This window comes from Bacillus sp. CGMCC 1.16607, assembly GCF_042683745.1.
Lineage (GTDB): Bacteria > Bacillota > Bacilli > Bacillales > Cytobacillaceae > Pseudoneobacillus.
Genome location: NZ_JBHUJX010000023.1, coordinates 1 through 57,671, shown reverse-complemented (window position 1 = coordinate 57,671; position 57,671 = coordinate 1). Strand labels below are relative to the sequence as shown.

The 57,671-nt window shown below is 34.2% G+C and carries 59 protein-coding genes, 6 pseudogenes, 1 riboswitch and 2 other annotated features; of the genes and pseudogenes, 49 read left to right on the top strand and 16 right to left on the bottom strand.

Annotated features, from left to right (window positions below):
- Positions 1–97 precede the first annotated feature (97 nt).
- Entirely contained in the window at positions 98–550 is a 453-nt protein-coding gene (locus ACFSO7_RS16210; protein WP_377878376.1) for a C40 family peptidase, read from the bottom strand.
- A 455-nt stretch (positions 551–1,005) separates the two neighbouring features.
- Here ACFSO7_RS16210 and ACFSO7_RS16205 point away from each other — a divergent pair, with 455 nt between their 5' ends.
- The 9 genes from ACFSO7_RS16205 to ACFSO7_RS16165 all read left to right on the top strand — a co-directional run bounded on the left by ACFSO7_RS16205 (position 1,006) and on the right by ACFSO7_RS16165 (position 8,911).
- On the top strand, positions 1,006–1,512 hold the full coding sequence (locus ACFSO7_RS16205; RefSeq protein ID WP_377878375.1) for a DUF2628 domain-containing protein: 507 nt from the start codon (positions 1,006–1,008) through the stop codon (positions 1,510–1,512).
- A 191-nt stretch (positions 1,513–1,703) separates the two neighbouring features.
- Positions 1,704–2,105: an HIT family protein gene (locus tag ACFSO7_RS16200; protein ID WP_377878374.1), complete on the top strand. Its 402-nt coding sequence runs from the start codon at positions 1,704–1,706 to the stop codon at positions 2,103–2,105.
- Positions 2,106–2,929: 824 nt separating this feature from the next.
- A complete protein-coding gene (locus tag ACFSO7_RS16195) occupies positions 2,930–3,313 on the top strand; it encodes a VOC family protein (protein ID WP_377878373.1) in 384 nt (127 codons plus the stop codon).
- Positions 3,314–3,679: 366 nt separating this feature from the next.
- Positions 3,680–4,543 (top strand): aminoglycoside phosphotransferase family protein, encoded by an 864-nt coding sequence (locus ACFSO7_RS16190; protein ID WP_377878372.1) that lies wholly within the window; start codon positions 3,680–3,682, stop codon positions 4,541–4,543.
- A 310-nt stretch (positions 4,544–4,853) separates the two neighbouring features.
- On the top strand, positions 4,854–6,029 hold the full coding sequence (gene tnpB / locus ACFSO7_RS16185) for an IS200/IS605 family element RNA-guided endonuclease TnpB (RefSeq protein ID WP_377878371.1): 1,176 nt from the start codon (positions 4,854–4,856) through the stop codon (positions 6,027–6,029).
- 412 nt (positions 6,030–6,441) lie between these two features.
- On the top strand, positions 6,442–6,951 hold the full coding sequence (locus ACFSO7_RS16180; RefSeq protein WP_377878370.1) for a CBO0543 family protein: 510 nt from the start codon (positions 6,442–6,444) through the stop codon (positions 6,949–6,951).
- Positions 6,952–7,126: 175 nt separating this feature from the next.
- Complete coding sequence (locus ACFSO7_RS16175) at positions 7,127–7,594, top strand: GNAT family N-acetyltransferase (RefSeq protein WP_377878402.1); 468 nt, start codon at positions 7,127–7,129, stop codon at positions 7,592–7,594.
- A gap of 212 nt (positions 7,595–7,806) precedes the next feature.
- Entirely contained in the window at positions 7,807–8,211 is a 405-nt protein-coding gene (locus ACFSO7_RS16170) for an NUDIX hydrolase (RefSeq protein WP_377878369.1), read from the top strand.
- Between the two features lie 121 nt (positions 8,212–8,332).
- Positions 8,333–8,911 (top strand): hypothetical protein, encoded by a 579-nt coding sequence (locus ACFSO7_RS16165; RefSeq protein ID WP_377878368.1) that lies wholly within the window; start codon positions 8,333–8,335, stop codon positions 8,909–8,911.
- A 101-nt stretch (positions 8,912–9,012) separates the two neighbouring features.
- On the opposite strand, the gene ACFSO7_RS16160 is transcribed toward ACFSO7_RS16165, so the two are convergent.
- Positions 9,013–9,285 carry a hypothetical protein gene (locus tag ACFSO7_RS16160; RefSeq protein ID WP_377878367.1) on the bottom strand — a complete coding sequence of 91 codons (273 nt, stop codon included), beginning with the start codon at positions 9,283–9,285 and terminating at the stop codon, positions 9,013–9,015.
- Positions 9,286–9,501: 216 nt separating this feature from the next.
- On the opposite strand from ACFSO7_RS16160, the gene ACFSO7_RS16155 reads away from it, so the two are divergent.
- Entirely contained in the window at positions 9,502–10,341 is an 840-nt protein-coding gene (locus ACFSO7_RS16155; RefSeq protein ID WP_377878366.1) for a DUF2785 domain-containing protein, read from the top strand.
- Between the two features lie 852 nt (positions 10,342–11,193).
- Positions 11,194–12,162, top strand: coding sequence for an MBL fold metallo-hydrolase (locus ACFSO7_RS16150; RefSeq protein ID WP_377878364.1), 969 nt, complete (start codon positions 11,194–11,196; stop codon positions 12,160–12,162).
- 116 nt (positions 12,163–12,278) lie between these two features.
- On the opposite strand, the gene ACFSO7_RS16145 is transcribed toward ACFSO7_RS16150, so the two are convergent.
- Positions 12,279–12,434, bottom strand: coding sequence for a hypothetical protein (locus ACFSO7_RS16145; RefSeq protein WP_377878363.1), 156 nt, complete (start codon positions 12,432–12,434; stop codon positions 12,279–12,281).
- A 174-nt stretch (positions 12,435–12,608) separates the two neighbouring features.
- On the opposite strand from ACFSO7_RS16145, the gene ACFSO7_RS16140 reads away from it, so the two are divergent.
- From ACFSO7_RS16140 to ACFSO7_RS16120, 5 genes are all read left to right on the top strand, one after another.
- The gene (locus tag ACFSO7_RS16140; RefSeq protein WP_377878401.1) at positions 12,609–12,893 is read left to right on the top strand and encodes a GNAT family N-acetyltransferase; all 285 of its coding nucleotides are present in this window, start codon (positions 12,609–12,611) and stop codon (positions 12,891–12,893) included.
- 362 nt (positions 12,894–13,255) lie between these two features.
- Entirely contained in the window at positions 13,256–13,711 is a 456-nt protein-coding gene (locus ACFSO7_RS16135; RefSeq protein WP_377878362.1) for an NUDIX hydrolase, read from the top strand.
- Positions 13,712–14,106: 395 nt separating this feature from the next.
- A complete protein-coding gene (locus tag ACFSO7_RS16130) occupies positions 14,107–14,778 on the top strand; it encodes a Type 1 glutamine amidotransferase-like domain-containing protein (protein WP_377878361.1) in 672 nt (223 codons plus the stop codon).
- A 238-nt stretch (positions 14,779–15,016) separates the two neighbouring features.
- Positions 15,017–15,298 (top strand): DUF2277 domain-containing protein, encoded by a 282-nt coding sequence (locus ACFSO7_RS16125; protein WP_377878360.1) that lies wholly within the window; start codon positions 15,017–15,019, stop codon positions 15,296–15,298.
- A 180-nt stretch (positions 15,299–15,478) separates the two neighbouring features.
- Positions 15,479–15,976, top strand: coding sequence for a DinB family protein (locus ACFSO7_RS16120; protein WP_377878359.1), 498 nt, complete (start codon positions 15,479–15,481; stop codon positions 15,974–15,976).
- Between the two features lie 194 nt (positions 15,977–16,170).
- Here the strand turns inward: ACFSO7_RS16120 and ACFSO7_RS16115 are convergent, their stop codons facing one another.
- Positions 16,171–18,276: a LysM peptidoglycan-binding domain-containing protein gene (locus tag ACFSO7_RS16115; protein ID WP_377878358.1), complete on the bottom strand. Its 2,106-nt coding sequence runs from the start codon at positions 18,274–18,276 to the stop codon at positions 16,171–16,173.
- 739 nt (positions 18,277–19,015) lie between these two features.
- Between ACFSO7_RS16115 and ACFSO7_RS16110 the strand changes: the two are divergent.
- The 5 genes and pseudogenes from ACFSO7_RS16110 to ACFSO7_RS16090 all read left to right on the top strand — a co-directional run bounded on the left by ACFSO7_RS16110 (position 19,016) and on the right by ACFSO7_RS16090 (position 22,585).
- Positions 19,016–19,440, top strand: a pseudogene (locus ACFSO7_RS16110) (DUF1801 domain-containing protein).
- 477 nt (positions 19,441–19,917) lie between these two features.
- Positions 19,918–20,340 (top strand): VOC family protein, encoded by a 423-nt coding sequence (locus ACFSO7_RS16105; RefSeq protein ID WP_377878357.1) that lies wholly within the window; start codon positions 19,918–19,920, stop codon positions 20,338–20,340.
- A gap of 668 nt (positions 20,341–21,008) precedes the next feature.
- The gene (locus ACFSO7_RS16100; protein ID WP_377878356.1) at positions 21,009–21,446 is read left to right on the top strand and encodes a hypothetical protein; all 438 of its coding nucleotides are present in this window, start codon (positions 21,009–21,011) and stop codon (positions 21,444–21,446) included.
- A 269-nt stretch (positions 21,447–21,715) separates the two neighbouring features.
- Complete coding sequence (locus tag ACFSO7_RS16095) at positions 21,716–22,039, top strand: ArsR/SmtB family transcription factor (protein WP_377878355.1); 324 nt, start codon at positions 21,716–21,718, stop codon at positions 22,037–22,039.
- Positions 22,040–22,063: 24 nt separating this feature from the next.
- Positions 22,064–22,585: an SRPBCC domain-containing protein gene (locus ACFSO7_RS16090; protein ID WP_377878354.1), complete on the top strand. Its 522-nt coding sequence runs from the start codon at positions 22,064–22,066 to the stop codon at positions 22,583–22,585.
- A 206-nt stretch (positions 22,586–22,791) separates the two neighbouring features.
- Here the strand turns inward: ACFSO7_RS16090 and ACFSO7_RS16085 are convergent.
- Positions 22,792–22,896: pseudogene (locus tag ACFSO7_RS16085) on the bottom strand (hypothetical protein); the annotation flags it as partial.
- A gap of 85 nt (positions 22,897–22,981) precedes the next feature.
- Here ACFSO7_RS16085 and ACFSO7_RS16080 point away from each other — a divergent pair.
- From ACFSO7_RS16080 to gltX, 3 genes are all read left to right on the top strand, one after another.
- A complete protein-coding gene (locus ACFSO7_RS16080) occupies positions 22,982–23,125 on the top strand; it encodes a hypothetical protein (protein ID WP_377878353.1) in 144 nt (47 codons plus the stop codon).
- Positions 23,126–23,478: 353 nt separating this feature from the next.
- Positions 23,479–23,826, top strand: a complete 348-nt coding sequence (locus ACFSO7_RS16075; RefSeq protein WP_377878400.1) for a VOC family protein — start codon at positions 23,479–23,481, stop codon at positions 23,824–23,826.
- Between the two features lie 241 nt (positions 23,827–24,067).
- Positions 24,068–24,306: a binding site (T-box leader), on the top strand.
- 46 nt (positions 24,307–24,352) lie between these two features.
- Positions 24,353–26,017 carry a glutamate--tRNA ligase gene (gene gltX, locus ACFSO7_RS16070; RefSeq protein ID WP_377878352.1) on the top strand — a complete coding sequence of 555 codons (1,665 nt, stop codon included), beginning with the start codon at positions 24,353–24,355 and terminating at the stop codon, positions 26,015–26,017.
- 279 nt (positions 26,018–26,296) lie between these two features.
- Here the strand turns inward: gltX and ACFSO7_RS16065 are convergent, their stop codons facing one another.
- Entirely contained in the window at positions 26,297–26,776 is a 480-nt protein-coding gene (locus ACFSO7_RS16065; RefSeq protein ID WP_377878351.1) for a DUF2231 domain-containing protein, read from the bottom strand.
- A 13-nt stretch (positions 26,777–26,789) separates the two neighbouring features.
- Positions 26,790–27,128 carry a hypothetical protein gene (locus ACFSO7_RS16060; protein ID WP_377878350.1) on the bottom strand — a complete coding sequence of 113 codons (339 nt, stop codon included), beginning with the start codon at positions 27,126–27,128 and terminating at the stop codon, positions 26,790–26,792.
- 199 nt (positions 27,129–27,327) lie between these two features.
- Between ACFSO7_RS16060 and ACFSO7_RS16055 the strand changes: the two genes are divergently transcribed.
- The 3 genes from ACFSO7_RS16055 (at position 27,328) to ACFSO7_RS16045 (ending at position 29,554) form a co-directional block, all read left to right on the top strand.
- Entirely contained in the window at positions 27,328–28,014 is a 687-nt protein-coding gene (locus ACFSO7_RS16055) for a helix-turn-helix transcriptional regulator (protein ID WP_377878349.1), read from the top strand.
- Between the two features lie 187 nt (positions 28,015–28,201).
- Positions 28,202–28,594: a hypothetical protein gene (locus ACFSO7_RS16050; protein ID WP_377878348.1), complete on the top strand. Its 393-nt coding sequence runs from the start codon at positions 28,202–28,204 to the stop codon at positions 28,592–28,594.
- 294 nt (positions 28,595–28,888) lie between these two features.
- Positions 28,889–29,554 carry a hypothetical protein gene (locus ACFSO7_RS16045; protein ID WP_377878347.1) on the top strand — a complete coding sequence of 222 codons (666 nt, stop codon included), beginning with the start codon at positions 28,889–28,891 and terminating at the stop codon, positions 29,552–29,554.
- 65 nt (positions 29,555–29,619) lie between these two features.
- Here ACFSO7_RS16045 and ACFSO7_RS16040 read toward each other — a convergent pair whose 3' ends face one another.
- A complete protein-coding gene (locus ACFSO7_RS16040) occupies positions 29,620–30,132 on the bottom strand; it encodes a ClbS/DfsB family four-helix bundle protein (RefSeq protein ID WP_377878346.1) in 513 nt (170 codons plus the stop codon).
- A gap of 231 nt (positions 30,133–30,363) precedes the next feature.
- On the opposite strand from ACFSO7_RS16040, the gene ACFSO7_RS16035 reads away from it, so the two are divergent.
- The 3 genes and pseudogenes from ACFSO7_RS16035 to ACFSO7_RS16025 all read left to right on the top strand — a co-directional run bounded on the left by ACFSO7_RS16035 (position 30,364) and on the right by ACFSO7_RS16025 (position 33,125).
- A complete protein-coding gene (locus ACFSO7_RS16035) occupies positions 30,364–31,329 on the top strand; it encodes a carbohydrate kinase family protein (RefSeq protein WP_377878344.1) in 966 nt (321 codons plus the stop codon).
- A gap of 545 nt (positions 31,330–31,874) precedes the next feature.
- Positions 31,875–32,156, top strand: a pseudogene (locus ACFSO7_RS16030) (LytS/YhcK type 5TM receptor domain-containing protein); the annotation flags it as partial.
- Between the two features lie 189 nt (positions 32,157–32,345).
- Positions 32,346–33,125: an ATP-binding protein gene (locus ACFSO7_RS16025; protein ID WP_377878399.1), complete on the top strand. Its 780-nt coding sequence runs from the start codon at positions 32,346–32,348 to the stop codon at positions 33,123–33,125.
- A 316-nt stretch (positions 33,126–33,441) separates the two neighbouring features.
- On the opposite strand, the gene ACFSO7_RS16020 is transcribed toward ACFSO7_RS16025, so the two are convergent.
- The gene (locus tag ACFSO7_RS16020) at positions 33,442–33,885 is read right to left on the bottom strand and encodes a cell wall hydrolase (protein WP_377878343.1); all 444 of its coding nucleotides are present in this window, start codon (positions 33,883–33,885) and stop codon (positions 33,442–33,444) included.
- A 277-nt stretch (positions 33,886–34,162) separates the two neighbouring features.
- Here ACFSO7_RS16020 and ACFSO7_RS16015 point away from each other — a divergent pair, with 277 nt between their 5' ends.
- The 4 genes from ACFSO7_RS16015 to ACFSO7_RS16000 all read left to right on the top strand — a co-directional run bounded on the left by ACFSO7_RS16015 (position 34,163) and on the right by ACFSO7_RS16000 (position 37,156).
- Positions 34,163–34,930: an SDR family oxidoreductase gene (locus ACFSO7_RS16015; RefSeq protein ID WP_377878342.1), complete on the top strand. Its 768-nt coding sequence runs from the start codon at positions 34,163–34,165 to the stop codon at positions 34,928–34,930.
- Between the two features lie 23 nt (positions 34,931–34,953).
- Entirely contained in the window at positions 34,954–35,397 is a 444-nt protein-coding gene (locus tag ACFSO7_RS16010; RefSeq protein WP_377878341.1) for a hypothetical protein, read from the top strand.
- Positions 35,398–35,426: 29 nt separating this feature from the next.
- Positions 35,427–36,416 carry an alpha/beta fold hydrolase gene (locus ACFSO7_RS16005; RefSeq protein ID WP_377878340.1) on the top strand — a complete coding sequence of 330 codons (990 nt, stop codon included), beginning with the start codon at positions 35,427–35,429 and terminating at the stop codon, positions 36,414–36,416.
- Positions 36,417–36,712: 296 nt separating this feature from the next.
- A complete protein-coding gene (locus ACFSO7_RS16000) occupies positions 36,713–37,156 on the top strand; it encodes a hypothetical protein (protein WP_377878339.1) in 444 nt (147 codons plus the stop codon).
- 476 nt (positions 37,157–37,632) lie between these two features.
- Here ACFSO7_RS16000 and ACFSO7_RS15995 read toward each other — a convergent pair.
- The 4 genes and pseudogenes from ACFSO7_RS15995 to ACFSO7_RS15980 form a co-directional block, all read right to left on the bottom strand.
- Positions 37,633–37,891, bottom strand: a pseudogene (locus ACFSO7_RS15995) (IS5/IS1182 family transposase); the annotation flags it as partial.
- 301 nt (positions 37,892–38,192) lie between these two features.
- A complete protein-coding gene (locus tag ACFSO7_RS15990; RefSeq protein ID WP_377878338.1) occupies positions 38,193–38,762 on the bottom strand; it encodes a dihydrofolate reductase family protein in 570 nt (189 codons plus the stop codon).
- A gap of 26 nt (positions 38,763–38,788) precedes the next feature.
- Positions 38,789–38,935: pseudogene (locus tag ACFSO7_RS15985) on the bottom strand (IS1595 family transposase); the annotation flags it as partial.
- 191 nt (positions 38,936–39,126) lie between these two features.
- Positions 39,127–40,719: a M2 family metallopeptidase gene (locus tag ACFSO7_RS15980; RefSeq protein WP_377878337.1), complete on the bottom strand. Its 1,593-nt coding sequence runs from the start codon at positions 40,717–40,719 to the stop codon at positions 39,127–39,129.
- Positions 40,720–40,972: 253 nt separating this feature from the next.
- Between ACFSO7_RS15980 and ACFSO7_RS15975 the strand changes: the two genes are divergently transcribed.
- The 13 genes and pseudogenes from ACFSO7_RS15975 (at position 40,973) to ACFSO7_RS15910 (ending at position 52,472) form a co-directional block, all read left to right on the top strand.
- A complete protein-coding gene (locus ACFSO7_RS15975; RefSeq protein ID WP_377878336.1) occupies positions 40,973–41,506 on the top strand; it encodes a DUF420 domain-containing protein in 534 nt (177 codons plus the stop codon).
- Positions 41,507–42,147: 641 nt separating this feature from the next.
- A pseudogene (locus tag ACFSO7_RS15965) lies at positions 42,148–43,075 on the top strand (DnaD domain-containing protein).
- Positions 43,072–44,334, top strand: coding sequence for a DnaB-like helicase C-terminal domain-containing protein (locus tag ACFSO7_RS15960; RefSeq protein WP_377878333.1), 1,263 nt, complete (start codon positions 43,072–43,074; stop codon positions 44,332–44,334). The pseudogene ACFSO7_RS15965 and the gene ACFSO7_RS15960 overlap by 4 nt, the downstream one beginning before the upstream one ends.
- A 63-nt stretch (positions 44,335–44,397) precedes the next feature.
- Positions 44,398–44,823 carry a hypothetical protein gene (locus ACFSO7_RS15955; protein ID WP_377878332.1) on the top strand — a complete coding sequence of 142 codons (426 nt, stop codon included), beginning with the start codon at positions 44,398–44,400 and terminating at the stop codon, positions 44,821–44,823.
- A 329-nt stretch (positions 44,824–45,152) separates the two neighbouring features.
- Positions 45,153–45,260: riboswitch (TPP riboswitch) on the top strand.
- A 257-nt stretch (positions 45,261–45,517) separates the two neighbouring features.
- Positions 45,518–46,480 (top strand): ABC transporter substrate-binding protein, encoded by a 963-nt coding sequence (locus ACFSO7_RS15950; RefSeq protein WP_377878398.1) that lies wholly within the window; start codon positions 45,518–45,520, stop codon positions 46,478–46,480.
- A gap of 15 nt (positions 46,481–46,495) precedes the next feature.
- Positions 46,496–46,789, top strand: coding sequence for a thiamine-binding protein (locus ACFSO7_RS15945; protein WP_377878331.1), 294 nt, complete (start codon positions 46,496–46,498; stop codon positions 46,787–46,789).
- Positions 46,786–47,550: an ABC transporter permease gene (locus ACFSO7_RS15940; protein WP_377878330.1), complete on the top strand. Its 765-nt coding sequence runs from the start codon at positions 46,786–46,788 to the stop codon at positions 47,548–47,550. The genes ACFSO7_RS15945 and ACFSO7_RS15940 overlap by 4 nt, the downstream gene beginning before the upstream one ends.
- On the top strand, positions 47,547–48,290 hold the full coding sequence (locus ACFSO7_RS15935) for an ABC transporter ATP-binding protein (RefSeq protein ID WP_377878329.1): 744 nt from the start codon (positions 47,547–47,549) through the stop codon (positions 48,288–48,290). Before ACFSO7_RS15940 ends, ACFSO7_RS15935 begins: the two co-directional genes overlap by 4 nt.
- Before the next feature lies 1 nt (position 48,291).
- Positions 48,292–49,068, top strand: a complete 777-nt coding sequence (locus ACFSO7_RS15930) for a TatD family hydrolase (protein ID WP_377878328.1) — start codon at positions 48,292–48,294, stop codon at positions 49,066–49,068.
- A 364-nt stretch (positions 49,069–49,432) separates the two neighbouring features.
- Positions 49,433–49,630, top strand: a complete 198-nt coding sequence (locus ACFSO7_RS15925) for a hypothetical protein (RefSeq protein ID WP_377878327.1) — start codon at positions 49,433–49,435, stop codon at positions 49,628–49,630.
- Positions 49,631–49,742: 112 nt separating this feature from the next.
- Positions 49,743–50,132 carry a hypothetical protein gene (locus tag ACFSO7_RS15920; RefSeq protein WP_377878326.1) on the top strand — a complete coding sequence of 130 codons (390 nt, stop codon included), beginning with the start codon at positions 49,743–49,745 and terminating at the stop codon, positions 50,130–50,132.
- Between the two features lie 247 nt (positions 50,133–50,379).
- Positions 50,380–50,631, top strand: a binding site (T-box leader).
- 86 nt (positions 50,632–50,717) lie between these two features.
- Entirely contained in the window at positions 50,718–51,932 is a 1,215-nt protein-coding gene (tyrS, locus tag ACFSO7_RS15915; protein ID WP_377878325.1) for a tyrosine--tRNA ligase, read from the top strand.
- A 267-nt stretch (positions 51,933–52,199) separates the two neighbouring features.
- The gene (locus tag ACFSO7_RS15910) at positions 52,200–52,472 is read left to right on the top strand and encodes a hypothetical protein (RefSeq protein WP_377878324.1); all 273 of its coding nucleotides are present in this window, start codon (positions 52,200–52,202) and stop codon (positions 52,470–52,472) included.
- Between the two features lie 350 nt (positions 52,473–52,822).
- Here the strand turns inward: ACFSO7_RS15910 and ACFSO7_RS15905 are convergent, their stop codons facing one another.
- The 3 genes from ACFSO7_RS15905 to ACFSO7_RS15895 form a co-directional block, all read right to left on the bottom strand.
- Positions 52,823–52,978, bottom strand: a complete 156-nt coding sequence (locus ACFSO7_RS15905; protein WP_377878323.1) for a hypothetical protein — start codon at positions 52,976–52,978, stop codon at positions 52,823–52,825.
- Between the two features lie 5 nt (positions 52,979–52,983).
- On the bottom strand, positions 52,984–53,595 hold the full coding sequence (locus tag ACFSO7_RS15900; RefSeq protein WP_377878322.1) for a hypothetical protein: 612 nt from the start codon (positions 53,593–53,595) through the stop codon (positions 52,984–52,986).
- Positions 53,596–54,049: 454 nt separating this feature from the next.
- Complete coding sequence (locus ACFSO7_RS15895) at positions 54,050–55,786, bottom strand: S41 family peptidase (protein WP_377878321.1); 1,737 nt, start codon at positions 55,784–55,786, stop codon at positions 54,050–54,052.
- Positions 55,787–56,220: 434 nt separating this feature from the next.
- Between ACFSO7_RS15895 and ACFSO7_RS15890 the strand changes: the two genes are divergently transcribed.
- Positions 56,221–56,712, top strand: coding sequence for a hypothetical protein (locus tag ACFSO7_RS15890; RefSeq protein ID WP_377878320.1), 492 nt, complete (start codon positions 56,221–56,223; stop codon positions 56,710–56,712).
- A gap of 77 nt (positions 56,713–56,789) precedes the next feature.
- Positions 56,790–57,173, top strand: a complete 384-nt coding sequence (locus tag ACFSO7_RS15885) for a hypothetical protein (RefSeq protein WP_377878319.1) — start codon at positions 56,790–56,792, stop codon at positions 57,171–57,173.
- The last annotated feature ends 498 nt before the right edge of the window (positions 57,174–57,671 follow it).

The following is a 57,671-nucleotide window of genomic DNA, read 5'->3' as shown; positions in this document are numbered from 1 at the left end:
TTGAATTGTTTATTTCACGATTAAAGTCTAATAGAGGAAATGAAGTTTTTTCCATTGTGAAAGAAATGTATATAAAAAAAAGACCATAGAATGGTCTTTAAACGCGTTTTGTTCCAACATATCTTGAATGCCAGTAGGTGTTGTTTGTGCTTGTAATCATTACTCCTTTAGATGAAGAAGCCATAATCATTTTACCGTTTCCAATATATATCGCGACATGTGTCGGTTTACTTGCCTTGGTTGGAGCATAAAACATTAGATCTCCTGGTTGTATATATGAATAGATACGATATCCGTTTCCATAGAACATTTGAGCGGCAGTTCGGTTTAGTGTTTTCCCGGCTCTTGCATAAGAATACTTTACAAGACCTGAACAATCAAAACCACTTGGTGTGATTCCACCCCATTTATAAGGTACGCCTATATTAGACTTGGCGACCGAAACTGCTTTTGTATTATAATAAGCTGCTTCCGCTTTATCACCCATGTTAGCAAACAAAGTGCTGCAAGAAACGATTATAGTAAATGCTATGATAAATTTCTTAAGCATGATTGTTACCCCCTTGTGTGATTTGCTCCTCTTAATATACTAGAGAGTTGTAACAATGACATCACAGCTAAATTACAATTCCATTACAAAAATTATTTCGATATAATTTTCCTTGTATCAATTTAGCAAGAAATAGTGGATGAATAAATCAATGAGACAATTGAGGTTGTCCAAGAAAATCAAATAAATAACTTTGTTTTTTATAAAATCAACCTTATTTGGCATTGGTTTTACGGTGGTCGAACATATACTCTTTTAGATAACATAACTTTTCTCGTTTTTAATTTATAATCATAATACACATGACGAAATTTCCTAAATGTGGTAATATATTTTGGTGTGAAAATTCAGAAAATATAAGTCGGGCTTGGCGCTTTTGATCATAAATTCCTATTACTAATTGTGTGCGGAGAATTTTTGGATGGGGAGAAGTGATTTATATTGGTGATATTAGAATGAATAAATGGAATTATACTGAAGTCAGTGACAAAGATAGGTTAGTAGTATTTATAGGGGAAAGTAAAAAAGATAAATATCTGCTTAAATTTGGTATTCGAATTTATGATGATCATTGCATATACTTACGACGTCGAGCAAAACTATCTTGGAATTGGAGTGCATTCTTTGGTGGCATTCTTTGGATGGGGTACAGAAAAATGTACGTCGAACTAATCGTTTTTTCAACTCTTATATTACTATCCAACCTTATCTTTTCTGAAATAAGCGAGAATGTAGATGCAATCATAACAGCGTTGTGTTGGATTTTCTTTGGACTCATGTCTAATTCATTTTATTACTATCGTTGTAAAAGAAAGATAACCAGGTTAAAGAAATTAAATCTTTCTCTCCATGATGAATTAGAGACTCTAATGCATAAGGGTGGAACTAGTGTAGCAGGCATATTCATAAGTATCATAGCACTAATGATTCATATAGCAATATATGTAGTGATCAAGTTATAGTTATATTTAAGGTCCAAATCCGCCTCATTGTGTATTTAAAGTATTAGAAAAGATTTGTTATAGAATAACGAAAGAAAAGCGTTAAAGACCAAAGCTGTCATTTTGGCGGCTTTTCTTGTTGTGCCTACGGGGCAGGAGAGTGTAATATCAGTAAAAAGTTGTAAAGAACCTATTGGGGAAGGAGCTTTGAAATGAAATATTGTTTATTTTGTAATCCAGAATTAGAACCCACCCAAAAAATCATATTAAGTAATGAGTATTGTATGTTTTTACAGTTAGAACAAGCACAAATGAAAGGTATTCAACTTGAAGGTGCTGGAGTAATTGTACCTAAAGAACATAGAGAAACTGCATTTGACTTAACGATAGAAGAGTGGAATGCAACCTACACACTTCTTCAAGATGTAAAAAAATACTTAGACGAAGTGTACCAACCCCAAGGATATAACCTCGGATGGAATTGTGGCGAAGTTGGAGGACAACATATATTTCATTCTCATTTTCATGTATTACCAAGGTATGAAGATGAACCACTTGCAGGCAAAGGTATCAGATATATGTTTAAAAGTGCTGATAATAAGAGAGAAAATTAGTAGGTAACAAGTGCGATTGCGAATTAAGCTGTCCCATTTTACTAACGAAAGCAGTTTAATTGAACAAAAAATACCCCTCTCATATGAGAAGGGCTAATTCCTATTAGATTTATTCATGATCAAGAAATAATACCAACGTGTAAAGAGACATGCAAATAGGTAAAATACAAATGAATAGTGTACTTTCCAACCCTTATATACCACATAACCGAAATATCTTGATAATTGTTCATATATAACTGAAAAAACAACCCAAAATAGCAAGTACCTTATAAATTTAGATATTTCTTTTGGCATAAAGTTAGCATATATAATCCCAAATGTAGTAGGCAATGTCAATTCAATTATCATATCAGAAACTTGAGGTCTTGGTTTCATCAGGTCATATAAATCCAATATTTCTCCAAAGTATAAATCAGATACTATTGTCACTAATGAAACATAGCAAGCGACACTAATAATTTCTTGTTTGGTGATTCTTTTCTTCATTAAAAAAATTATTAATATCGTTATTAAATATGATACTGTTAGAAATATGAATGTCATCATGTCTCTCCAACTTTAGTCCTGTAATCTTCTTATCCCCTATCTCATTAAAATTTATACTATTTATTACTAGTCGAATTTTTTCATTTGTTTACAGAAACTTTAAGTAATGATAATTTGGATATATTGTAATATGTAGATTTAGAATATCTACCACACTATATTCGTTGTATGATGACTTAAAGCGAAAAGTTCTTTAATACTCACAATCAACTGTATAGTGGTATAAAAGGATGAGATCGGGATGGACTCATAAATATCAAGGAGGCAAAAACAGTATGAAAATCATTGTAACAAGTTTATTTGTACAAGATCAAGACAAGGCGCTGGCATTCTATACAGAAAAGTTGGGTTTTAAAATAAAGCATGACGTTCCCGTTGGAGAATTTAGATGGATAGCCCTAGTATCTTCTGAGGATCAAGATGGAACAGAGCTTATACTCGAACCGAACAACCATCCAGCCGCTAAAGAGTATCAAAAGAAAATATTTGCGGAGGGTATTCCAGCAACAATGTTTGGTGTCGTAGATATCTATAAAGAGTACAAAAGTTTATCGGAAAAAGGCGTGAAGTTTACTATGGAACCGACAGTAATGGGCGAAATCACAATAGCTGTCTTCGACGATACATGCGGCAACCTTATTCAAATAGCGCAGATGTAATTATGTTCTAATTTTAGAACGGGATTATTAATTTTTTAGGTTTAATAATAGGTGACATCTTTCTTATTTTACATAAGAATATAATATTATGACAAGTTCACTAAAACTAACGTGGGCGTTCGTATTAAAAGGTTAACCAGTTATTTAAACTGGTTAACCTTTTTAATGGTAATTAGGAAAATTAACTTGGGTGATGTTACACTAAAAAATCTCCTTTCATTGGATTTAGAGTTAGTGGAGAGTTGCATATAGAGTAAGTATATTTAAGCGCTTAGTGGATATTGTGAAAATCAAGTTTATTTCGATAGTAGATTAGTATTATAGGAATAGTTTAATAGTTTTCTTATAATATGGAGGGAAATTTTGATGTTAAAGCGTGTTATTCAACAATTTGGATTGATAGTACAGTCAATGAGTGAAGTTGATGATTCCCATAGCTCAACAGTCTATAAATGTACTTTGTCAAATGGTGAAAATGTTTTTTTGAAAATTCCTTTTACAAAGTTGAAGTGTCAGCGGGAGTTAGAAGCCTATGAAATTTTAGAAGGGAATGTCTCCATTCCTGAAATGTTGGATTATTGGTCTGGTGATGAGGAGTGTCCTGGTGCCTTTTTGTTATCAGAGTTAAAAGGAAAACCGTTAACATCAATGGCTACACCATCAGTGGCGTTTCAAGTTGGGGTCCTTCATGCTGAAATGCATACTATTCGTCCTACTAAAGAGCGAGTGTTAACAGGTATACAAAATGAATTTCCTAATTGGTCTAATTTTATTGAAAACCAATTTTATAGTTTTGCTGAGGATGTTAGGGACGTTTTGGATGAAGAAATATACAAAAAAGCCATTGAAAAATATGAGGAAATGAAAGAACAGCTCCCATCTCCGGATGGACCAAGTTTTATACATATGGATTTTCGACCAGCAAATATAATTGTTGATGATGATAAAGTTTCAGGAATGATAGATTTTGAAAGTGTAAGGTTTGGTTCAACAGAAGTTGATTTCACCAAATTGTATCGTGATTTTTTAAGTATCGATTCTACCTTGTATAATGCCTATCAAAAGGGCTATAAAAGTATCAGACCATTAATTAATCTAGATGATGTATTGCCTTTTTATCAATTTACTGATGCTTTCAATAGTATTGGATGGTGTAAACGTCGTGGAATTGAAAAAAATGCTTTATTTCTAGAAGAAAATATAATGAGATTAAAAAAATGGATACGTTAAAGTGGAGGAGATTCCTCTCTATATATGCGGTTTAATAATAAATTGCATCTAAAGTAGCAGAGAGCTTTATTACACAACAAGATCGTCATTGACGGTCTTTTTCTATGGAAAATGAAATATTCAAAAGCCACTAATTATGCACTACACACAATGATATATTTATCATTTCCGACAGAAGACTCCCACCTCAAGGAATGGGAAGGGCGTAGCCCAATGAGTAGGTGGGAGATGAATGTCGGTTGGCGTTAGCTAACAAGGTCCTATTATGGTATGATTAGAACAAACGTTCTTGCAAAGTGTGGTGAAATTCATGATTGTAAGTAAAGCCTATAAATTTCGAATCTATCCAAACAGATACCAAATTGAAGTCATTAACAAAACGATTGGATGTTCAAGATTTGTATTCAATTTCTTTCTCGGAAAACAGAAAGAAAAAGATGCTTATTGGTACATCGTTGAAGAAATGGTCCAGAATGGTCAAATTCCAACTAACAACTGGAAAGGCAAGTGCTTAAATAAATACGAAACGATTAAATTGCTCCCCGAGTTGAAGAAGCAGTATTCTTTTTTAAAAGAAGTAGATAGTATTGCTTTACAGAAATCTGTTGAAACATTAGCGGATGCCTATGATCGCTATTACAAAAAGCAGAATAAATATCCTCGTTTTAAGTCCAAAAAGAATCAAGTTCAATCCTATACCACAAAATACACGAATGGAAATATTGCTGTATTGGAACGTCATATTAAACTTCCAAAGTTAGGACCCGTACGCTTTGCAAAGAGTCGTGAAGTAGAAGGTCGAATCATCAGTGCTACTATTAGGCGTAACCCTTCGGGAAAGTATTTTGTTTCTTTAGCAACGGAAACAGAAGTGACGGAATTACCCAAAACGAACTCTGCTGTTGGCATAGATGTCGGATTAAAAGATTTTGCTATCCTTTCAGATGGAACTACTTTCTCTAATCCAAGATTTTTCCGCATACTAGAGGAAAAGTTAGTTAAAGCACAGCGAATCATGAGTAGACGCACGATAGGTGGTTCCAATTGGTACAAAGCGAAAATGAAAGTTGCACGCATCCATGAAAAAATAACGAACGCTAGAAAAGATTACTTAGACAAAATTTCAACCGTGATTGTCAAAAACCACGACATAATAGGGATGGAAAATTTGTCGGTATCTAACATGTTAAAGAATCATAATCTTGCCAAAGCCATTAATGAAGTATCATGGTCACAATTCAAAACCATGATCGAATACAAGGCGAAATGGTATGGCAAACAAGTTGTGACAGTGGCGAAGAATTTCCCATCCAGTCAGCTTTGTTCATGTTGTGGCTATCAAAACAAAGACGTTAAGAATCTAAACCTTCGTGAGTGGGACTGTCCTTCTTGTGGAGCACACCTCAATAGGGATATTAACGCAGGACAAAATCTTAAAAATGAAGCGATAAGACTTCTAACTGTTGGAGCGACAGGGATCGCCTAATCAATAACTGGTGGATACACTGGTGTTCTTAGGAATCTCCCCCTTCAAACAGACCGCAAGGTTGTTAAGGGGTGAGTAGTTCAACATGGTAAAATGTAAGAAAAAATCATAAAGACTTTCATATGCACAGATTTCTTTGAGTCAAAAATAAAAAAGTTTTGGCTTAATTTCATTTTTTTCGGGACAGATTAGCCAAATATGAAAAATTCCCACCCTAACGAAAAGAATTTTATTAATATCAGTGCGGCATAATAATAATAATATTCTTAATTAAAAGAAATGGAGTGTTTATTTTAGAAACACCCATCATATGACCCATTTTTTGGCTTTTTCATTCTGTCTCAAATTGTCTATTTGATAATAAAAAACCTAACACCCGATTAGAAAGGATAAGTAATTTGGTGATATTTATATGCACTTAATCTTAACAATTACCATGCTCGGTTTTGCTATATATAAAGGTGATTGGAAACATTGGCAGAAGTACGCCCTTACAATTGCATATGTAATTATTTGTAACTTTCTTTATAACCACTTATGTCAAAATTATCTACTCTGGGAGCATAAACCAGATTTTTTACCCAAAAAACATTATATTGTTGAGTTATTTTACCTATTTATTATCCTTCCAGCAGTCACGCTTTTATATCTTACTCATTACCCATTTTCATCAAATAAAATAGGTAAACAGGTAAAATATATTGCTTATTGGGTTATTGGCTCAATCATTGTTGAATATCCCTTTGTACATTTTGAAAGATTGCTCTTAAAACACGGTTATGAATTTTGGATGGAATTTTTCTTTTATTCTTCAATGTACATTATGTTACGTCTTCATTTCACAAGACCTTTATTAACTTATGTTTTATCTTTAATATGTATTGTTTTTATGGTTTGGTATTTTAAAGTACCTCTAAAGTAAACCTTTGTGCATAATTAACTAAAGGGGAAAGTTTCTTCCATTATAACTAATCTTAAAGAGACCCAAATATGCTGGAGCCTATTCATATTCTTAATGTATCTTGGGAATTTTTGTTTGTTGAGACATTAAAGGGTCAGTTTTGTAAAACAAACTAGTAAATAGAGGAGAAGTAAAAATTAAGTACATAATAAGATTAGCAAATGAAAACGACGTATCGGGTTTATGCGAAATTAGGAATAATAAAGATTTATTCACGAACTATTTAAAGCAATTTTCGAAAAATAAAGTATATTTGGTATTAGCTGAACAAAATGAGCTAATCTTAGGTTTTGGAGTTCTCAAAGTTAAAGGAATTTTATTTCCTAAATTAAGTGATCTTTATGTGAATGAGAATTATCGCGGTAATGGTATAGGTTCAGATTTAATAAGGTTTAGAGAAAATATTACAAGAGACTTAGGTTACTCAGAGATATTTGTGAGTGTTGATCCAATTGAAAATTCTAAAATGATAAAGTTAATTAAATCACATGGTTACGAAGCTATTTCAGAACCATACTTAAAAAATGCAGTTTTTTATAATGATGATGGTTCTGCTTATGATAAAACCTATACAAGAATTGATTTTAAGAAGGTGTTAAGTTAGAGGCTGCATTAGTTATATATCGAATGATCTAGAAAAGCTGTAAAATAAACAAGTTTATATTCCTAACTTGTTTATTTACGGCTCTTTGTTATGGACTAGTGTACTAATAGTATAACGCATTTTTGTTTAAGTTTTGAAAAGTAAGACCAATAACGATTATTTCCTGAATATTATGTTAGTATGAAATTAATGGAAACGAGGAGGAGTTTAAATTGGCTTTTAATGATACTTATAGATTTGGTGCTCATGCCATAATTTTTAATGCGGAAGCTCATATGCTTCTAATAAAGCGAACCTACGGAAATAGGGGATGGAGTACACCAGGCGGTAGTATTGAGCCAGGTGAAACTATTCATGAAGCATTGCTTCGTGAATGTCGTGAAGAACTCGGTGTGGAAGTACAAGAAGTGGTATTAACTGGGTTTTATTTTCACAGCATAGTCAATTCACAAGTTGCAATGTTTTGCTGTTCCCTTCCTGAGGGAGAGGAGATCAAGCTTAGTGCTGAACACTCTGAATATAAATGGTTTCCTTTGGATGAATTAGGTGAGGTGCAACGAATCAGGGCTTTAGATGCAATGAAATACATAGGAACGGTGATCAGTAGATCTTTTTAAAATATGTTTTAATCATTTGTGTTTGATGAAATATTTGAATAATCGACGCATAAGGTTATGGGAAAAACGAATGGCTCGGTAGAATTAATAATGAAAAATATTTGTGGGAGGGAGTGAGAATATGAAAAAAATTAGTTGGATAGCTGCTTTTGTTATTTTTATCCTACTAAAAATAAGTGTGTCAAATAATAAAACTTTATCTGATCAACAGATTCACAGAATGATCGATGAAGGATCTAGCGATAACAGTAATATAATATTTCATAAAGAAAAGGTTACTAATGGACTTGTTGTGTTTTATGGAAACTTTAAAAATACAAATTCACTTGAAGCCAGATTTTTGAAAAAGAGATTGTTTGGGTGGGCAGCAACATTTGATAGGGGAGGTGGAGGTTTCGGGAGTTCAATAGAAAATATTCATAGTATTTACCTACCGAAAATGGATAAAAAATCACCGTTCCCTATGTTGTTAGGTATGATCACTGACAGTAAAATAGCAGAAATTGAAGTGGAATATATCTACGGAGGAGACGTTAAAAAGGTAAAGGCTAAAACAATTTTAGGAAAGGATAGGTATATTTGGTTTGCTTTTGTAGATGAAGCAAAAAAGGAAACAACGTATAAAATAAAAGGATTTTCATCAAATGGAGATTTAATAGAAACGACCGAAGATTATTCTGTCCATCTACCGACAAATTAATTTCGTGTGGAAGTCACGGTTACATTAATTAAAAAATCTTTAACAAAAGTGACATTTTAATAGTGATAAAGAATGATTAATTTCATACTCAAAATAAAAATCTATTCGTCGAAATCATCACTACTGTTACTAAAACCGCTATTCCCATCACCATTCATATCAGAGTTCTCATTGTCATCAAAAAAGTCATTAATTTTTTCTATAAATGTTTTGTTTTGTTCGCTATGTCCCTTATCTATCAAATTAGAATAGCTTTTGATGAAAAACGGAACTGAGTATGTTTGAATTGCTTGTTGTTTACTTTTTATTCCTATTATAAGAAAAAAGATAATTATTAAAAGAATTAATAAAATTATTAATAGAGATTTAATCATTCTAAACTCTCCTCGATTAGTTATTAATGTAAATATATGGGTTTTATTTGTTTTTATTCTTTAATATTGTTTTAGTTTTGTCTTGGTAAGTGCGTGCTAAAGCTAAATATTTTGTAAGTAACAGAAGCTATTGATAATTATAAAAAGTCGTCACTTTAGTTACAATTGTAGGCTTGTGTAATAAGAATATAACAAAATAAAAAGGGTGGTGAGAGTATGTCACTAAAGTCAGAACTGAAAAATGTTGATACAGCTTTACTACAAAGCAATTTAGATAGCCTTATTGACAGAATGTTGGATAATATAGGCTCAGTTGACTCTGAACTAAGGGATACATTAATTTTTAATACATTTGGGAAATTAATTTTAGAAGATTATTTAACAGAAAAACAAATGGAACATATTCTTAAGGTTTGTTTGTGCCGCTTGTTTATGAATATAGGTCAAAAAGGGAATGACTCAGTATTTACTCGATCTTTTTCTGCTCTAGTTATTGGACTAGTATTAGAAAAAGACAGCGAAAAGCGGTTCTTGTCTGGGGATATTTTGAAACAAGCAACTGAGGGTAGTATTGAATACTTGAAACTTGAAAAAGATATTCGTGGTTATGTGGAGGGAAAAGGATGGGCACATAGTATTGCACATGGTGCAGATCTACTAACATCAGCCATAAGACATCCGAATTTTAATTTCACTTTATCTTCAGAATGTCTTGAAATAATTAAAATATGTTTATTCAAAGAAAGCATCAGTGGATTACCATATGTTGATGATGAAGATGAAAGATTAATTTTTGCAGTAGAGGCCCTTATGGAGCAAGGATTAACAGATAGTGATATTGAAATTTGGATATTAAAAATTTCAAATGAATTAAAGAAACTACTAGAAAATGAAGGTTATAGTTTAAACTACTTTTGGAAGAGGTCCAATGTTGTTAACTTTTTACGAAGCTTTTATTTTCGACTACTGTACAAAAGTGATTATTTAAGGTTACGAGAAAATATAGTGAAAATATTAGAACAATTGCATAGTCAATTATACAATCAAAATCAGTGAATGAAGTATTTGGTAAAGCACTTTCAAGTAAAAAAGCGAGTTTATTTAATAAACAGTGGTTTATACAATTGGATGCATGAGTTAAACATGGATATCGCTGCGGAACGAGTTCAGTTGTTGAGTAATAAATAGTAATAAATAATATAAAAAGGATTTCAATTCTCAAACTAAAATAAGAAATATACCAAGAAAAGGTTCGAATTTTCTTTCACTAAGGGCAAGAGGTCGAGATCGGAGCTGTTTTATATTTGTCCATAGGTTTTTAAGTGTGTGTGATCTATCAAATTTACCTTATTACCAAGGTAAATTTCACAAATCATTTTGTCATTCTCTAATGGAACCCAGTGTCCACCATGGTAGGTTCAATTTCGAATGTAATTTCTAGTATTAAGCTACGGTAGCCATTTACTCTTTTTGTTTCAATTACTTCAATTTTCCAAGGGGTAAGTAGATGAGAACTACTTTAATATCTTAGGATATTAAAAGTTATTCAACTGTTCTCTTATATTAGGAGTAAGCATTAGCCTAACCTGTAACCTAAACTCTTCAGAGCCTTAGTTGATTTAGGTGATGAAACAGTTTTTGTTTGAAAAGAAGTAATAAGTACAAGGGATAGTATATAAACGATTTGAACCTTTTTCAATACTCTTCTTTACGATTTTACCTATATAATTGTATTATCACCTTACTTCTACATCGAGTATTACATTTTCATTACGAACGGGGCAGGTTTTTTGCTTAAGCTTTTCTAAAGGAAAGTCTTTTGGAAGATTGAGTAGTGGGAAAAAATGTATTTTGTTATTTTTACATGTTAATATAAAAAGATATTTTAAGTAATGAGGAGAGGGAATCATGAATAATAGAATAGAAACCTTCACGGTATCAAAGCATTTCCAAATAAATAACGTCGCTGAGGGTGTATATGCAGCAATTTCAGTGCCTGGTACAGGTTCAGTAGGAAATGCAGCTATCATTGATCTTGGTGATTCAACGCTAGTGGTTGATACCTTTTCAACAATACAAGCTGCAAAAGATTTGGAGGAAACTGCAATTCGCCTTACTGGAAACCCAGTTTCCTATGTAATCAACACACATTGGCACAGTGATCATACTTGCGGTAATCAAGTGTTTACTCCTAAGGCGCAAATAATTTCTACGTCTACTACACGTGAAATTATGGCTACATTTGGAAAAAATAGGCTAGCCCAGCAACTGGCTAACCCTGAACCGATATATAATGCTATCGACGAACAAGAGGAGAAAATACAAAAAGAGACGGACGAAAAGTTGAAAAAGGAAATGGAATGGGAAAATGCTAGTGATCGTGAGTACATAAAAATTCTCCCTGATTTGATATATACATTACCAACAATTACTTTTGATCAACAGATGAGTATTCATGGAAGTGACCGGACCGTGCAACTCTTCTCGTATGGCGGTGGTCACACGCAAAGTGATGCATTCGTGTATCTACCTGAAGAAAAAATAGCAGTTATGGGTGATCTAGTACTCTCGAAGCATCATCCTGTAATGATGTATGCAAATCCCCAGGAATGGTTAAATATTTTAGAAAGGGTTGAATTACTGGATATTGAAACTATCGTACCGTGGCATGGTAATGTTTGCTCAATGAATGAACTTCATGAGGTGAAAGGTTACATAAACGATATAGTAGCATTGGTGTCGGAGGCAGTTCAAAATAAGAAAAGCATTGATGATATTTTAGTACCAATAGCTTATCAAGACTGGTACTTTACTACTTATTTTAAGTCAAACATAAAAAAAGTTTATGAATTGATAACTAAATCAGTTGAAAAATAAGATTGTAGAATAAAAAGCTAACGGATTCGGTTTTGAAGTACAAAATTTAAATTAGCATTAAAAAAAGAGGTGCAATTCGCACCTCTTTTATTTACCATTTAGCATATGAAATAGCATTAGAATGAAAAGTCTTTGTAAACAAATTCTCGATATTTCACAAAATCAAAATTGTATTCTTGGAAATACTCAGGATATAGATTTGCGTGTAAATCGTGAACAAATTTGTTCAATTTAGCGACTAATTCAAAGTCGTTTGTTCGACTAATTTTCATCTTCTATTCCCCTTTGTAAAAATATTCTTACAATTAAATACTAACAGAAAAATGACTTTATATAACTAAAGCGTCCTAAAATTTAGGACGTTTTTATCGTAAATAGATTATGTCGTTTAAAGTGAATGCCTTTTCTGTATTACGTGTTAATGACTTTGAAAATTATAGAAATTTATTATATATGAATTATCGAAGGAGTATTGGGGGCAAGGAGTCATGTCTCGTCTTTTGCCAATCGTAATAAAATACGGTTTTAATACGATGAAATTAAATCGTATCGAGGCTCTTTTTCATCCAGATAATATTGGTTCAAGAAGAGTTTTAGAGAAGGCGGGCTTTAAATTTGAAGGTATATTAGAAGAATATGTTCTTATTAAAGGAAGTTTCCTCGATACAGTCATAATGTCATTACTAAAAAATATTATGAGGAAACTATTAGAGTCAAACAATAAAAAATAATCATAACTGTGAGTGTAATAATGGAGTTGCATAAGCAGCTCCTTCTCATATGAAACATACAGAGACTTTTGTGAATAATTGATCTATTAATCAATGTAAATATGCATTGTTTTATACAGAACCACATTACTTTTCTTTGATTAGATTCCCAATTATTTTGAATTAGAGGTTAAAAACCTAAGCTAACGGTGCGATCCTTCCTTAAGCCAAAAATATTCAAGTTTTTATACACAACTTGTTTATTTTCGGCTTATTTTCATTCTTTCAAGGAGTAAAGGGCCGTTTAATGGAAAAAAAGGGGAAATGTTTCCGGTTGTCGAAATATGTTTCTTAGAAAAAAATAGTATTCTCAGGAGGAGACTATGGGGTATATTGAAGATTTACGCAAGGTTGTAGGAAACCAACCTCTAATATTAGTTGGTGTTGCGGTAGCTGTAATAAACGAAACTGGAGAATTTTTATTACAAAAAAGAAGCGATGGTCTTTGGGGAGTTCCTGGCGGATTTATTGAATTAGGAGAATCTACTGAGGAAGCAGGAAGAAGAGAAGTCTTAGAGGAAACAGGAATTGAAATTGGTAAACTGGATTTAGTAGGTGTATTTTCAGGAAAAGAGTACTTTGTTAAATTACCAAACGGTGATGAATTCTATCCTGTTACAATTGCATATATTTCAAAAGAAATTAAAGGTGGATTTCTTAAAGCAGACGGTCAAGAAACTATTGAAGCAAAATTCTTTAAAGCAAATGAGTTACCGGAAGGACTAAATCCTTTAATTAAAAATCTAATTAAAAAATATTCGCTTTCTTTCGCACAATAAGAAAAATCATTTGTTATGATTCGATGGAAGAAGTCAAAGAGGCGTTACCATTTTTTTTGCTAACAGTGCAGTTAGCTAAAGAAGGATTCTCACCTCAGATATCGAATAACATAAAAAAGTAACAAATTTTATTGGAGTTACTATTATTTGAGGGAACTTTTGAGTCTGAAGAACTGAAGAAAGTTGGAGTTCTGGTGTCAGTAGGTGGATTCCATTCCCGCATGGTCTTGGAGAAGGTCAGATTGAGCTTCGCCAGGTATTCGTAAAAAAAAATAAGCTGAACATTGGATTAACAATGATTCAATTGAAGTGTTCTAATCGTTCATAAAGCTAGGGTTGCTGACCTAGAAGTATTAACAACTGGACAGTACCATACAAAGACAAGGAGTGAAGTTATGAAATTACTGCTGACATCTGGAGGCATCAATAACAAAAGCATACACGACGCGCTGGTGGACATGCTGGGCAAGCCAATCGCTGACTCCAACGCCCTGTGCATCCCCACTGCGATGTACGGACACCCTTGGGTTGGCCCCGGAGTCAAAGTCTGGCAGTTCATCAGTGGGAAAGAAGAGAATCCCATGGTCAACCTCGGTTGGAAGTCCGTCGGCGTGCTGGAGCTCACAGCGCTGCCAAGCATCGACGAAAACTGCTGGATACCGCTAGTTCAGGAGACGGATGTACTGCTGGTGTCGGGCGGAGACGCCCTTTACCTCTATCACTGGATGCGTCAATCCGGGCTGGCAGACCTCTTGCCGTCACTGAACTCAGTTTATGTGGGAATGAGTGCTGGGAGCATGGTGATGACACCTAATATCGGGGAATACTTCGTTGGCTGGACTCCACCAAGCGGTGGTGATGAAACACTGAGACTGGTTGATTTTTCAATCTTTCCGCACCTGGATCACGAGATGCTGCCGGGAAACACCATGGCTGCCGCCGAGAAATGGGCAGCGGGGATGATGCAGGGACCTGCGTATGCGATTGATGATCAGACCGCCATCAAAGTAATTGACGGAGCAGTCGAAGTTATTTCCGAAGGACATTGGAAACTGTTTTCGCCTTGATATGAATCCTCCGCTATAATCAATAAAATTTAGTTAGATTCATTGTGATGCAATTTAAAGAGGTTAATAAAATGTTTTTTAATTAACGGAGGTGATTGTTCAATAAAAACAGTCGCCTTTATGTGTATTAAAGAAGCAGGAAAGTTCATTAATAGGGGGAAATAGGATTTTATTCTGATTTTCAAAAATTAATGGTTCATGAACAATTTATTATCATTTAATCAAAGAGGAGTAACTTATGTGCAGAAACATTAGAACACTGTTTAATTTTGACCCGCCAGCTACTGAAGAGGAAATTCATGCAGCTTCTCTACAGTACGTTAGAAAGATAACTGGTTATAACAAACCTTCAAAGGTTAATGAAGAAGCATTTAATCGAGCAATCAATGAAATTACAATGGTTACTATAAATTTATTGAATGCAATGGAAACTAGTTCCGAACCTCGTAATCGTGAGGTCGAAGCTGAACGTGCGCGAATCAGATCAGCTAAAAGGTTTGGATCAAATAGTGAAGAATAGAGTTGAATTTTAAAGGACCAGTTAAATAGAAATAATATATAGATTAAATTATATTTGTACTGGGTGAAACTTGGTTTTGGTTTTATCCTTTTTTAGGAACGAATAATTTATACTATTTTCAGATATTTTCATGTCTTTTAACTTTGAAAGATTAAACTAAACAGTGAGGAGATTGATTTTATGCAAGTTGTAGCCAAAATGTTTTTAGAACAACTCGACATGCATTGCTATGAGAATGAGTGGTTTGCATCCGTGGATCAGGCGCTTCATGGAGTCAACGCAGCTGAGGCAGCTTGGACAAGTTATGGAAAGAGCAATTCGATTTGGCAGATTGTTAATCACTTGATATTTTGGAATGAAGATGTGATCCATCGAATTAAGGGCACTGAGAATCCTCATAAAGCAGAAAGCAATGATGAAACCTTTGGAAATCCGGGGGATCCAGAAGATGAAATTGGGTGGACCCAGACAGTGCAGCGCCTTTATGAAGTCATGAATAAATTACAAACGGTCATTGCGGACCTTGATGATGAAAAGTTAGCAGCTCCGTATGCAGTTAACAGTTACTCTATTGAGCGTTTACTCAGCAATATCATGATGCACGATACGTATCATCTCGGCCAAATTGTTCTGTTGCGAAAGTTGCAATCCTCTTGGAGTGGCGTTGATTGGTCCTAACGAAATGATTGAGCTGCTTTCGATAATGCAGAACTTAATTTTGTGTCTTGGCCAATATAACTTTTCAAGGCCAGTTCCCAATGTTTTACCGAATCAAAACAAATGGGACGAAAAAGAAAAGTCTTTATTAATGAAAAAACTTAATAGCAATGTAAAAGGTAAGCGGGATTGTATCGTGTGCTTACCTTTTACTATTACTGTTTTGATGGAATGACTAGCTTTTGGCCAATATAAAGGAATGCAGTGGGATCCAGTTTATTGGCATCGACAATGGCTTGCGTGGTTACGCCGAATTTTTGAGCAACCTTCCAAAGCGTATCACCGGAAATAACTACATATGTGGTTTGCGCAGGCTGTTCAGGCTGCGTCACACTCGGAATAATCAGCTTTTGGCCAACATAAAGGTATGCAGATGGATTCAGTTTATTGGCATCGACAATTGCTTGTGCAGTTACGCCGAACTTTTGAGCAATTTTCCAAAGCGTATCACCGGATATAACAGTATAAGTGGTTACCGCTGGCAATTCGGGCTGCGCTACTCCCGGAATAATCAGCTTTTGGCCAACATAAAGGTACGCAGATGTATTCAGTTTATTGGCATCGACAATTGCTTGTGCAGTTACACCGAACTTTTGAGAAATTTTCCAAAGCGTATCACCGGATACAACAGTATAAGTGGTTCCTGCTTGTTGTTCAGATTGAGATGCAGGCGCAGGGACTTTTAATTTCTGTCCTACATATAGATATTTGTTTGGATCCAGGTTGTTCAAAGTTACAATTTCAGAGCTGGTCGTTTTGAACTTGGATGCAATTTTCCATAAGGTATCTCCACTAACGACTATATAATCAGTTGTTAGCTTTGCCGAAGACGGTTCAGTGACAAGTTCAACATCATTCACATTGATTGTTCCTGTGACCCCTTCTTTAACAAGAACGGTGTATTTTCCATTCTCTATCGTTTCCGACATAAGGGGGAATGTATCGCCTTTTATAGCAGTATAACCTTGACCTGCAGGATCAACGCTCATTTTTGCTGTTTCGCTGATGACGCGTACTCTTTTTTCAGGCTGCAGAGGTTTGATTTCGTACATGTTTTGCACTTTCACAGCGTTTGGAAACGTAATATAGCCGTTATTTGAGCCTTCTATCACATTGAACTTGATAAAGTAGCTTCCGTTTGGTACTTTTCCTCCATAGATATCTGAGCCATCCCATTCAAACGTATGAGTGCCAGCTCCATATGTTTGTTCACTTACTACTAAAGAGGCATTTGCTCCGGCAGCATTTGCGATATAAATGGATAATTTCGAAGGTACTGCAAGTGTAAATTGTCCAGTGACCTTATCGTTTACTCCATCTCCATCAGGAGAAAAGAAAAGCGATTGGAAGGAAGCATCTGTTACAATTTCTTGTAATCTTGATACCGGAATATAATAATCGGCGTCTTTAATTGTAATCGTGCCAGCTCGCAAGTTTAACGGTGTTGTGGAAGGATAGTTATAGGCTGTTTCGATTGTTTTAAAAACAATCTCATAACTACCGTCCATAACAATCCTTCCTGTTTTATCTGTTCCATTCCAGCTTACAGTATGGCTTCCAGGAGATAAGGTTTCTTTGCTGCCGGTATATATTTCATCCCCGTTACTATTACGGATTGTCAGCTGAACTATAGCAGGACGGTTTAAATTGAATGGAATTTGGACCGATTGTGTTTGTGTTTGTCCGTACTTAGGTGAAAACACTGCTGGAATTGGAGAAACGGCATCAATTAATGGCTTTGGACTTGATTCCGAGACAACTGTGAGCTTCCCAAGCGGATACCCTTGTATTTGATTGTATTGCTGGTCCGTGAGATAACCCGAGATTTGGTATATACTTGCAGGAAGAGGTGCTTTTTTCGTATCATCCCATGGTACCCAATCCACTTTGTGTACAGTTTTATAGGCCACATTCGATAAATTAATTTTTGTTTGTACGCCATTTCCAAAGACAAGTAGATACCCGCGTGTTGGGACACTGGTATGCAACTCAATTGTTGTGTAGCCAGGAACACTGCTGCCTTGGTAGGCAACGGTAGGGGAAGAGAGATTAAATGAAGAAACCTCAATCAATCTAGATGCAGGTTGGTATCCGCCATATCCCATTCTGTAACCTCCGAAACCCATTATAGGGGAACCGTCGTATCTCATTCGGTAACCTACGGAACCTATTATAGGGGAATAGCTGTATCCCATAACGGGGTAACCTCCGAAACCTATACCAGGATAACCTCTGTATAACATACCATTTAATCTATGCATGTTTATCTCCTCCTCGAATTGTTTCGTAACTAGTGTATGTGTCCATTTTGAAGAAGGCATAGATACTTGCCTATAAAAATAAATGGGACTTTTATAGTGCGCTTAAAAAATAAAATAAGGTAAGGGGAAATCGCTTTTGGAGAGGACCCCATAAAAGAGGTTGTCAATAGTACAGGGATCGATGTTTTATGAAGTATCGAACGTTAATAGCGATTGGATATATTATTCAAATAATAATGGAAATTATTACTTATATAGAATGTGAATGGATGGGACCGAGAAGCAGTTAATAATAAAACTAGATGTAGGGTCTATCTATATGTTTGATAATAACATTTACTATTATGATAATGACGAACAGTTGTAAAGAGTAAACTAAGTATTGATGAAATTAAGGAATACTTATCAAGTAAAGGTTTACAATTATTCGTAGGATTATTTCAAGGAAAAAAACCTAAGATAAAAAATTACAAATGAATATGAATTATTTTTACAATATTTTAAAGATAAAGGGTGGGTCTCTAGTTTTGAGAAAGATTCTAACAATCCAGGTTATTATCGTGCAATAGGGACACGTAAAATTTCATAATTACAACAGTAGTAGCTTGGAATAGTACCTTATTTTAACTTTTTTTAAAGATTATTCTTTTTTGCAGGAAATTGGACTCTTATTTTAGAATTTAATAATAATGACAATAATGTAAACTAGTATTTACTCAGAGAATAGGAGAGTACATATATGTATGAACCGAAGATGAAAGAAACCGATAATAGTGTAATTGAATTTATTGAAAATGTGGAAAATGAGAAGAAGAAGGCAGATGCCTATCAGTTATTAGAAATTTTTGAAGAGGTATCTGGTTACGACGCAAAAATGTGGGGTCCTAGTATTATAGGCTTTGGAAGCTATCACTATAAGTATGAAACAGGACACGAAGGGGATGCGCCTTTAGTGGGTTTTTCACCAAGAAAGGCGAAAATTAGTCTTTATTTGGCCTATGAAAGTGAGGAAAGAGAAAAATTATTAGAAGGCTTTGGTAAACACACGAAGAGTAAGGCTTGTATTTATGTTAATATAAATTAGCTGATATCGATACCAATGTTTTAAAGGATTTAATTATACATACAGTAGAAGCATATCAGATTCTTTATCCGAACGACTAGAAATATTGCTATTGTTCTAAATCCCATGTTCTACTGATTTTTTGTACTGTAATTGTTTGTTTCCCCATCTGTATCCAAGCCTTGCGAAGATCGTTTATTGGTGCTTTCTTCACTTCAACAGTCATAGGGTCGTTAAAGTAAATATAGTTTTCATCATAACCGGTAACAAAAACCGAGTGTCCCCTCTTTAAATATCAATAGCACATTTGGATTACTGTTTGTTTTAGACCATGTAGCCCTATTTAACATAGCTGATGGTAATAAGTTTATTATATTGAGTGACCATTTTCTTTTAATATTAGAAATAAAAAATTGATGTTAAAACCGTAGAACATACTTGAATGTGATAAAAATTACCCAGGGTATGCTGTCATGAAACAATTAAAATTATCAGAATTTTATATGACTCACGATTTTGTTGGTTATAATAATATTTGGAGTACATACTCCCAAAAAAATTAGAGAGGATCTGAAAAAATGCAATTTATTCCTTATTTACAGTTGAATGGAAATGCAAGAGAAGCAATTAGATTTTACGAAAAGGTATTTCATGCCGAAAATTTAGGAGTTATTACATTTGGTGAAATGCCTACTACCCCAGATTTTCCTTTCCCTGAGGATGCAAAAGACCTTGTTTCACACGCTACGATAAGAGTTGGAGAGTCAGTAATTATGTTTTCAGATACATTCCCAGGTCAACCAGCTCAAGAAGGAAACCTGGTGACCATTTGTATCACGTTTGATAATCCAGACAAAGCTCGCCAAATTTTTGTGTCTTTACAGGATGGCGGACAAGTTGAAATGCCAATATCAGAAACGGGTTTTAGTCCTGCTTACGGGGTGATTAAAGATAAATTCGGTGTAACCTTCCAAATTTACACTGAAGGATATCAAGGTTAGTACATACGATAATAGTATAAAAATGCTTTTGTACGAATGACAAAGTCGTTTTTTGATGGCTCCTTTTTCTTACAAAATCATTCGAAAAGATTATAGTTACTGTACCCCGAATGAACATAAATATATTTCGGTTGATGATGAACTCACTCAAAATCTTTTAGAATCTATAAAAATAATAAAGAGTTACTTCCATTCATATGAGAGACCAGAATTTGTCTTGCATATTGGGGAGCTACTATTATTCCCCCTGAATCTCTTTAATTGTTTTATGATGTGGTTGTATCTTTTCCACACTTCAAAAAGTTTGACGAATAAACAGATATAACAGCAAAATTAGTTATTTAAAAGGTAATTATTAGAAGATGTAGAATAATTGTTTAGTTCCGTCAGGAGTTGATATGGACTTTGTAATTTTAAATTATTTGCATTCCTAAATGAGAGGCTTTTTAATCTTTTTAAGTACAAGATGTGGGATTGTCCCAAATAAGTAAATAGGTAGCGTTGTGCTTAAATAACAATGGGGATCGTCACTTGACGGTCTTTTTTATTATTGAGATATTCCGAAAATGGAATTTTATGTTAAAATTACTAAAAAGGAGAAAAATATGACCTATCATCTAAATGTGTTTGAAGCTGACAAGGTTGAGGAAACAATGAGGTGTTAGATGATGAGAAAAAGATATATTACAATTATTGCAATTTTAGTTGCTTGTAGTCTAGTATACATTTTGATTCCCAAAAATGCTTTTAATATACTTTCAGAGGGTGAAAAAATAGAGTCAATCACTTTTGGAACTTACTTTAAACTTGGCGAAAGATATGATTATAGTGAGAAAATATCAGATCTAAAAAAGATTAAAGAGTTTTCTCAAATACTAAATTCAAAACGATTACGTAGAACTTTTGATACTAATATATTTAATCAAGCAGAAGCCTTGAGTTTTTTTGTTATTCTTGTTGATGAAAAAGGTAAAAAGACGTCTAATTATGTGGCGATTAATCATCAAGGTAAACTTTCTGTAATTGGAGGGAAATCCTACATTACGGATCCACTATTGTATAATAAATTATATGAATATTTTGAACAATTAACCCCAAAAGAATAACAGATACGGATTTCACCACTTGTTAAGAATAATGACATTGAGGCCACTGCAAAAAGAGAATATATATTAATGGGATTGGATGAGTAAATAAATGTTGTTACAGTTGTAGTTTTTGAAATTCACAAATATTCCTTGACAGGAATATTCCTTGTGGGGTATATTGTTGTTATATTAAGTAGGGAGGCATTAACACTAAACATAACAAAAGTTAATAGGAGGCAAATTTATATATACACTAGTTGTTTATAGATAGGAGTGAAATCATATTAATGGAAATTACAACATTGAACGCTCTTGCCGAACCTACCCGCTTACAGATTGTTGAGATTTTGAAGAAGAACCCATTAACTGTTGGTGAAATTGCTAATCGTTTACAAATTCGTCAACCGCAAGCATCCAAACATCTTCGTGTTCTCAGCGACGCTGGAATTGTTGAAGCACAAGTAGATGCCAACCGTAGAATCTATCAATTAAGAGCAGCCCCTTTTAAAGATATGGATGCATGGTTGGAAACCTATCGCCACATATGGGAAGAAAGATTTGATCGTCTAGATGATTATTTAGAAAAAATGCTAAAAAAAGAAGAAAATTAAAAATATCATTAGGAGGTAAATAGGATGGAAAATAATATAACAAACAAGTTGATAGTAACTACTGAAGGGAAAGTTCTTGTCATGGAGCGGATTTTCAATGCACCAAGAGAACTGGTTTTTAAGGCTTTTTCTGAGCCTCAGCATTTAGCGAACTGGTGGGGCCCGAAAGGCTGGCAGACAGAAAATCTTACGTTTGAGTTTAAGCCTAACGGTGTATGGCATTATTGCATGCGGTGCATAGATAAGAATCAAGGAGACTTTTATGGCTATGAAGCTTGGGGTAAAGCTATCTATAATGAGATTAAAGTTCCGGAAAAGATTATCTTAACCGATGTATTTTCCGATAAAGATGGCAACACCATTGAGGGGATGCCTACGACAGTAGTAACGATGTCGTTTATTGAACAAGATGGTAAGACAAAACTTATCATGCGTTCTGAATACGCAACAGTTGAGGGGCTACAGCAGGTAATGGAAATGGGTGTAACTGAAGGCACTGCTTCACAATATGAACGCCTCGATGATCTTTTGGTCGAACTTCAGTAAATCAGAAAACAAGAATAATTTTTAAGCTCGCTTCAATATAAATTTTGGAGCGAGCTTTTCTTATCCACTAACTATATCCATTTATACTATCTGACGAGGTATTAATATCTGGACGAGCAACATATAGAAAAGAAGCATTAAAGTTATCAAACAAATTAATAGGGACTTTATAAAACCACTAAATTAGCTGTTACTGGAATCTGTTAAGCTTGTTTACCAAACAGCTGCTTAATAGCCATCGTTTCGGAGATGTCGCCCACTTTTGTACTTGTTGCATGGGCACTAATAACAGTGGACTTTTCTGGGATAATTAGATTGAAATAATTTGAAAAATAAGCGTTTTAAAATAGAGACTCAAACGAGTTTTTATCAAAGGCGTAAAATTTGGGGGAGAAAATGAAAAATGAACCTCGAGGATTGAACAAAGTGGAGAAAGTCGAAAACAGCACGGTATATCTATTGTCGGGTCCAGCAGGAGTTGGTAAATCAACAACTTCAAAACAACTTGTTCAAAAGCTACCAAAGAGTGCTTATATTTAAGGTGATTACATAAGCCATATGCATGTTAATGAATGTAGAAGTAAAATATGTGGTTTTTTGACTGATATTGAAACATTGATCAATAGGGATAATATGAGAAAGCCGGAGGATAGAATGGGTGAGCGATGTCAATTGTTACTTAATGAGTTTTTTAGATTCGGGAATAGATAAGAAACATATTATAGATACAAGTAATAACAAAAATGAGGATATCTTGAAATTGATTAACGAAATTATGAACAACCCAAACTATAAAATATAATAAATACAAGATCAGCTAAGAGATCAGATTTGTGAAAAGGAAACGTAACAATAGTCGAAAAACAAAATTACAGTAGAAGGAGATAGATATGATGATTAAAGGTTTCGGTGGAATATTTTGGAGAACAAAAAATCTTGATGTTGTGAAAAAATGGTACAGTGAAGTGTTGAAAATTGATATAAATAATTGGAATGGAACTATAATAAAACCTCAATTAGGAAATGAGACTATCTTTTCATTCTTTACCGAGAATGACAGTTATTTTCCAACAGAACAACAAGTGATGTTAAATTTCCAAGTACATAATCTAGACGAGATGATTGAGCATCTTGAACAAATTGGTGTGCCGCTTGAAAAGAAAGAAGAGATGAGTGAATATGGAAAGTTTATTTGGATTAAAGATCCTGAAGGTCGTCTGGTCGAGCTTTGGGAAAAATAGCGAGTTGTGATGCATTTGTTATTAAACAGATGCTTAGGTGTCGCTCATTTTTTGAATGTACTCATAACAGACTCTTCAAATAAAGCCTTAGTAGGAGGAATTTCTTCTTTTATTGCTCAGGTAATCAAGTAGTTTCCCGACTATAGAGCGTTAAAAAAAATGTTGTTCTTAAAGTACGAATTAGATTGTTGACAAAATAGGTATTATCTCTTAATATATGAATATTTATATCCACATAATGTAAAATGTAGTGAAGAGGAAGAGTAATTAATCACTCGAATGAAAGAGAGCCCATGCTGCTGAGATTGGGTATTCGAGCTTAATGAAAGAAGCCTTGGAGCAGTAGACCAAAAAATTGGAGTAGGTCTACCGGGGATTTCCCGTTATAGAAATGTGTAGCAATATAATGAATTGCTGCATAATGAGCGGGTTTTTAACCAATTTAGGTGGTAACGCGGAAGCAAGCCTTTCGTCCTTTATAAAGGACGAAGGGCTTTTTATTTTGAACTTTTAGGAGGGTATGACAATGTCAAATGAGAATATGGCGGAACTTTTATTTCCGGATGTAAGACAATTACCGGTTGATATTTTTTCCTTATATCCGCCAAGAAATTTGTCCTCATCTGCTATGGTAACACGATTTGCACCGAGCCCAACGGGTTCACTAAACATAGGGGGGCTATACGCAACGTTAATTTCGGAAAGATTAGCCCACCAAAGTAATGGAGTCTTTTTCCTACGTATTGAAGACACAGACAAAAAACGCGAAGTAAAAGGCAGCCTCGAGAACATTATAAATTCATTGTCATACTTTGGGATTCATTTTGATGAAGGACCACAGCTCTCAGGCGACGATAAGGGTACCTATGGACCTTATAAACAAAGCATACGAACACAAATCTATAAGGTTTTTATTAAACATTTAGTACTGAATGGATTAGCATATCCATGCTTCTGCGATGCAAACGATTTACAAAAGATAAGAAAAAGCCAGCAGGATTTAAAAGTAACAACAGGATACTATGGTCAGTGGGCTAAACATCGAGATATAACTGTCCAGAAAGCCAATGAAGAGATTTTAAATGGTAAACCGTTTGTTATTAGACTTAGATCTTCAGGTACATCTGATAGGAGAATAACGTACCATGATTTGGTGAAAGGTCCGATAGAGTTACCTGAAAATGATCAAGATATAGTAATTATGAAAACAGATGGTTTACCAACTTATCACTTCGCTCATGCCATAGATGATTTTCTGATGGGTACGACCCATGTTATTAGGGGCGATGAATGGCTTTCATCCGTGCCTATTCATATTCAGTTGTTTGAAACCTTAGGTTTTAGCATACCGAAATACGGACATATTGCTCCAATAATGAAGCAAGTCGGAGCTTCTAAACGGAAATTTAGTAAGCGTAAGGATCTGGATGGTACCGCTGAGTATTACAAAGAACAAGGATACCCAGGAATAGCTATAAATGAATACTTCATGAATCTCATTAATTCTGACTTTGAAGAATGGAGGATGGCAAATCCTCATAAATCATTTAAAGACTTTTTTATCAATACTAATAAAATGAATGCCAGTGGTGCCTTATTTGACATGAATAAACTTAATGATGTCAGCAAGGATGTTATCTCAAAGCTTACAGGTAAACAAGTATTTGACCCTTTATACACTTGGGCAAAGGAATTTGATTCTGAGCTTTATACTTTAATTGACAGGAATCAGGAATACACTGTAAACATTTTAAATATAGGTCGAATCATTGAGAAACCAAGAAAAGATTATTCAAAGTGGTCAGATGTGAAGTCGATGATTGCTTTCTTTTATGACGAATTGTTTGAAAAGGATGTAATGAGTGGCTATAAGTTACCTACAAATGTAAGTTTTAATGTTGCGAAAGACATTGTATTAGGTTTTAGCAAAACTTATAAGTTTAATAATGAAAAGGAAGCTTGGTTCGATGAAATAAAAGAACTTGCTGGGGAACTCGGCTTTGCAAAGGAAATGAAGCAATATAAAGCTAATCCTAACCATTACAAAGGACATGTTGGTGATGTAGCGATGATCATTAGGGTCGTTCTAACCAACAGAACTAATACACCTGATTTGTTTGAAATGATGAAAGTAATGGGTGAAAAAAGGGTTCTTACGAGAATGCAGAATTTCCTAGGTGATTCCATTTAGTCGAAATCAACTAAATATCATATCAAAATAGTGATTGGGGAAACCAATTTCCTGGTCATTTAACTTCATTACAAAGTGAGACCTTTCAAATAAACTGCAACCGACCGCTAGTCTTTACAACTATCTGTGGTAAAGTTCATCGTAATATATCTAAAAGAATTCTCAAGACCCTTAAATTTAGACAGGAATAATTAGATGGATTAAATTGAAATTTTAAAAGCTTTGCTACGAATGAATGGTAGCAAGGCTCTTTTTTCTAACTCAAAATTACTATTTCTATCAAGACTTTTCCAATTCAGACTGTTCATTTATTGGATTGCTTCCTGCAGCGTGTCGGTAAACGAGCTGCCCGCCAAACCATCCCCCGATTAGAAGAAAGATCGTACCAATAAATGATAGAGTAACGGAACTTATTAGCCGCCATCCAGAAGGAATTTCAATACCAATGCGAATATAAAAGCTGACCATATACATCAAAATTGCCGCAATCATTACGGTCATATGGCGTAATGCAACACGTTCGACATTTCCTTTTTGAGGAATGGTAATAAAGTCAATCATACCAGTAATTAGCGCAGGTATGGAGAAAACAAGACCAATGGCTAGATTATAAAACGAAAAGCTCCACCAAAACGAAGTATCTTTCCAGACTCCAAGCAGGTCACCAAGAAAGGACACTGGTAATAGGGCCATTGGAAAATGTGTAATAACAGGGTGTACTGGATGCCCAAAAAATCTCAACTTGGACCGCTGTTTCATTAATATCCACCCCTTATAAGATTCCAATAACTAATAAGACAAATGCGATAACCGCGGCTAAAGCATGGATCACGATTAGGCCTTTAGGATGTGGTTTCCGGCGTAAATGGTAAGAAAACAATACGAATCCGCCAAGTGCAGCAATAATGAAAAGAATCAAGGCGATGAGTGGAAGTACTCCTACACCCCCTTGCACAACTGCAAGAATTAAACAAATAAGCCCAGACGCTGCAACTACGCCATGTATAATCGACAACCCCATAGGTAAATCTCTTTGTCGAAGACCTAGAACCCCAAGTACCATACCACCAAGTGCAGCAACTGCAAAAAGAACAACAGATGATATCAGCATTTTAATCATCCCTCCATTACAATTAATGTAATCCACTTCATTCAACTAATATCTCTAATTAAACAATATAAAAATTGGTTAATTAGTTTTATACATAATATTCAGAATTAAACGAATAATTACTTGTTTAATTAATCTTTTTTTGGCATATTAGATACAAGTTCACTGGAATAATCGAATATTTACGGAGGTAATCGGTGTGAGTATTAACTTAAATCAGTTACAAGGTCCTCGGCGCGATATTTTGAATTATTTGAAACAGAATGGTCCTTCAACCGTTGCGGATCTTTCCTCTCGTTTGCAGATGACAGGAGAAGCGGTACGTCAGCATCTTCTCCAGCTTACACAAGATGAATATATTCAACGACAATCTGAAAGAGCTCCAGATGCTGGAGCTGGTCGACCATCATTGTTTTATAGTCTGACGTTGGTAGGAGAGCATCTATTTCCTAAAAGCTATGACGGGCTTACTGTGGAACTGATTGACACGGTAATATCGCAACTTGGTGAAGAAACTTTAAAACAGATCCTTTCTAGCATGACGGAAAGTCGGGTACAGCAATGGGAGAGTCGGTTACGAGCGTTAAATCTTTATGAGCGAGTTGTTGCTTTAAAGGATATATATATGGAAAATGATTCATTTATCGAGATTGAACAGGATGAAGATGATCTGTTACTGATTGAACGAAATTGTCCATTCGCAAATGTTGCAATGAAGCGTCCAGCCCTTTGCAGTGTGACGGTTAACGTACTCACAAGGTTGCTTGCACTGAAAGTAACCCGAAAAGAAACTTTTCAAAACGGTGATGGCCGTTGCGTTTTCAAGATACATTCTGATCAACCAATCCACACCGAGTCATATTCCTTTTTTATTGAAAAGGAATGAAATGCAAAATATGGACTTACAATTGGCCTGAAGAAATTATGTTATTTGGCTACAAAGTAAGTGAGTATATTCATAAAATGTTTTACTAAACGCAAGTGATTGTTCAATGAGAACAGTCACTTTTTTGTAAAAAGGGATAGGTGTATACCTAATTATGGTAAAATTAGGATTAAGGAGGAGGTTTGTTATGTGGGGAATTCGAAGGGAAAAAACATTAAAAGAGTGGATTAGTTTTTTTACATTTGTTTTTATTTTAGGTGGAGCAGTAACATACTATGTCATGGTCTTTACTCCTAAGAATTCACTTGAATTATACCAAGCAATCTCTTTTGCTGAAGACTTTGACGAGGTACAAAAATTAATGTTGCAAGGATATGAAGACAATTTCAAGGAAGAAGACTTTGAATTTATAAAGAGCATGAATACTCGTGCGAATAAAATAAATCAATTTACTTTATTTGAATATGATGAAAAGGCTTTTGTAGTAATGACCTCACCAGGTACAAAAAAATTAAAAGTGCTTTCTGTAGAAGAATTGCCAAAAGATATAAGGAATTATTTTCTTGAAATAGCACCATAACAAAATTAGAAAAGTAACTAACAAGTGCAAAGTCCCATACCCAATTATTTTAACAAGTCAAAAATACCAATTATATTTTTATAATTTGGTATTTTTGACTTGTTAAATTTTCATAATAAAAAAACTCATATACTTAAGATAAGGTGAACCACATCTATTTAAGTGGCTTTTTTTTACAGGGTTTAAAATGTGCTTTCCTCCATTTTTTCGATTAGCAGTTTTGCAGTTATTTTCAAAATAAGGTATTAAGCCATTTTTATTGAATATGATTTTAGTGGCAAAGGAGTGATGAAGTTGAAAACAGCATTAATTCATATTCTTTTAAATATGTTGTTCTATCCTTCACCAGAAATAACGATTACGAAGGAGGAAGAAAAAATATTTAATGATTTGTTTGAAAGCTCTTGTGAAAAGGCGGATAAACTAATTAATTACAACCTTTCAGTCCCCAAATATAAATTCCTTCATTATCTGACATGTCACAAGCCAATCGTTTTGCACGGCTCAAATAATAAACAAATAGATTCTTTTGAACCTCGTAAACAAACCTTATTTAATGGCAAAATGGCAACAGCTGTTTTTGCTACTAAAGATCCGATTTGGTCCATTTTCTATGCTACCTTAGATAAGAAAAAAATAATAGGAGATATTAGAAACGGATCATTTTCTGCCAAAAGCAAAAAAATGTTTCATTTTTACTCGTTAACAAAGCCTACACTTTTAAATGATCCATGGATTTACGGCATGGTTTACTTATTACCAGAAGACTCTTTCTCCCGAGTAGGCAATCATGCCATCCGATTTAACGAATGGATTAGCACAACAGCTGTAAAACCAATTGTAAAAATAGAGATTAAAACAAGCGATTTTTATTTTAGAAATAAAGTGGCATCCCATCGTTCAAATGAATCTATCATTCGATCGTGGTTATTTTACAAATTGCGAACTTTAAATAAATAAAATAGGGATCACTGTGTTTGATCCTAAACTTCTGTTTAAGTACATGTTTTCATAAACTTGTTCCATTATCCTTTATATATCGACATTGCTATAACTTCACATTTTTTTATAGCCCAAATGTAATGATTGGAAGTGTTTGCTGTAAAATAGCTGTATAGATTACTTGTTTTTGTCCACTTATAGTATTTTTTTGTCATGATTTCTTCATTGGTATGTGATTTAATTATATCCATTACTCTACCATGGCTTAATTTCAATTTTTTAATTGCTTGATTTAATGTTACATCTTGATAGTTTCCCCAGATTTGCCTATTAAGTAGCTTGATCGTACTCCATTTATAACCAGGTGCTGGCATAAAAGGAATATCTCCATCCATACCTTCTCTATACCATCTCTCAAGCATTACATGCCATTCATACAAATGCATTAGTACATCACGAAAATTTTTATCTCTTTCTTGAGTTTCGATAGAAATGTTCCTTTTTCTGTTAGGTACAGATTCAATGATTTCAAGCAATGAATTAAAATTTTTGTCGCTTTCCATTAATAGAGTTTCTTTTTCACTTCCCACTATCATGATAATTTCCTCCTTTTTTTACTTAATATTAACAAAGAATGCATGTGATGGTATATTTCGTTGGCTGTAATCAAAGAACAATTTTATGTAACGAACTTTTACATTATTTAAGAATTTAATGTCAAAATGAAAATTTTTAATATAGTAATGTTTTGACTTGTTTTTAATAGTCTATTTTAATACTGTAATAGATGAATTCATTCCCAATTACGGGGAAAGCGAGGTGTTATAATGGGAAGTTTAATTTCCATTGGTGAAGTATTAATAGACTTTATTCCCCTGCAAAAAGGAATAGCATTGAAAGATGTAGTATCCTTTGAACGGGTTCCAGGCGGTGCTCCAGCAAACGTAGCAGCTGCCGTTGCAAAATTTGGTGGACATGCCTCGCTGATTACCAAATTAGGAGAAGATGCTTTTGGTGATTTTCTCTTAGAAGAACTATCAAGGTATGGTGTGAATATAGATAAGATTTCAAAAACCAAAGATGCAAATACTGGATTGGCTTTTGTTTCATTACGTGAAGATGGAGAACGCGATTTTTCGTTTTACCGAAATCCTTCTGCAGACTTATTGCTTACGGATGCTGAAATAGATGAAAAATGGTTTAGCCATGGTGACATCTTACATTTCTGTTCAGTAGATTTAGTGGAAAGCCCTATGAAGCAGGCTCATATCAAAGCCATTCAATCAGCAAAAGCTCGTGGTGGGATAATCAGCTTTGATCCTAATGTGCGTTTACCTCTTTGGAAAAGTGCCGAGGAATGCAGAAATACTATTCTAGAATTTATTCCGATGGCGTATATTGTAAAAGTTTCTGATGAAGAACTAGAGTTTATTACTGGTATAGCTGATGAACAAAAGGCAATTGCATCATTGTTTACAGGGGATGTAAAAATAGTGGTGTTTACAAAAGGTTCAAAAGGTGCCGATGTCTACATACAGAATAATAAATATTCATCTATTGGTTATATTGTTCAAGTAACAGATACCACTGGTGCCGGAGATGCATTTATTGGCGGTTTCTTGTACCAACTGTTGAATAAGAATGCAAATCAGGACAATTTAGAGGATATAGTTAACAAACATTATAAAGAAATACTTGCATTTGCCAATGCAAGCGGAGCGCTAACAACAACTGGAAAAGGGGCTATCTCTTCCATACCATCAAAAGAAGAAATATTGCTGTTAATAGGTTAAAAGATTGAAACAACATCAATGAGAGCCTTGCTACGTATGAACTGTAGCAAGGCTCTTTTTTCTACATTAAAAATTACTAAAGCTGCCGATCTCTATGATTAGTGAGACCGTCAATCTTAACGCTATTTTTAGTCTACCTTAATGATTAATATTTGAATCAGATGGAGTGATTAGGAAAACTCATTGAGAAAGAAATGTTTATAGAAAAAAGACCATTTACGAAGAATGGTTTTAAACACATTTTGTTCCAACATTTCTTGGATGCCAGTAGGTGTTATTATTAGAGGAAATGTATAAATTGATACTAAAAAAGGGGAAAACCACAAAAAATACCACCTATAAAACCAATTTATTTGGGTTAATAGCATATGCAAAATTCTACAAAATACGATAAATAATGATGTAATATGGTATTATTACGAATATAATAAGATTCTTGCTTAAAATATTGACACTTGAATGAAACAATCATATACATAATGAACATGATTAGCTTCTTAGATTACAGGGTTCAGATGTTGAAAAGAATATGAAAGGTAACGAAGATGAGTACAATTAAGGATTTTTTGCTGCAACTTACGCATATGGTAATACCCATTTTTATCTACTTTACATTTACTACAGAGAGAGTAAAGACTGAGAAAAATAGAAAAATGATCATTTTCATTTTGTGCGGAATATCAATATTATTATGCATGTCCTTTCCAGTGAGTTTTGGTCAAAATGCTCGATTGGAGTTAAGAATTATTCCTCTATTAATTGGGACACTATACGGTGGATTTTGGTCAGGTATCTTCCTCTCAGTCCTTATCATACTTTATCGTCTTTTTTTTGGAATAAGTATAGGGTTTTATAATACTGTTCTTGCTCTATTATTATCACTACCTGTTATTCTGTTTTTTCTAAAATCGTTTGCGAGTTCAAATAAAGATAAAAGGGGTAAAATTGGTGTAGGTCTTTCTATATACTATTGTCTGATCGGAATTATATTATTTGGTATTCTCAGAGGTTTTTCCATGGATTATCTTAAAGTGCAGATTATTCATCTTATCTTTGTAGTAGTAGTTACCTGGTTCTTCATTATCTTAATTGAAAATTTAAGGGAGATTCGTCAAATTCGATTAGAAATGCAAAACGCGGAGAAATTACGAGTAATCAGTGAGCTAACAAGTGTTTTTGCCCATGAAATTCGAAATCCGATGCAAGTTACTCGTGGCTTTCTGCAACTTTTAAACGAGCCTGATTTACCTGATAAAAAGAAGGAATATATCCAATTATCTATTGAAGAATTAGACCGTGCAAATGAAATCATTAATGATTTTTTATCTTTAGGAAAACCCTCAGAAGTTAATAGTGAAAGAATCGACGTAGGTAATCAGTTACAACGTGTGGCAAATATCGTACAAAGTTATGCCATGAACCATAATGTTGTGATTAAAACGAATGTTATTGATAATTGTTGGATTTATGCTAATCCTCAAAAGTTGAACCAATCTTTAATTAATATTTTGAAAAATGCGATAGAGTCAATGCCTAATGGTGGGAATGTTTGGATTACATGTACTATAACTGAAGATGGAAATATAATGATTACCATTAAGGACCAAGGAATCGGCATGACAAAAAAGCAAATGGATCAGCTTGGATCTCCGTTTTATTCCTTAAAGGAAAGTGGGACAGGATTAGGAATGATGGTAAGTTTTCAAATTGTCCATTCTTTCAAAGGTAAAATACAAGTGAACAGTGAAAAGGATATGGGGACAGAATTTATTATTTTTTTACCCCAGATAACCTAAAGTGTGTGATCTAATACAAACTTTTAAATGAAGAAATCATAAAAGAAAATGAAATCATGTGGAAGGTTTTCTGCTTCAATAATTGGAGTAGAAGAACCTTCCCTTTGTTTAGATTAATGGAACTTTTGCACCATACTAGTTTTCGTTTTTAACACGTTTTGTCCCACTGTATTTTGGATGCCAGTAGGTGTGGTTTGTGCTTGTAATCATTATTCCTTTGATGAACAAACCATAATCATTTTTCTATTTCCAAGTATCCTCTAAATATACTAAAAAGCTTTCGAAAGAATTAAAATAGCTTACTCATAGAGTAAGCTTAACTCCCAGTATACACACTATCACATATGCCAGCTTTTGGTTCATAATAACAGTGATTTTTGAATTGACCAGAAATAGGTTGATCGTACCATGTTGGAGGGCATGGAGCATATGGATTAAAATACCAAAGCGAGTATTTCGCTGGATGCTGTCTCCAATAATCCAAATTCTGTTTTGCTAATCTCTTTTCAACAGATCGCGCTCTTTGGTAAAATACATTTCCTTTTTGAACAGCTTCAAAGGAATAGTTTCCTCCTTGTACTTGATAAATAACTTGGGGAATGGATCTCAAATTTTTAAAATCTGAACAATTTGCTTTAAGACGATTTACAATTACATTTCCAACATATAACATTCCCTGTTTCCCTTCACCTTCTGCTTCTGCTCTCATCATCCTTGCCATTAAATCGATATCTGAACTTCGATAATTTACTCTCGGCATTTTCTCACCCCAAAATTATCATATGAAAAAGGCCTATATTGGTGTAGCCTTTTCAAAAAAATGACTATAAAAGAAGTATGGAGTAAAATTCCATTAATTTCTCAATCCTTTTTATTTGTCCCATTTAATTTTCAGACTCCATTTTATTACCCATCCACGCTTGTCCATTTCCATTTGTCAAAAATAACATAGATTAATTTGAAGAAGGTAAGAAGTAAGTGAGGAAGCTTATATTCTATCTCTATATCATTCTAGATCGGAGGGAAACAAACACAGTATGAACTTATTTGACTTATCGGGAAAAACTGCCATTGTTACTGGTGGAGGTAGGGGACTAGGGCTACAAATTGCTACAGGTCTTGCGGAGGCAGGAGCTAACATTGTGGTCTGCTCAAGAAATATCGAAGCTTGCAGAGAGGTTAGCCAACAGATCAATAAACTCGGAGTAAATTCAATTGCTTGTAGTTGTGACATTAGCAAGCGGGAAGATATCGAAAAAGTAATGAGTGAAACAATGAAAGTATTTGGCAAGATTGATATTTTAGTAAATAACAGTGGAATATCTTGGTTAGCGCCAACACTTGATTATCCAGAGGATAAATGGAAAAAAGTCTTAGATATAAATGTTAATGGGACATTTTTATTTTCTCAAGCTGTAGCAAAAGAAATGGCTAAACAAGGTCATGGGAAAATCATCAATATAGCATCGGTAGCTGGATACGGAGGAACAGATCCAGATGTTATGGAGACAATAGCTTATAATACAAGCAAAGGGGCGATCATTACCTTTACAAAAGACCTAGCAGTAAAACTAGCAAGATACGGTATCCAAGTAAACGCAATCGCTCCAGGATACTTTCCGACAAAAATTACAAAAAAAATACTGGAAGATTCCAAGATAGATACACTTTCGCAAATTCCTGCCAAAAGGTATGGAAACGAAAAAGATTTAAAGGGAGCCGCAGTCTTCCTAGCTTCCAATGCTTCAGATTACATTAATGGCCATGTGATTAATGTGGATGGAGGCATAGCAGCTACTGTATAACAGTAGAGAAAGGAGAAAAAAGTATGGAGAAAAAGGAGAAGAATAAAGATTTTTACGAGTCACTCAAAGTTAATTGGAGTGTACAAGAAAGAAATATCAACAGTATGATCCAAGAAATTCTTGATAATAAAGAGTTCATCAAGCATGTAAGCAATCAGCATAAGCTTCTTGGAAATCATTCGAAAAAAATGAATGAGTCAATCGAAACTTTGTCAATGATGTTCAATTTTCCTACAAAAAGGGACATGGCCAATATTGCTAAAATGCAGGTCCAGTTAGAGGAGAAATTGGATCGAATCGAGGATTTACTATCACTCGAAAAGAACAAGAAAAATTTGGCACAAAATGATAAAGTGAAACAAACTCAGAGCAATCCAAATAGTGAAAGACGTGAAAGGCTTCGCCAAATCCTAATGGAAACGTTGGAGAATAACGGACCTTTTATTAAAGGAAATAAAGTGATATGAAGAAGAACGAGAGTCAAAGGTGGAAAAAAATGTGGAATGTACTACAGGAACCTTTGCCTGAAATGGCTACCACACATAGGGAGGCTATTTGGAAAAAAAACAAAGCCACATTATGGTATTATCCTCCTAAAAAGAAGAAATTTAATGTCCCCATTTTTATTGTCTACTCTCTCATTAGTCAACCATTTATTCTTGATTTAGGTCCAAAAATGAGTATGATAGAAGCATTTCGAGAGGAAGGCTATGAAGTCTATTTGTTGGATTTTGGTATCCCTGGATATGAAGACGGTGATATCAGCATGGACGATTATATTGTTGATTATATTCAAAAAGGTGCACAGAGATCCTTAAGGCATTCTGGAGCCCAGGAAATATCAGTAATTGGATTTTGTCTTGGTGGTACTCTTGCTGCTATGTATACTACCATTGCTGAAGAACCGATAAAAAATTTAATACTATCAACAACACCAATTGATTTTAGCTTTACACCGATATTTAAGAATTGGTCTGACGCCATTCGTAATGAAACGATAGACGTTGAAGAATTAATAGTCACTCCTGTCATACCTAGTGAATTTGTTAGAATTGGGATGCGTTTATTATCCTCACCAGTGTATGTCTCTCCGTATTTATCCCTGTTAGCCAGGGTAGATGATGAGCAATATGTGAATAAATGGAGACGCCTAAATGAATGGACGAATGCTCATATCCCATTAACTGGTGCTGCCTTAAAACAACTTATCAATGATCTAGGAAAACATAATAAACTTATAAAAGGCAAGATGTTTATTAGAAAAAAAAGAGCCTCATTAAAAAATATAACGTGTAATTTACTTGTAGTAAGTGGTGCCCAAGATTTACTTGTTCCAAAGGAAATGAGTGAACCAATCATGAAACTTGTCTCAAGTGAAGATAAACAGTTTACATTACTCTCTCAAGGACATAGTGGTATTAGTACGGATGGAAAATTACCGAATTATCTTGCCGAATGGCTGCCAAAAAGATCCGAACCAATTTAAGAATTTTTGGATGAAAGATTGGAAATTGAGGAGGGATCAAATTGTACATTTTATATGAACCCAAAAAAGGTATCCTTGATATTGACCTAGGTCAATTAGGTATGGCTGGATATGTATTTGCGGGTTTTTTTAAGTATTTAAATCATTTTCATCATAGTTAATTTTTAGATTACGACATTAGACCAATGAATTAGTAGCTCATCACTTGATGGGCTTTTTGTATTTTGAAGAATCAATTTTCATCCTTATTGAATATTTGTAAAGTAAGTAATTATTTCGTAAGGAGGTGTTGTGTTTTGAGTGATCAATTTAATGAATTTTTGTTGAAAAGACAAAAAGAACTGAATGAGAATAAAACTGACACGAAAAAAAGTAAACATAAAATAGAACTGAATGAATTTTATCGTACAATAAGAGGTTGGTTGTCAGATACGGTAAATAAAGGACTTGTTACTATAGAAGAATGGAATTATCCTAGCCCCTATGTTGATTTAACTGAGTTAAAACTTAGATTCGGCTCAGATATCATTATGATCAGACCAGAGCTTAAAAATTATAAAAAAGATTCAATGACAAAAGTAAAAATGAAACACACTAAAAAAGGAAATGCAAGTTTGTTCGTATTGTCCCAAAATGTTTGGTATTTTGAAAATGAAATGAGATTTGGGATTACTGGTCATGATAGAGAGATTTTAGATAGTAATAAATTTAAGGAAATTCTTCAAAGTAAATTAAAATAATGGTCAAAGGCATTCTTTTCAGACATGTAGTAGATTATGTAAAAAATATTCAAATAATAGGAAAAGGATAGCTTAGACTATAAAGTCCTAGAAATCCTTTAAGATTGTCGACAAAAGGCAGTGAGAAGGCTCTTTCTCACTGCCTTTTGTCATTTTTAAAAGATATTGTGGAAGATAAGGCTGATTTCCGCTCCAGGCGCTTGCTTTCCGGGGGGCGTTCGCCGAGCCTCCTCCTTCGCTTCGCTTTGTGCGGGGTCTCGTCTGCAACGCTATATCCCCCAGGAGTCAAGCACCTTCCGCTCCAATCAGCGAGTATCTGCTTAAAAACTGACCCCAAAACCTATTAAATAAGTATTCGAAGTCATCATCAGGCATCTTGCCCAGTCCAAGCTGCAAGTTTCTTTAAATTCATGGCAGCAAATGTAAGCATCGCATGCGACCGCAAGTGGTTTCTTCACTTTTTCCATGATTCTCTAAACAAGTGGCTGTAACAAATGACTATCTTGGATATTTCCTGGAACTTGCTATAGTACCTAACACGAATCCTTTTTGATCTATAGCTGCATGGAAGGAATACGCAAACTGCTTGGTTCATTCATCTTTTACATAGTATCCACTTTCGGGGTCTGTCGTACTTTCCTTCATTTCTTTCCATTCGTCTTTTTCAAATTTCGCAGGAGGGAATGGTTTTTTTCCATGTTCCTCACGATCTAGATTAAGTTCCAATTGGAGTGAAAGGCGACGACTCCTGCGGGAAATAGTGTGAACCTTGAGACCCCGCAGGAAGCAAAGCGACTGAGGAGGCTAAAAAGCTCACACCCTGCGGAAAGCATTCGCCCGTAGCAGAAATCAACGGTTATTGAGTATAAACTTATTTAAATAGAATGGCTCTGTTAAAATTTAATGTTTATATTTCCATAATATTAAGGGGAACCCATTATTTATGGATTCCCCTTTAGAGTGCAATAGATGAAACTACTGTCGAGTATTACCTTATAATATTTAATACAATATATCTTTGGAGTGAAAGATTTTTTTAGTTACCATTCCAATGATAAATTATTTGCACAACGCCAGAGGAAAATGTTCTTGTATTAACCATTTTTAAATTTATTCTCTGTTTTAAATCAATAAACAACGGTTTTCCTTCTCCCAAGACAACAGGGTGAATAGATAATCTAAATTCATCAACAAGCCCCAAATTTATAAAAGTTGTAATGAGACTTGCTCCACCATATAGCCAGATGTCTTTACCAGACTTTTTCTTCAATTTATTTATTTCTTCAAGAATATTATCATTTATAAATATTGCTTGATGATCAATCTCATTTTGTGTTTTGGAAAAAACATATTTCTTTTTACTATGAACCAATTTCCAAATTTCCTTTTCGGTATCAGGGTCTTCATTTTTTGGAATATAGTGTCCCCATAAATCGTAGCTTTTTCTACCATATAAAATAGTATCAATTTGATTTAAGAAATCAGTAAACCCCATATCAGGGTCCATAATGCACCAATCAACTTCTCCATTTTTCCCTTCAATAAAACCATCTAAAGTAACTGCTAAATCTAAAATTATTCTTCTCTGTTTTACGTTATTTATCATAATTATTCATCCTATTACCATTCAGATTTTGATTCTTCTATCCCGTTGATTAAGCTACCACTAGCAGAGGATGAAGGTTCAACATAGCGTTTAACCCATTGATAAACTTGTTCTTTTTGTGTATGTGGTAATTTTTCAATATACTTTAACAAGTTGCTAAACGCTTTGCTCACCTTGATAAACTCCCCGAATGCTTGTTCTTATGTTGATTATATCAAGAATTCGGATAGGTTCCAAATATCAACATTTACCTTTAACAGAGTCAATAGAAAAAAACTGCAGGTAAACTCGAAATTCTTCGAGTATGTCTACAGTCTGAAGGATAGCTTAGACCATTTAGTCTTAGCTATCCTTTTTTCACTAATTAACTTTTTACCTGAGTTTTGCAATAAACATCAACAAAGTGAGAAGGGTTTAATTTTTCACCCGTTACACGGCTAATTTTTTCATTCCAGTCATAAAGGGCTGCTGGTTTGAAGAATTGATTGATGAGCATTTCTCCCGTTTCTTTTATGAAAAATTCAGGGGAAATCTTCGTTTCTATATGACGAAGAAGTTGTGCTGCCATTAATTCTCCAAGTAGATAATTTTGGTAATAAACAGGTGCAAGTGTAAAATGAATTTTTGCTGCCCAATCAGGATTATCAGTTGAATCTGGAGGAGTGACTAGCTGAACTTCATTTACTGTTTTCCACCATAAAGCGTTTAAATCTTGATCGGGATTTTCGTACAATTCTTTTTCAAAAAATACAAAGGTAACAATCCATCTTACTGCAATAAGCATTTGTAACTGCTGGAACTTTTCTAATTCAGGAGAAAGCTCATTTACTGTTGTTTCGTCAACTTGTAAGAAGCGCTTTAACCAACGAGGGTCTTTGCCCATTTTTCCAAATAACATCGCAATCGATTCAGTTGTTAAGATATGACTTTCTTTACGTAATCCGAATGGAAGGCTAGGGTCTACATATTTGTAATAAGCTGCATGACCAAACTCATGCAGATTCGTTTCCATCCAATACGCATCTTCCATTAAGCTACAAAGGACACGAACGTCACCTTCACGGTCAACATCCATGCAAAAGGCTGTTGGGTTTTTCTTTTCTCTAGGGAACAAATCGCTTTTTGCATATAGATCATCAATTTCGATTCCCATTGAGCTAAATGTATCCGTAGTGATTTGGACAATATCCTTCCCTTTGTAAAAAGGATCTAGATTAGTTGAATCAGATGGTGGTGCCTCTTGGAAAAAGGGATCGACATAATGCCAAGGGCGTATATCATCTGGACTAATCCCAAATCTAGTTGCTAAACGTTCATCTAATTCTTTCTTCATCAAGCGGTAAGCATCATCTGATTGAGCAATAAGTTTGTTGAAAATAGCGAATACCTCGTCACGGTCAAGTTCTTGAAGAGTAAAGCCCATTTGATGATGGTTATCATAACCAAGTATTTGTGCAGCTTCATTGCGCTTCTTCACAAGCTCAATTAGGCCTTTCTCTACGGCTTTACCAACTTCCTTACTTGCAAACCATACTTTTTTGCGTAGTTCTTGGTCATCACTATTCAACAATACTTCTCGAATTTCATTGGCAGAATACTTCTTCCCATCCACAACAGGCTCGTATGTGTTAAATAATAAATTTAGTTCAGAAGAGCGTTTGGATAAATCAGCAATCACTTCTTCAGGTAGTTGGTTGCCTTCCATTTCGCTTAGTAAAAGTTGAAGCTGACGTTTTTCAATCTCTGTTACGTTTTCCGTTGCTAGAAAGTGTTTGGTTTTCTCGTATGTATCTTTTGAAGAGAATAATAGATTGTACTTGGTTTCAGCTTCACTAAATTTAGCAGCCCACTCAGAGTCACCCGTTGTTTGGGCCATCCAAGCAGCCTCAGCTGTAGCTTTGTATAATACTTGCATTTGGTCATTGAAATCTTTTAGAAATGTTTGTAGTGTTTCCATATTTATCGCTACCTTTCTATATTAAAAGTATCACCAATTTTACATTATTAAGAATTCGCTAAAGATATTCTTAAACCTTTAAAAGATGTAAAATATTTGAAAAAGCGGATGTAAAAATATAATTGAGTATGGTGTCAGGCGCCATTAAAAGACAAAATGACTATTTTGTACATATGGGGAGGATGGTGGAGAGAAGCTAACCTTTCAATGATGGTGTATAATGAATGGGACACTTTTGAAGGGATGTATGTAAATGAGTCAACAAGTTATAAAAAGAAATTACAAGCCAGCTATTATTACGATATCGATTATTGTGAATCTATTAGTTTTAGTATTAGCTGGGATACCGGGGGTTGAAAATTTTACAGCGTTTGATGTGAAAATTTTACCTATGATGAATGCGATTTTTAATAGTTTCACTTTCTTATTCTTAGTAGGTGCACTATTAGCCATTTTAAAGAGAAATATTCAAGTACATCGCAGGTTTATTTACGCTGCATTTATTTCTACAACATTATTTCTTATCTCTTATGTAACATATCATTTTATATCCGAATCCACACCTTACGGGGGGACAGGATGGATGGCAGGCGTGTATTACTTTATCTTAATCACGCACATAATCTTAGCAGCTGTTATCGTACCATTGGTGTTAACATCCGTTGCTAGAGCCTGGAATTTAGAAAACGAACGACATAAAAAAATAGCGCGATGGACCATGCCTTTATGGTTATATGTTAGTTTAACTGGAGTGATTGTTTATTTAATGATTTCACCATACTATTAAAAATTAGAAAGTACCTGTTCTTTGGATTTAGAAGAACAGGTACTTTTTTTATAAAAATACAGGGTGATCAATCACTTACCTAAAAAATGCAGTTTCTAAAGATTTAGTGATACGATTACGCTTCATTCTACGATACGTGGACAAAAAGAAAATAAAAAAGAAAAAGATAATAAAAAGAAAAACAACAACTACAAAAAGCGTTTAATACAAATAAAGAGAATCATATAGTGATCAATTCATTTGTACAAAATGCAAAATGGAAAAGGTGAAAAAACTTTTTGATAAAACGGGAAGAAGAAGCAACAGAGAACGGAAAAAGTTTAACCAAAAGACGAGAGGAAGTTGGAAAAAATCCGAGGAAAAGAAATACATCAAACGGATGAATGTAAATAATATTATGTTGGATACCATAGCTCCGAAACACTCTCAAATGTTGTTTTCTAAATGTTTGTGAGTGTTTTTGTATTGGGGGAACAAAGTATTTCATACGATTCATTTTTTAAAGTTTAACAGGAAGTTTCAATCAATCATTTTGTCATAGACTTTTCACAATTATTTGAAAGCGATACTGACCTCATTGCTTATATTTCCCTATATATACTATGAAAGAATTTTATTAGTAGAGAGGACAGTGTTTGAGGATGGCAAAGTATAGAATGGTGCGAACGGATTTTTGGAATAATCCAATGGTTTTAGAGGAGATGACTCCGGAAGATAAGTATTTTTATCTTTATCTTCTGACGAATTCAAATACCACTCAAACTGGAATCTATCAAATTACGAAGAAAAGAATGGCGTTTGATTTGGGTTATTCTATCGAAAGTGTTGAATCGATTTATCCATCATCTCAAGCTGATCCGTTATAATCCGGAAACAAGAGAACTCGCTATTAAAAACTGGGGAAAGTATAACCTGCAAAAAGGTGGAAAGCCTGTCATGGATTGCGTTTATTCCGAATTAAAAGAGGTCGAGGATACCTCACTTATTCGATATATTTCGGAATCGATTCAAAAAGAGGAAATTAGGAGCTTATTTGAATCCTTTTGTGAACAAGAAGGAGTGATAAACCATGATCGCGATGATTTATACGTAGATCCTGAAGGTGAAGAGCTTAACGATCCATTTTTGCCGCAATCAACACTAGAAAATGATAATGAAAAACAACAACAAGCTTTTCACCCAATTAAAGAAAATCCATTCATTCATCCTCCCAAAAAAGAAGATGTGATAGATATTATCAAGTTTTGGGACAATAATGGATTTGGTTTTTCGAACTTGAATGCAAAAGAGCAGCTATTAGCCTGGTTAGATGATTCTAGCTTTTTACATCCGAAACAAGTGATTTTAAAAGCCATGAATATTGCGTGTGCCAATAATAAACGAAAACTAAACTATGTGGTTGGCATTCTGAAAAACTGGGAAAATGAATCTTTACTGACCGTGGAAGAAATTGATTCGTATCAGAAAAATCAGAAGCCTAAGCATAAACAATCAATCGAATCGAATTCTAGCGGAAGTGAGATGCCAGCTGACTTTGAACTCGATCTAACGGCAGGTGAAGATTGGTGAGTATCGTAGAAAAGGTGTTCTTAGGAACCTTGATGAAAGCGGAGTATTTGCTCAAGGATACTGTTATTCAACCTGAACAACTAGAAAGTACAAGACATCAACAGCTAATGAGAAGAATGTCAGGGTTAATCCAATCAGGTAAAAATGTGGATCTCATTACCTTTACCACCTTACCTGACCTGGAGTTATTTGGTGGGATGTCTTACCTTTCGGAGCTGTTATCCTATGCCGATGTTGAGAAATTTGAAGGGGTAGAGAAGCTAATACTAGATCTGTGGAAGGAGCGTGAAAAGAGAAACATCCTAACGCGCGCTGCCATGAATGATTGGGAAATTGCAAAAGTCATTGGCGAATTAGATAAAATTAACACGATGAAAATGGATGATCATACATCGATACAACAAGCATTGACAGCTATATATGAAGCACCCTGGGAAGATCAATTCACATTGAAAAGTGCCTCAACAGGTATCAAAAAGCTAGACAATATGACAGGAGGGTTTCGGGATGGGGAAGTGACCATTCTTGCAGCAAGACCTTCCATGGGAAAAACAGACGTGATGCTTCATTTTGCTAAATTGGCGGGGTGGGAAGGCTATATGCCAATTATATTTTCGTTAGAAATGCCTGAGAAGCTGATAACCAAGCGATTAATTGCTTCGACAGGCGACTTCAACCGTGGAAAATTGCGAGATCCAAAAAGAATGCTAACTGAAAGTCAAAAGAATAAATGGTCGGATGTGATTGGTGATCTCAATGAAACGAATATACAAATTTTCGATGGGGCTGGACAAACAATTGCGGAAATGAGAGCGAAAACGAGAAAAGTGATGAATCAATTTCCATATAAGAAGCCCATTATTTTTATCGATTATTTGACACTCATACATTCAAGTCAATCATACGGAGGCAATTCTCATTCTCAAGTTACGGAAATATCCAGATCTCTAAAAACGATGGCAAAGAATTTTAATTGCCCGTTGATTTGTCTAGCACAGCTAAATCGATCGGTGGAATCAAGGGCCATTAAACGACCGATGATGTCTGATATTCGGGAATCGGGCAGTGTGGAACAGGATGCTGATGTCATTTTGTTCTTATATCGTGAATTTTATTATGAAAAGAAAACCCAGAATCATTATCTTGAAATCATCGTCTCGAAAAATCGAAATGGTCCAGTTGGGCAGGTCGCAGTCAATTATAATTTGAACACAGGGAGGATTGAGGAGCGAAAGGAACAGAGTCAACCACTTTGTTAAAATTGCATTAAAGCTTTAATTAGTAAGTCTACGAAAATAAGTCGGATATCGAGGTATGATTCCATGTTAGTGAAAGAGGTATACTTAGATTGTTTTACCAATGAATACTCCTCATTGGCTCATTACCTTTACCATTTATTAGCGGAAGAGAAAATTTTATTAGATGATGACATATCCAAAATAGACTTATATCAAGCTGATCATCAGATAGTAGCTGAATTGGTTCAGAACAATGTATTAGGTATTCATAAGGTAAACATCTACTCACTGAGGAGAAGTAGGAAGGAGTTTATATTTATCTTTGCAGTCAGCGAGCAAGATGCTATCCAATTCTATCAAGAAACATTTCATCAAACCCCAGTGAATTGTCATGAATATCCGCTAGATTTTGAGATTATTAGAGGGAATGAGGTGATTTCGTTACGGGAGATGAGGAAGGAATTTGTTAGTTTTCCGGTTGTAGCGGGGTATTATAAAAAAATTGTGTGAAGTGGATACGAACTACTATCAAGTTTTATCTACACAATTAAAGTGGGTAAATATTTCTATACAACACAAATGTCCAAAACCAGTTGAACACTAGATAGATATAATCAGACAGTATTAGTAAGAAGATAAATGAGTGGAGACTTGTATGAAAAGGAGAAGCCAGATTCCATTAACAAAAGATGAACATATTATGGCAATTCGAAATGGGGATGATTTTTAAGACAAAATTACTAGAGGGATAGTTAAGTGAAAACCTGTAATAAATTACTTTGTTTATTCACTAGACGAAAACGGAGTTATTTTGTATAGTGTAATAGACAATTGGAGAATTGGGAATGTAGGGGAGCCGGTAGTGCTGGCTGAGAAAGTATCCAAAGATGCTGACCCTTTAACCTGATCTGGTTAGTACCAGCGTAGGGAACATCTTTCTAATAGACGAAGTTTGACCGTTTATTATGGATTATGACAAACGCTTGGGATGCCCTGAGCGTTTTTTTATTTGGCTATTTTCACATAGATGTTGTTACAATCAACTCAGATTACTAAAGTTAAATGACACGAAAAAAACAAAATGACGAAAATAGTCTTTCATTTTAACTTTATCCCATCTTTCTTTTCCACCTTCATTGTCTAACATTTTGTTTAGGAGAGGAAAATTGTGAAAAAGATTTCCATTTTATTTTTATCCTTACTAATGGTAATTGGGTTAGTAGGATGTAATTCAAGTAAAAAAGAGAACAAAGCAAGTGAGAATAAAAGTTTGAAAAAGGTTTCCATTGTTCTTGATTGGACACCAAATACGAATCATACAGGGATTTATGTAGCGAAGGAAAAAGGATATTTTAAAAAGCATGGCTTAGATGTTGAGATTGTCATGCCTGGTGACGCAGGAGCCGATCAACTTGTCGCTTCTGGTAAAGCACAATTTGGTGTGAGCTATCAAGAAGCGATTACTCAAGCGAGAATTCAAGAAATCCCATTAGTATCATTAGCAGCTGTTATTCAGCATAATACGTCAGGTTTTGCATCGCCAAAAACGAAAAACATCCTTTCACCAAAAAATTTTGCTGGCAAAACCTATGGTGGTTGGGGTTCACCAATTGAAAAGGCTGTTATCACATCGATTATGAATACAGAAAATGCCGATGTGAACAAAGTAAAGATTGTGAATATGGGTGACTCTGATTTCTTTACTGCTGTAAAACGTGATATCGATTTTGCTTGGATTTTTTATGGCTGGACTGGGGTAGAAGCTGAATTAAGAAATGAACCAATCAATATGGTTTATTTAACAGACTACTCTGATAAACTCGATTATTATACGCCTGTTATTTCAACGAATGAAGATATGATAAAAAATGATGAGAAAACCGTTAAAGAATTTATGGCTGCCCTTTCAGAAGGTTACAATTTCGCGATTGATCACCCAGCGGACAGTGCAGATATTTTAATCAAGGCTGTACCTGAATTGGATCAAGAGCTTGTTAAGAAAAGCCAAGAATGGTTATCGTCGAAATATCAAGATGATGCTGCGCGTTGGGGAGAGCAAAAATTAGAAGTATGGGAAAACTATAGTACTTGGATGTTTGAAAATGAACTACTTGATAAGGAATTAGACGCTGAAAAAGCCTTTACGAATGAATACTTACCTAAATAAAGGAGACTTTAGAAGATGCCCAATGCATTAGTGAGTATACAAATTATACCGAAAGCACAAAGCAGTGAAGAGTTATATGCTTTAGTTGATGCAGCAATTGAAGTCATCAATCAAGCTGGAGTTAAATACGAAGTTCACCCACTAGAAACAACAATGGAGGGTGACTTAACTGAATTGTTAAGTATCATAGAAAAGATGAATAAAAAAATGGTAGAACTAGGTAGTCGAAATGTGATCTCTCAAGTGAAAATTTTATTTCAACCTGAAGGGATTACCATGGATACTTTAACAGAGAAGTATCGACCATGATCAAATTATTTGCAAAAGGATGGAGACCATTATTGGTCCTCGTCCTTTTCTTCATCATTTGGGAATGTATATCCCGCTATAGCCAAATACCAAAATGGCTACTACCTTCACCATCTATCATTTTTACAGAAGCAATCACAAATTATTCTCTTTTTCTACCTGATGCATTGGCAACTTCATGGTTATCTTTCGTTGGATTAATCATAGGTTCTTCTTTTGGAATCCTATTAGCTATTATTCTTCATTTGATTCCAAGTGTAAAAAAAATGTTTTATCCCTTTTTAATATTGTCGCAAAATATACCGATTATCGTGTTAGCACCTTTGCTAGTTATTTGGTTTGGCTTCGGCTATTTACCAAAAATGATTATTTTAACGCTTATCTGTTTTTTTCCAGTCACCATTGCTTCGCTAGACGGTTTTAAAAATGTTCCTAATGATTTAATGCATTATATGCGTATGTCTGGAGCTACTACTTGGCAAATTTTTACGAAGATCGAGTTTCCTAACGCGTTACCACCCATATTTTCTGGGTTGAAAATATCGGCCACCTATAGTGTGATGGGTGCTGTTATTTCAGAGTGGTTAGGTTCAGAAAAAGGGATAGGGGTGTATATGACCTTATCTTCATCTTCATTTCGAACAGATCGCGTATTCCTTGCTATTTTTATCATCATCATACTAAGTCTTACATTTTATCTTATAATTGAATTAATTGAAAAAAGAATGATAAAGTGGATGCCAAAAGAGGGAACAAAATGAATTCAGTGATAAGAACAGAGAACATCTCATTATCTTTTGCCAAAACGGGTCAAGTTCTGGATGCTATTTCGTTAGAAGTAAATCAAGGTGAATTTGTTTCCATCATAGGACCTTCAGGAAGCGGGAAAAGTACTATTTTTCAATGTCTTGGCGGGGTATTGAATCCTGAATCAGGAGACATTTTTCTAGGAGATAAAAAAATAACAGGTGAAACGGGACATATAAGCTACATGCCCCAGCAAAACTCTCTTTTGCCATGGAGAAGTGTATTAGAAAATGTTGTCTTAGGTCAAGAATTACATAAAAAAATGAATAGGGAGGAAGCCAAAAGCTGGTTGAGTAAAGTAGGTTTAGCAGAGTACGAAAATGTGTATCCACATCAACTGTCTGGCGGCATGAAGCAGCGAGTTGCCTTTATCCGCGCACTGATTAGTCCAGCATCATTATTGCTTTTGGATGAACCTTTTTCAGCTTTAGATGAATTTACGAGACTCGATATGCAAAAATGGTTACTATCCATTTGGGAAAAGGAAAAAAAATCAATTCTATTTATTACGCATAACATTGAGGAAGCCTTGTTTTTATCAGACAGAATTTATCTTTTATCAGAAAGACCAGCCAAAGTAGTCAAAGAAATCAAAGTGATATTTCCGAGGCCAAGAAACGAAGATTTACTTATGGATGATCATTTTCAACGGATGAAAAAGGACATTTTCAAGGAACTGAAAGGTAGTAGGTAAAATGAATGTATTCGATGCTCATATTCACTTTGACAAATATAAGGAAAAGGATAGAGAAGGGATTGCGGAAAGTCTCTCTCTTCATCATGTGGAGGGTCTAATAAATGTCTCGATGGATTTACCTTCTTGCCAAGAAAATTTAAAGATTGCTAAACTTTATCCCACTATTTATCCAGCTTTTGGTTTTCATCCTGAACAGCCTTTACCAACCGAGGTTGAGTTGATGGAGCATTTCGCTTGGATCGAAAAACATTCAGATCAAATGGTCGCTATTGGAGAAGTAGGTCTTCCATATTATTTAAGGTTGGAAGGTAAAACATCACCTTTCCCATACGAACATTATGTTGATGTTTTGGAAAGCTTTATTATGTTAGCCAAGAAATTGAATAAACCAGTTATTTTACATGCTGTTTATGATGACGCACCAGTTGTTTGTGATCTATTAGAAAAGCACAACATGAAAAATGCTCATTTTCATTGGTTTAAAGGGGACAACAAAACGATGGAACGGCTCATCCGAAATGGGTATTTTGTCTCTCTTACCCCCGATATTCTTTACGAAGAGGAAACGAGAGAGGTTGTCCGAACCTTTCCGTTACAATTAATGATGGCAGAAACGGATGGACCATGGCCATTTGAAGGGATATTTGCAGATCAAAAGACTCATCCAAAAATGTTGCATCATGTTGTCACAGAGATCTCTACCATAAAAATGCTTCCTTTGAATGACGTTTATGCTCAATTATATGACAACGTAAAAAAGTTTTATAATATATAATTCCCTTGGGAGAAAGAAGGTTTCGGGAACTAGAAACACAGACGGTAAGAACGATGACATTCTGTTTGTACAGTTTGTGAATTGCATAATTTCTTAATAATATCTTTTAATAAGAATATAATAAAAAAGATTAGGTGCATTCACACCTAATCAGTACAACTACACGCTGCAAGTTAGCGGCTGTCTAAAAGGGTTTTAACAAAAGAAGTAATTTGCCTATTATTTGCGAGGGAGCAGGCGATTACTTCTTTTTTCTGTCATTGACCAAGATAATAATTGAAAGCACGGGGATGGCTCTTCTGCTTCAAAACGAAGCAAAAGAACCGTCCCCGTGTTTTTTCTGAAGAGAAGTAAGAAGGAGTTTGTGTTTATCTTTGCAGCCATCGAGCAAGAAGCTATCCAATTCTATCAAGAAACATTTCATCATTCCCCTGAGAACTGTCATGAATATCCGCTAGATTTTGAGATTACTAGAGGGAATGAGGTGATTTCGTTTCGGGAGATGAGAAGGGAATATGTGCGGTTTCCGGCTTTGGCGGAGTGTTTTGTGAAGATGGTATGAGCAAGAAAAAGGGATCTCCCTTTTGTTTGCACTAAAAAGAGCAGGGTTGTTTAACAAAGAGCCTAAATTCTTGGGATAATAAGGGTTAAATAAGAATTCTGGGTGGTTTTTTATGTTAAAACTTTACATTATCTTATTAGGAATTTTATTATCTGCTTTAACTCCAATACATTCTGTTAACGCAGACACTGAAGATATGTATGTCACAACAGAAGATATAGTTTTAGACATTATTTTTCCAATTGTTGATAATAGAGTAATAAAAGAGTATGGGGGTGATAGCTTTTTTAATTGGCAATGGCAAAGAATTGTCGGTATAAATTACAATGACAGTCATTCTTATGATGTAGCTGTAAAAATTCTCATTCTATCCAAAGAAAATATAGAGGATTTAATCAAAATAAGAGTATCTCCATCCTGTGACAGCGGAAAGATTAATAATCAGAAATGTAAACATGATTTTAAAATAGAAATATTAGAATACAAACATTTGTCCAAATAAGATTTTCCCCTTTATTAAACGGTGAGCTTTAGCACAATAGCTAATGTGTTATTTTTGCAGCTTTTTCTCATATTTTACTATTCAACAATTGGGCGCAATTCTTAAAGAGGATTGTGCCTTTTTCAGTAATAGGTTATTTTCTGGAATAGAAATCTATTGTATTGACAGATTTAAATAATATAGATAAAATCAAAAACATTAATATCTGCATAACGAAGATTTGTTTAAAACATTTCGGAGTATAAGAACAAAGGCTATGATAAGAAAGAGTAGCAATCATGTTAACAGACAGAAAGTTACCGGTTGATGAGAGGTGCATGTTGAACGATTGTGAATACATCTTGGAGCTGTGTACCGAACAGGAATTCCTTTGTAGGCTACACCGGTTAAGCACCCGTAATCATGTGCTAAAGTATCGTCATTGACTGTACTTACTAAGATAAGCGATATGAATTGCTTATGAATTAAAGGTGGTAACACGAGATAAATCGTCCTTTTGGTTAATCCAAAAGGGCGTTTTTTTATTATCCTTTGCTTCTTATAGAGCTTGCAATATTAGAAATAATATTTCAAGGAGATGTTAGTATGATAGTAAAACCAGAAGAACAATTAAAAATTATTATGAAAGGTGTTCAAGAAATAGTAAACGAGGAAGAATTACTGGCTAAATTAGAGAAGTCATACCAGTTACAGATCCCACTTACTATTAAATTAGGGCTTGACCCTTCCGCACCAGATATTCATTTAGGTCATGCAGTTGTATTAAGAAAAATAAAACAGATGCAAGATTTAGGTCATAAAGTAGTAATTATTATCGGTGATTTTACAGGCCGTATTGGGGATCCAACAGGAAAAGCAAAAGGCCGAGTAGCTCTAAGTGACGAACAGGTTAAAGCAAATGCCAAAACATACTTTGAACAAATCTTTAAAGTGTTAGATTCAGAAAAAACAACTGTTCGCTTTAATAGTGAGTGGCTTTCAACATTAACATTCGAGGAAGTCATTAAATTAGCAGCAACAACATCAGTTGCAAGAATATTAGAACGTGATGATTTCCAAAACAGATATAAAAATCAAGTGCCAATCGGAATTCACGAATTTTTTTACCCACTAATGCAAGCATACGATTCAGTAGAGATACAAGCGGATATTGAATTAGGTGGTACAGACCAAACGTTTAACATTCTTATGGGCCGTACACTTCAAAAACATTGGGGATTAGAAAAGCAAATTGCCATTTTTATGCCCTTACTTGAAGGTCTTGATGGTATAGAGAAGATGAGCAAAAGTCTTGGAAATTATATCGGAGTAAATGAACCGGCAGAAGTAATGTTTAAAAAGGTTATGGAAGTACCCGATAGCCTAATTATTAAATACTTTGAGTTGGCAACGGATGAACATCCAGATGAAATAGAAAACATTAAACAACTTCTTGAAAAAGGAGTTAATCCAAGAGATATTAAACTTAAATTAGCTAAAGTTATCACGAATTTATACTGGGGAGAAGAAGAAGCAAAAAGAGCGATAACGTATTTTGAAACAGCGTTTAGTAAAAAAGAAATACCAGATGATGTTCCTAAAATTTTAATAGAAATTGGTGCAGAAACAGTTGAAGCCATCATTCCCCAGCTAATTGAAAAAGGATTCGTAAAAAGTAAAAGCGAATTTATACGTATAGTTAAACAAAATGGTGTACAGCTCAATAAAGAAAAAATAAATGAAGAGGATTTAGACATTGTATTAATGAATGAAGACGTATTACAAATTGGTAAAAAGCGATTTATACGTTTCATTAAATAATATAGAAATCTTTTAGGAGCGTTAAATGGATTATTCAATATTAACGCTCTTTTTTTATTGTACTAACGGAAACTTTTCTTCCTTTAGACACATAAATGATCTACAACAATCAGGCGCGATTCTTGAATTAGCGTTTCTTATCTAGGTCAACTAAATTAGGCTATCTTTCCTTAAGCAAGGATCTCACATTATTTCAAACAAAAATATCCACTGTGTATTTTTTTATTTGGGGTAATTAATAAGTCAATTATTGTGGAGGTAAATTAGTTGAAGAGATTACTTATTATCGTACTCTTATTTTTAAGTGTATCGATTTTGCCACTTCAAACAAAAGCTGAATTTAAAGTACCTGCTACAAAAGAAACAGAACATTGGAAAGTTGAGTTATTGGTTCCATCTAAAGATAAAAACTTGGCACAAGGTGAGAAAGGAAAGCACGAAGTATACAGCTTGTTAGTGACAAACAAAAAGGGATTAGCCCACAAAGTTTATGTAGGAGCTTTAGGAATGAACAAGGTACCAGTATTATGTACGGATTAGCACCACAAATGAAAAGTGATAAAATGACAAAAGGGCAGACCTTTAGATTTACAAACTTTCCCGTTAAAGCAGGAATAAATAAATTAGAATTTGTTATAATTTGGGAAGATGAACCGATTACATTCACAGATGGAAAAAAAAGCACCTGGACCTTCAAGAACCTATAAAGAATCAATTGTTTTTGAACCTGTAAATTAGATTGACTACCCATTGGGTAGTCGATTTTTTATTATAGTTATACAACTACCGGAGGCCGTTGTAACTTAAGCCATAAATAATTTAACTGAAAATAAAAAGGTTATTATTTATTACTTGTTTACTTTCAGCTGCTTTGTTTCAATCTAACTTGTTTAATGTTCTTTTGCCGTTTGTATTTTCTTTAACCAAAAATCTGGTGGTTGATAACTAATTAGAGAGTAATCAAGCTCATTGGAATTTGTTGCTAATTGAACAAGAAGCAACTTTTCTTTATTTGAAGGTTGTATATCTCTAGTTTTAACAGTCAAAACCTCTACACCTGTTCGTGTAGGCTTACCAACATTACAATTTGATTTCCTTTTGTATAGACATCTGTTACTTTAGTCTGAAATACAATGATATATAGGTCAAGTTTGGTTTTGTTTTGGAATATCGGGAAATCAATACCCACATCTTGTTTGAAATTAAGTTCTCCCGAAATTCCAATGTCATAAAAGGTAAACATACGATGGAGTGCATAATGTATTCGAGAAGGTACATAACTCCACCTTCCACCCCAAAATGTACTATGCCAGTGTTCTTCATAGATTGGTCTTTTGTAACTCATTTCACTTTTTATTACCTTAAAAGCAATTTTCTTCCCCTGTTTGAATACTTCTGAAATAGGAACGACATCGGTAGGATATATTTGTTCAACTCCTTGTTCAAATGGGAAGGGAGAATCTAGGATAGTTATAGGTTTAGGAGGTTCAAGTTGTTTAAGTCGTTGTTTAAGTTTTTCTATATGTTCTTCCAATTCAATTTTTTCTTTTTCTAATTGTTTTAAATCTTTAGGTTCAACAGAAGCTTCTGCACTCGGAAAGGGTGAAATAAATGAACCGATGATTAATAAACTGTAAAACAAATATTTTCGAATAATATGCATAACATACCTCATTTGCTATAGGGAACACGGGGACGGTTCTTCTGTTTGCTTCGTTTAGCGAAATAAAAGAAACACGGGAACCGTCCCCGTGTCTCCTTTGAAAAATGGAGATTATACTGAATTAAGGGAGGAAATCCTTCTTTAAAAAAGGATCTTTTTAAACCAACTATAAACAAGTCTTTATACAAAACTTGTTTATAGTTGGCTTATTTTCATTCCTTCTGGGAGTAAAGTGTAGGTTAGTGCAAGTAGAACTTATACTTCGGTTTCCACGTTTATGAAAATTAGAGGTGAAATGGATATGAAAAAAGGATAATATTCTTTTTAACGAGTGAAATTATTAAAAAGCAAATTAAAATAACTGTTTTTTAAGGCACCATAGAATAGTGTTTAAACTTTAAATTTAATAAAGAAGTAGTAGCCTTTTTAAAGCTCCTACTTCTATTTTTATTCGCTATTCTTTTGATTTATCGTTTATTAATGAAATCGCTTTTTCAAGAACCTCATCTTTATTCTGTTTTATCCCCTCAATGGTCGGTGTTACGGTAATGTCCGGAATAATCCCAACTCTTTGTGTATCTGAACCATCTGGATTATAAATACCGATTCCGGATATGCCAGTATTTATACCCCCTGGAAGTTGGAATGGAGAAACATTTCCATCGGCACCTGCTGTGGTACTACCTATTACCAATGCGTCTGGTGCTTGTCTAAATGCCATCGCTGTAAATTCGCCTTGGCTTTGTGTTTGTTCATTAACTAGAATAATTACTTTTCCTTTAAAGTAATTTTTATTTGTTTTTCCGTTCTCAAGTTCTATGATGGTTTTAAATAAACCTGGTTTTTCTATGCTTCCAATTGTTATCTTTGTAAACGTTGTTTTTTTAGGTAGTAAATATTCCGATAAATTATATAAAATAAAATCAGCTGGATAGGCTCTTAAATCAATAATTAATCCTTTCGCCCCTCGTATTTGTTTCATAATGTCTGGTAAATCGCTATTGAATAAATTACCAAGATAAAGATAGGCAATATTTGAATCTAATTTTAGAAAGCCGTCTTTATCAATGGTTTTCGGTGGGAAGGATTGATTAAAACCTAAAACAGTTAAAGGATAAACTTCTAGTTCAGCTTGATTTAACGTACCTTCTCTTTTAATCTCGATGTTCAATTTTTTCTCATTAGTTTGTATTAATTTTGGTGCAATATCTCTTAATTTTGTTGGGTAATTAGAGGCAGGTATATACTTCAATTTTTCCTTGATCATTTCTTCAACGGGTTGACCATTAATTTTAGTAATGACATCTCCATAAATTAGCCCCGATTTTTTTCCAAAATACTGTTCATAATACCCTGTGACAACTGGTTTATTTTCAATAAAGGATAGTCTAAAGGGAGCTGAGTTCACTCCCCAAAATTCATCTAATATTTCGTCTTGATTCCATATATTTGCATGAGTATCATGAATTCGACCAATTAGTTCTAAGGTAGTTAGTTTATAGTTCAGCTCAGTTGAATCAGATATGTATTTTGGGATAAATTCTTGAAGGACGTCATCCCAATCTTCGTCAATCAGGTTTTTATACGGGAAAAAATATTCAATGATGTTCCAGTAACGATATAAAGACAATAAGCGGTACCCATCATTTTCGTAATCCATAGAGACATATGATTCCTCGTTAAATACAGGGTTTCCAACATTTTCGGCTAGGGATATGTAATGGTTTTCACTTGATTTTTTTGCATTTTTGACCTGAATCAGTACAGATTCTAAAGATTCTTCAAAATTCAACTCAGAAATCCAATCTAAATCAGGTTCAATGATTATGTTCTTATCGGCTACTTGTTTTTTTTCCTCCTCGAAAGTTCCTAGGTCAGTAATCCACTCTGATATGGCACTATCTCTTTCTTGTAAACTTTTAGCTTCAAGTATTTCAGGAAGGATTTTAAACAATTCGACATCCCAATCAAACTCACCAGCTGCCACATTTGGATGATAATATTTTAGAAATCCCCAAATTTTACCCAAAACAAATAAATCGTTATGTATTTGTTTCGACCCGATTACCTCATTACTAAACTCGAAACCCTCATCATATAAAGTATTATTATCTTGTTTGACTGAATTTTTAGCAGGATTGCATCCTGCTAATAGAATAAATATCAAACTGATAAGCCATAACTTTTTCAATAATAATTTCCCCCAATCCATTAGAATATTTTATAAAAAATATTCGACAAGGACTTCAAATTTACCTCCATTTTTGTAAAAAGTTTACAAATGATTTTATCTTAACTTTTGTGATTTTAAGGTGCTACTTAATAAATATTGACCCTTATTTGATACACACACATAAACCACTCGGTATTTTCGAAGAAAGGTAGTCTATTGAAGAGGGCTTTCCTAGCGAGCGAAAAAAAGGGAACTTCATTGTTCCACCCACTTCTAGGAAGAAAAGGTGGCCTAATCTTCCATAACAAACAATTTGAAAAGACCCAAAATGGGCAGGTATTTATTCTTCTTCTTGTGGACTGTTTTTTTGGGGGAACCAAATGTATATTTATGGTAAAATTTAATGTGTTTGAGGGATTCAAAAACAAGATTATAAGGGGAGAGGAGATTATTTGCGGAAAAAAATAATTGCTCTTGGTGTACTCAGCTTTGTGATCATTATTACGATTGGATATTTTTCAGTTCCAATATCTTATAAAAGCGTAATATCGCATTCTACGAAAATAGAAAGGATATATTTTTCTTATCTAAATGGAGGACCAACGAATTATTACTTAATTGAATTTGACGATAAAAATGCAGACCTTCAATCAATAATGAGTATATTTGACTCCGTTACCTATAGGAAATCCTTTGGAAATAAAAATATAAAAAATAATGGTAAATCGTTTATGATGACTGTAATCTATCGTGTTCGTAACGGTGAATCAAACAATTATGATTTAGATATAAATGAAAAGGGATTTGTCGTTAGTGATAAGAAGAAATATAAAGTGGTGGATGAGGAGCAAGAATTTTTCTTACAACTATCAACATGGCTTTTAGAAAAAGGGATTGAACAACCAATTTATAGGATCGGTGAAGGAATAATAAATACCCCGTGAGAATCATAATTTGTATGATTTTTTGTGAAATTAAATATACATAAGGGATTGTGCAAATAAAGTGGGGGAGGCAGACAATGATAAATGGAAGAAACATTTTTTCATTTGTACTGTTAATACTAATTTTTGCTTTATCGGCTTGTACTCAAAGTCCTGATTTTGAGTTGTATGAAGGGAAAGCTTTAAGAATTGCAGTTGTTGGGGAACCACCAAAAGTAAAAGAAGAACAAGTTACTTTTAGTGAAATTTCTTTTGATAAGTTAACTAGCGAGGAAATGGGCTCTTATAATGCAGTCTTTATTACAGAAGAAAATCTTACTCAAGCTTCTGAAAGCAAGTATGCAAAGATTTACTTAGATTCAAAAATTCCGTTCTATTTTATATCAGCTAATAGTCATATCCCTTTTACCGTAATAGAAACAGAATTTAATGAGTCTTGGAGTTCGACTGCTGGTAATTAATTTGCTGTTGGGGTTCTTACATCAAATGAAGATAAATTGTTAAAAAGTTGGGGTTTTGGATTATACAATGATAAAAAAACTGATGATAACATAAAAGGAGTATATTCCAGAATTTTTGAGACAATTGAAGGACTGAATCATTAAAATCAATGCGTTATGAAACTAAACAGGGATGAATTCAGAAAGGTATAGCCTTTTTTATACTAAGGAAACATCTATTTAAAATGTGCAAAAAAAGAAGACCAACTTTATAAAAGATGGTCCAAAATCTTATACTCATTCAATGTTTACTGGCTTTTCATTTGTAGGAATTGCAGCAATTGTTAAGGCTCGATCAAATACAACCTTCCACTGTCCATTTTCTTTACAAACTGCATAATTGTGACCGTCAAGTAGAATGACACAATTTTTGCTTATTAATTTGAAACACTTTCTTCCCCAAATATGGTAGAACGATGCTTCATACGATAACTATCTTCATTTAAATGAATAATTTCT

Coding starts and splice junctions, on each gene's coding strand:
- ACFSO7_RS16200 (WP_377878374.1), top strand. CDS start 1,704: ATGAAATATTGTTTATTTTGTAATCCAGAATTAGAACCCACCCAAAAA.
- ACFSO7_RS16050 (WP_377878348.1), top strand. CDS start 28,202: ATGTGGGGAATTCGAAGGGAAAAAACATTAAAAGAGTGGATTAGTTTT.
- ACFSO7_RS16095 (WP_377878355.1), top strand. CDS start 21,716: ATGGAAATTACAACATTGAACGCTCTTGCCGAACCTACCCGCTTACAG.
- ACFSO7_RS16130 (WP_377878361.1), top strand. CDS start 14,107: ATGAAATTACTGCTGACATCTGGAGGCATCAATAACAAAAGCATACAC.
- ACFSO7_RS16090 (WP_377878354.1), top strand. CDS start 22,064: ATGGAAAATAATATAACAAACAAGTTGATAGTAACTACTGAAGGGAAA.
- ACFSO7_RS16210 (WP_377878376.1), bottom strand. CDS start 550: ATGCTTAAGAAATTTATCATAGCATTTACTATAATCGTTTCTTGCAGC.
- ACFSO7_RS16205 (WP_377878375.1), top strand. CDS start 1,006: ATGAATAAATGGAATTATACTGAAGTCAGTGACAAAGATAGGTTAGTA.
- ACFSO7_RS16125 (WP_377878360.1), top strand. CDS start 15,017: ATGTGCAGAAACATTAGAACACTGTTTAATTTTGACCCGCCAGCTACT.
- ACFSO7_RS16160 (WP_377878367.1), bottom strand. CDS start 9,285: ATGATTAAATCTCTATTAATAATTTTATTAATTCTTTTAATAATTATC.
- ACFSO7_RS16020 (WP_377878343.1), bottom strand. CDS start 33,885: ATGCCGAGAGTAAATTATCGAAGTTCAGATATCGATTTAATGGCAAGG.
- ACFSO7_RS16115 (WP_377878358.1), bottom strand. CDS start 18,276: ATGCATAGATTAAATGGTATGTTATACAGAGGTTATCCTGGTATAGGT.
- ACFSO7_RS16195 (WP_377878373.1), top strand. CDS start 2,930: ATGAAAATCATTGTAACAAGTTTATTTGTACAAGATCAAGACAAGGCG.
- ACFSO7_RS16190 (WP_377878372.1), top strand. CDS start 3,680: ATGTTAAAGCGTGTTATTCAACAATTTGGATTGATAGTACAGTCAATG.
- ACFSO7_RS15990 (WP_377878338.1), bottom strand. CDS start 38,762: ATGATAAATAACGTAAAACAGAGAAGAATAATTTTAGATTTAGCAGTT.
- ACFSO7_RS16165 (WP_377878368.1), top strand. CDS start 8,333: ATGAAAAAAATTAGTTGGATAGCTGCTTTTGTTATTTTTATCCTACTA.
- ACFSO7_RS15900 (WP_377878322.1), bottom strand. CDS start 53,595: ATGCATATTATTCGAAAATATTTGTTTTACAGTTTATTAATCATCGGT.
- ACFSO7_RS16100 (WP_377878356.1), top strand. CDS start 21,009: ATGAGAAAAAGATATATTACAATTATTGCAATTTTAGTTGCTTGTAGT.
- ACFSO7_RS16065 (WP_377878351.1), bottom strand. CDS start 26,776: ATGAAACAGCGGTCCAAGTTGAGATTTTTTGGGCATCCAGTACACCCT.
- ACFSO7_RS15945 (WP_377878331.1), top strand. CDS start 46,496: ATGCCCAATGCATTAGTGAGTATACAAATTATACCGAAAGCACAAAGC.
- ACFSO7_RS16075 (WP_377878400.1), top strand. CDS start 23,479: ATGATTAAAGGTTTCGGTGGAATATTTTGGAGAACAAAAAATCTTGAT.
- ACFSO7_RS15935 (WP_377878329.1), top strand. CDS start 47,547: ATGAATTCAGTGATAAGAACAGAGAACATCTCATTATCTTTTGCCAAA.
- ACFSO7_RS15980 (WP_377878337.1), bottom strand. CDS start 40,719: ATGGAAACACTACAAACATTTCTAAAAGATTTCAATGACCAAATGCAA.
- gltX (WP_377878352.1), top strand. CDS start 24,353: ATGTCAAATGAGAATATGGCGGAACTTTTATTTCCGGATGTAAGACAA.
- ACFSO7_RS16025 (WP_377878399.1), top strand. CDS start 32,346: ATGGATTATCTTAAAGTGCAGATTATTCATCTTATCTTTGTAGTAGTA.
- ACFSO7_RS16180 (WP_377878370.1), top strand. CDS start 6,442: ATGCACTTAATCTTAACAATTACCATGCTCGGTTTTGCTATATATAAA.
- ACFSO7_RS15885 (WP_377878319.1), top strand. CDS start 56,790: ATGATAAATGGAAGAAACATTTTTTCATTTGTACTGTTAATACTAATT.
- ACFSO7_RS16135 (WP_377878362.1), top strand. CDS start 13,256: ATGGGGTATATTGAAGATTTACGCAAGGTTGTAGGAAACCAACCTCTA.
- ACFSO7_RS15975 (WP_377878336.1), top strand. CDS start 40,973: ATGAGTCAACAAGTTATAAAAAGAAATTACAAGCCAGCTATTATTACG.
- ACFSO7_RS16145 (WP_377878363.1), bottom strand. CDS start 12,434: ATGAAAATTAGTCGAACAAACGACTTTGAATTAGTCGCTAAATTGAAC.
- ACFSO7_RS15930 (WP_377878328.1), top strand. CDS start 48,292: ATGAATGTATTCGATGCTCATATTCACTTTGACAAATATAAGGAAAAG.
- tyrS (WP_377878325.1), top strand. CDS start 50,718: ATGATAGTAAAACCAGAAGAACAATTAAAAATTATTATGAAAGGTGTT.
- ACFSO7_RS16005 (WP_377878340.1), top strand. CDS start 35,427: ATGTGGAATGTACTACAGGAACCTTTGCCTGAAATGGCTACCACACAT.
- ACFSO7_RS16105 (WP_377878357.1), top strand. CDS start 19,918: ATGCAATTTATTCCTTATTTACAGTTGAATGGAAATGCAAGAGAAGCA.
- ACFSO7_RS15955 (WP_377878332.1), top strand. CDS start 44,398: ATGTTAGTGAAAGAGGTATACTTAGATTGTTTTACCAATGAATACTCC.
- ACFSO7_RS16120 (WP_377878359.1), top strand. CDS start 15,479: ATGCAAGTTGTAGCCAAAATGTTTTTAGAACAACTCGACATGCATTGC.
- ACFSO7_RS16010 (WP_377878341.1), top strand. CDS start 34,954: ATGGAGAAAAAGGAGAAGAATAAAGATTTTTACGAGTCACTCAAAGTT.
- ACFSO7_RS16080 (WP_377878353.1), top strand. CDS start 22,982: ATGAAAAATGAACCTCGAGGATTGAACAAAGTGGAGAAAGTCGAAAAC.
- ACFSO7_RS16040 (WP_377878346.1), bottom strand. CDS start 30,132: ATGATAGTGGGAAGTGAAAAAGAAACTCTATTAATGGAAAGCGACAAA.
- tnpB (WP_377878371.1), top strand. CDS start 4,854: ATGATTGTAAGTAAAGCCTATAAATTTCGAATCTATCCAAACAGATAC.
- ACFSO7_RS16060 (WP_377878350.1), bottom strand. CDS start 27,128: ATGCTGATATCATCTGTTGTTCTTTTTGCAGTTGCTGCACTTGGTGGT.
- ACFSO7_RS16150 (WP_377878364.1), top strand. CDS start 11,194: ATGAATAATAGAATAGAAACCTTCACGGTATCAAAGCATTTCCAAATA.
- ACFSO7_RS15940 (WP_377878330.1), top strand. CDS start 46,786: ATGATCAAATTATTTGCAAAAGGATGGAGACCATTATTGGTCCTCGTC.
- ACFSO7_RS15950 (WP_377878398.1), top strand. CDS start 45,518: ATGGTAATTGGGTTAGTAGGATGTAATTCAAGTAAAAAAGAGAACAAA.
- ACFSO7_RS15920 (WP_377878326.1), top strand. CDS start 49,743: ATGTTAAAACTTTACATTATCTTATTAGGAATTTTATTATCTGCTTTA.
- ACFSO7_RS16155 (WP_377878366.1), top strand. CDS start 9,502: ATGTCACTAAAGTCAGAACTGAAAAATGTTGATACAGCTTTACTACAA.
- ACFSO7_RS16035 (WP_377878344.1), top strand. CDS start 30,364: ATGGGAAGTTTAATTTCCATTGGTGAAGTATTAATAGACTTTATTCCC.
- ACFSO7_RS16015 (WP_377878342.1), top strand. CDS start 34,163: ATGAACTTATTTGACTTATCGGGAAAAACTGCCATTGTTACTGGTGGA.